Raw genomic sequence first — 50,115 nt, forward strand, 5'->3', positions numbered from 1 at the left:
GCCTACTACTTCCAGGTACCCGCATGTCCGGATCTTGGACCCTATTGCCGGTCGCTCTTAGGTTCCGGCGAAACGCCGGAACGGCGGGTGCCTGGCGCTGACCGCCCGGCACCCGCAAGCTAAGCAGGTGCGAACCCCTTTTCGACAGCGTCCCTGGACCATCCGATTCGATCCGCGCCGGGCGGCGGTCGCGGTAGCCGCCGCCCTGGCGCTCGTCGCGACCGCCGGCTGCGGGTCCGTCGACATCACCCTCGGCTCCCCCACCGCCACGCCGCCCGGCGGGTCGGCAGACGGCTCCGGCGACGGCTCCGCTGATCAGGCGTCCGCGCTGCTCGACCAGTTGACCGTGGCGTCCGCCGGTGACATGCGGGGCTACAGCCGGGACCACTTCCCGCACTGGAGCTCCGCCGGCAGCAACTGCGACGTGCGGGACACCGTCCTGGAACGCGACGGCACGGCGATCGAGCTGGACGGCTGCAACGTGGTCGGCGGACAGTGGCTCAGCGCGTTTGACGGCGAGTCCTTCACCGACCCCGGCGACCTCGACATCGACCACATCGTCCCGCTGGCCAACGCCTGGCGCTCCGGTGCCGACGAGTGGGACGACGACCAGCGCCGCGAGTTCGCCAACGACCTGGACCGCCCGCAGTTGATCGCGGTCTCCGCGTCGACCAACCGGGCAAAGGGTGACCAGGACCCGTCGCAGTGGAAGCCACCGAACCGGGACTACTGGTGCCAGTACGCCCAGGACTGGATCACGGTCAAGCACTACTGGGAGCTGTCGGTCACCGAGCCGGAGAAGGCGGCGCTGGCTGACATGCTGACCACCTGTCCGTGACCGCGACCGGTCGTTGACACCGACCGGTCGGTGACGGCGGTACGGGTGGCCGATGAGAGGACAGGAGCTGACCATGGGCGAGCCGGTGGAGTCGAGCCGTACCCGGGACATCGTCACCGGGCCGGGCGGGGTGATGACCGACGAGGTCGGTGTGATCACCGGCGAGTTGACGCTGCGCACCGAGTTCGCCGCCGGCCAGGTCACCCTCCGCGTGCAGTACAAGGACGCCGCGGAGTGGTACGTGGTGACCGGCGGCCGGGCCGACCTGGCCGACCCGGCCGGCCTGGACGCCGTACACGCCATCGCGGTCGGCCTGCTGCACCGCCCGGACGGCTGAAACTGCGGACAACCCGTACGGCAGCGGCTCGCGCGAACGGCTACGGCAGCGGTTCGTGCGGGGCGGAGACGGTGGCCGGCGCGGTGCCGGCACCGGCGGGGGCGACCGCTTCCGGACTCGTCCGGTGTGGGCGCAGCGACCCGGCGGCGATCTGCTCGGCCCAGTGGCAGGCCACCCGGGACGGGCCAATCTCGCGCAGCACGGGCCGCTCGTCGGCGCAGCGGGTCGGCTGCGCCCACGGGCACCGGGTGTGGAATCGGCAGCCGGCCGGCGGGTTCGCCGGCGACGGCAGGTCCCCGGCCAGCAGGATCCGCTCCCGGCGGTCCTCCACCTCCGGGTCCGGCACCGGCACGGCCGACAGCAACGCCCGGGTGTACGGGTGCAGCGGCTCGCGGTAGAGCTGGTCCCCGGGTGCCTCCTCGACCAGCGCGCCGAGGTACATCACCCCGATGGTGTCCGAGATGTGGCGGACCACCGCCAGATCGTGGGCGATCACCAGGTAGGTGAGGCCGCGTTCGATCTGCAGCTCGTCGAGCAGGTTGATCACCTGGGCCTGGATCGACACGTCCAGGGCGGAGACCGGTTCGTCGGCGACAATCAGCTCCGGACCGAGGACCAGCGCGCGGGCGATGCCGATCCGTTGCCGTTGGCCACCGGAGAACTCGTGCGGGTAGCGGGACAGCGCCCAGCGGGGCAGGCCGACCGCGTCGAGCGCTTCGCCGACAATTCGTCGGCGCTCGGTGCGGTCGGCGCCGATGTCGTGCGCCTGCAGCCCTTCGACGAGGATCGACTCGACGTTCTGCCGGGGGTCCAGGCTGGACATCGGGTCCTGGAAGATCATCTGGAAGCGGCGGCGCATGGTGCGGAGTTTGGCCGCCGGCAGCCGGTTCAACGTCACTCCGTCGAAGACCACCTCGCCGCCGGTCGGCGGGGTCAGCTGCAGGATGGCCCGGCCGAGCGTCGACTTGCCGCAGCCTGACTCGCCCACCAGGCCGTACGTCTCGCCCCGGGCGATCCGCAGGTCCACCCCGTCGACCGCTCGGACGTGCCCGACGACCCGGTCCAGCAGGACGCCCCGGGTGATCGGAAAGTGCACCTTGAGGTCGCGGACCTCGACCAGTGGCTCATTCACCGGGCGGCCTCCACCGTGTCGTCGGTCTCGGGCGGGTTGACGCAGCGGAACGCGTGCCCGTCCGGCTCCCGGCGCAGCTGCGGCGCGGCGCCGAGGCAGGCGTCCACCTGGCGGGCGCAGCGCGGCGCGAAGGCACAGCCGTCCAGCCAGGGCAGCAGGTCCCGGACCGAGCCGGGGATGGGTCGCAGTCGCTGGCCGTGGCCCGCGTCGAGCCGGGGAATCGAGCCGAGCAGGCCCACCGTGTACGGGTGGCGCGGCGCCACGAACAGGGGTCGGCGGCGGGCTGTCTCGACCACCCGACCGCCGTACAGCACGTTGATCGTGTCGCACATGCCGGCAACCACCCCCAGATCGTGGGTGATCATCACCAGTGCGGTGCCGGACTCGCGGACCAGGTCCTTGAGCAGTTCCAGGATCTGCGCCTGGATCGTCACGTCCAGCGCGGTCGTCGGCTCGTCGGCGATCAGCAGCCGGGGTTGGCAGGCGACCGCCATCGCGATCAGCGCCCGCTGCCGCATCCCACCGGAGAGCTGGTGCGGGTACTCCTTCAACCGGCGGGTGGGGTCCGGAATGCCGACCCGGTCCAGCAGATGCTCGGCCTCGAGCCGGGCGGCCTCGCCGCGCATTCCCCGGTGCCGGACCAGCACCTCGGTGACCTGCACACCGATCGGTACCACCGGGTTCAGCGAGGAGAGCGGATCCTGGAAGATCATCGCCACGTCGCGGCCGCGTACGTCCCGCATCGCCCGGGGATCGAGCTGCAGCAGGTCGGTGCCGTCGAACGCGGCCTTGCCCTGGACCCGCACGCCCTTGCCGGCCGGCAGCAACCCCATGATGGCCAATGAGGTGACGCTCTTGCCGCAGCCGGACTCGCCGACCAGCCCGGTCACCTCACCGGCGTCGACCGAGAAGGACACCCCGTCGACCGCGTGCACGGTCCGCTGCCCCCGCCGGGCGAAGGTGACCGCCAGTTCATCCACGTCGAGCAGCGCCATGGCTCACTTCCGCAGTTTCGGGTCGAGGGCTTCGCGCATCGCCTCGCCCAACAGGGTGAAGCCCAACGCGGTGATGATGATGCCCAGCGCGGGCAGGATCGCCAGCCGGGGCGCGGCGTCCAGGTAGCGCTGCGCGTCGGCCAGCATCACCCCCCACTCCGGGATCGACGCGTCCGGGTTGCCCAGCCCCAGGAACGACAGCGCGGCCACCTCGATGATCGCGGTGGCCAGGGTGAGCGTGGACTGCACGATCACCGGGGCGAGTGAGTTCGGCAGGATGTGGGTCAGCGCCACCTTGCTTCGCCGGACCCCCAGGGAGGTGGCGGCGAGGACGTAGTCGCTGTTCGACTGGGCGAGCATCGAGCCGCGCAGCAGCCGGGCGAAGATCGGCACCGAGACCATGCCGACCGCGATCATGACGGTGGTCAGGCTGGCCCCGAGCAGCGCCGCGATGCTGATCGCCAGCAGCAGGCTGGGCAGCGCCAGCAGCATGTCGACGATCCGCATCAGTACGGTGTCCACCCAGCGGCCCCACCGCCCGCCGAGGCCGGCGGCGGCGCCGGCGAGGCCACCGATCAGCGTGCCGACGGTCAGCCCGATCATGGTGGCGACGACGCCGACCAGCAGGGTCTGCCGGGCGCCGACGATCATCCGGCTGAACTCGTCGCGGCCGAGGTGGTCCACGCCGAACCAGTTGGCCGCGCGCGGCCCCGGGTAGAAGGCCTGCGCCTCGCGGATCTCGTCCTTCCACAGCTGCGCCGCCGGATCGTACGGCACCAGGAACGGGCCGACCAGGGCGACCAGCAGGAAGACGCCGAGGATGACGGTGCCGACGATCGCCGCCGGGTTGCGGCGCAGCCGGCGGAACGCCTCCTGCCAGAGGCTGACACCGCGCTCGTCGTCGTGCGCCGCGGAGAGCTCGGCGAGCCGGTCCAGCTTCGCCTTCTTCCGCCCCGGGCTCAGTAGGTCACTCATCGGGCCGCCTCCGTCCGCGCGGCTGCGGGCCACGCTCGCCGCAGTCCTGTCCACCCCGTACTACCGGTCAACCGCCCGCTCACCGGACCCGCACTCTCGGGTCGATGAAGGTGTAGGAGATGTCGACCAACAGGTTCACCAGTACGTAGACCAACGCGATGATCAAAATGAAGCCCTGCAGTACGGGGTAGTCCCGCTGGCTGATGGCGTCGGCGACGAACGCTCCGATGCCGCCGAAGGCGAACACGGTCTCGGTGAGCACCGCACCGGACAGCAGCCCACCGGTGAGCAGGCCGATGCTGGTGGCCACCGGCAGCATCGCGTTGCGCAGCACGTGCCGGCGGCGGATCACCCGGCCGGTCAGGCCCTTGGCCTGGGCGGTACGGACGAAGTCCTCGCCGAGCACCTCCAGCACGCTGGCCCGGGTGATCCGGACGATGATCGCCAGCGGAATGCTGGCCAGGGCCAACCCTGGCAGCACCAGGTGCCACAGCGCGTTGAGCGAGGCATCCCACTCCCGGGTCAGCAGTCCGTCCAGCACGAAGAAGTTGGTCACCCGGGTGGCGTCGATGCGGGGGTCCTGCCGGCCGCTGGACGGGAACCAGCCGAGGTTCACCGCGAAGATCGCCTTCAGCACGTACGCCAGAAAGAAGACCGGGACGCAGATGCCGATCAGCGATCCGGCGACCGATCCGTGGTCGAGCAGGGTCCCGCGGCGGCGGGCGGCCAGGTAGCCGAGCGGGATGCCGACGCCGATCGCGATCAGCATGGCGGCGGCGGTCAGCTCGACGGTGCCCGGGAAGCGTTGCAGGAACTCGGTGGTGACCTCACGTTTCGTGGAGATCGAGGTGCCAAGGTCGAGCTGCAGCAGCCGCTTCATGAACCGGCCGTACTGGATCAGGATCGGCTCGTCGAGCCCGAGGTTGCGACGGATCGCCGCGCGCATCTCCGGGGTGCCGCGTTCACCGAGGATCGCGGACTCCGGGCCGCCGGGCAGTCGGTGCAGCCAGATGAACAGCAGCAAGGAGAGGCCGAACAGCGTGGGTACGAGTTGGAGCAGTCGTCGGACGATGAAGCGGAACACGGTGCCTCGGCAGGGGGTGTGGAGGGTCGCGTGGGCGGGCGCCGCCGCCACCCGGACTGGTGGCCCGGGTGGCGGCCGACGCCCGCCCTCGTTCCGTTCGCTAGTTCACTCGTGGATTTTCGCTAGTGCACTCGTGGATTTCAGGACTTGAACTCGGCGGTGGCGAACCGCTCGTCGGTGAGCGGGCTGGCCTGCACCCCGATCACGTCCTCGGCGAAGACGATCGCCGGCGGGGAGTGCGAGACCGGCACACCCGGCAGGAACTCCATGATCTCGGCGTTGATGCCCCTGTAAAGCTCGTAGCGGGCCTCGATGTCGGCGGTGCCGTCGGCCTCGGCGAACTTGGCGAACAGGTCCGGGTTGTCGTAGCCCCACTCGTCCTTGGGCCGGTCGAAGAACGTGCCGATGAAGTTGTACGCGTCGCCGTAGTCACCGGTCCAGCCGAGCAGGTGCAGGTCGTGCGCGTTGCCGGAGGTGGTGGCGTTGAGGTAGTCCGGCGACCACTTCAGCGGGATCGGTTCGACGGTGATACCGGCTTCCCGCAGGTCGGCGGCGAGCAGCTCGAAGATGTCCTTCGGGTTCGGCATGTACGGCCGGGTGACCTCGGTCGGGTAGTGGAACCGCAGCGTGAGGTCCGAGTGGCCGGCGTCGGCCAGCAGCTCCTTGGCCTTGGCCACGTCGTAGTCGTAGGTGGTGACGCCGGAGTTCCAGCCCTCGACGGTCGGCGGGACGAACTGGGTGGCGACCTCGGCACCCGGCGGCATCTTCGAGTCGACCAGCGCCTGACGGTTCAGCGCGTGGGCGATCGCCTGCCGGACCCGGATGTCGGCCAGCGCCGGGTTGCCCTGCTGGTTCATCGCCAGGTAGAGAACGTTGAACGCCGGACGGGTGAGCACGTTGAAGCCGTCGTCCTTGAGCGGCTGCACGTCGGCCGGGCCGACCAGGTCGTAGCCCTGGATGCCGCCGTTGCGCAGCTCCTGCTTACGGGCGTTCTCGTCGGAGATGGTCCGGAAGATCAGCGTCTTGACCTTCGCCTTCTCACCGGTGTAGTCGTCGTTGCGGACCAGGGTGAGGGTCTTGTTGGCGATGTCCCAGCTGTCGAACTTGAACGGCCCGGTGCCGGTGGGGTGCTCCAACGCGTACGCCGGGTAGGAGATGTCGTCGGCGCTGCCGGTCACGTCGCTGGCGTTGTGCTCCTGCAGCGCCGTCGGCGAGTGGATGGAGAACGACGGCAGCATCAGGGCCGCCGGGATCTTGCTGGACACCCGGGTGAAGGCCAGGTCCACGGTGGTGTCGTCGACCACGGTGCACGACTCGAACAGGCTTTCCGGCAGGTCTTCGCTCTCGTTGTTGGCGAAGCCGCCCATCACGTCCTGCCAGTAGGCGGTGACGTCGGGGCTCTGCATCAGGCCGGTCGCGTTGTACCAGCGGTCGAAGTTGACGCAGACCGCCTCGGCGTTGAAGTCGGTGCCGTCGTGGAACTTGACGCCGGACTTCAGCTTGAACGTCCACACCGTGCCGGACTCGTCCGGGGTCCAGCTCTCGGCCAGACCGGGGGTGATCGCCGTACCGCCCTCCTCGGGACGGACCAGGGTCTCGAACATCTGCCGGGCCACCCGCAGCGACTCGCCGTCGCTGGCGAAGCTGGGGTCGAGGACCTTCGGGTCACCGGCTACGCCGAAGACCAGGGTGGCATCGCTGGAATCGCCGGAGTCGTCACGCTCGCTCTCGGCGCAGCCGGCTAGGGCAAGCGCCGCGACCGCGACGGCCGCGATGGCGGCCTTCGGCCTGGGTGCACGCATGGGTGCTTCACCTCGTCCTTTGGGTACGGACAACGTAGTGACGGGGGTCACCGATGGCGAGACCATAGCCGGCGTTTGGCGCGACCGGAAACCAGCCGGAACGCGGTTGGTACCGGATCGTGTCTTAACTGTCCCGTCAACGACGATCGGACCTTACAGCGCCGATGATAGGTCAGATATGTCCAGAATTGAGCTATACCAAGTTGTTACATGTTTCGCGTGTTTCGCCGGCCCGGTGTCAGACCGAGCGCCGGCCTTCGAACGCCCTGCCCAGGGTAATCTCGTCGGCGTACTCCAGGTCGCCGCCGACCGGCAGGCCACTGGCCAACCGGGACACCGCGATCCCCATCGGCTTCACCAGCAGCGCAAGGTAGGTCGCGGTCGCCTCGCCCTCGGTGTTCGGGTCGGTGGCCAGGATCAGCTCTTTGACCGTCCCCGAGCCCAATCGCAGCATCAGCTCCCGGATCCGCAGGTTGTCCGGGCCGACCCCCTCCAACGGATTGATCGCCCCACCGAGCACGTGGTAGCGTCCCCGGAACTCACCGGTGCGCTCGATCGCCACGACGTCCTTCGGCTCCTCGACCACACACAGCACGTCGTCGTTGCGCCGCTGGTCGCGGCAGATCCGACAGTGCTCGGTCTCCGCCACGTTGAAACACACCGTGCAGAACTTGACCAGGTCCTTCACCCGGCGTAGCGCGGTTACCAGCCGGGTGACGTCCGCCGGGTCGGCGGAGAGAATGTGGAACGCGATCCGCTGGGCGCTCTTCGGCCCCACGCCGGGCAGCCGGCCCAGCTCGTCGATCAGGTCCTGGATAGCGCCTTCGTACATCTGCGGCGGCTCAGAACCCGGGTAGCCCGAGACCGCCGAGGCCGCCCGTGACCGGGCCCATCTTCTCCTCGGTCAGCTTGCGGACCTCGTCGTTGCCGTTACGGACCGCGGCCAGCACCAGATCCTCCAGCGTCTCCACGTCCGCCGGGTCCACCGCCTTGGGGTCGATCTTGATGGACCGGATCTCACCGACGCCGGAAAGGGTCACCGTGACAAGGCCCCCGCCGGCCGCGCCGGTGACCTCCGCCTCGGCCAGCTCGGCCTGGGCGGTCGCCATCTGCTGCTGCATCTTCTGCGCCTGCTTCAGCATCTGCTGCATGTTGGGCTGTCCACCGGGGCGCACGGCACCGCTCCTTCGATCAGTGTGGCCGGACCGTGGCCAGCCTAGTCCGTCCCGCCGGATCAGCAGCGCCCGGCACGGAAGCCGCACACCTGGTCACCGCGAATCGGTCTCGGTCACCGCGAATCGATCTCGCCGATCTTCTCCGCGCCAAGCGCCTGACGCAGCAACTGCATCGCCTGCTCCTCGCTGCTCTGCCGGGCGGTCTGCTCGTCCACCACCTCGTCCAGCGGCTCGTCACCCGGGTCGAAGCCCTCGTAGACGGGGCCGCGCGGCGGCCCGGACGCGGCGCCGGACCGCACCGGCCCGTCGTAGTCCGGGTCGTACGGCGGCTCCTCGGCGGACGACCCGTCGGCCCAGACACCGCCCCCCGCCGACGGTGCCGGTCGGCCAGCCGTCGCGGTCGCCGGCCGACCGACCGACCGCGACGCCGGGCCGTTCTGCTGCCCCGGGCCGCTCTGCTGCGTCGGTGCCGGCCGTTGCCCCGGCCCAGGGCCGGTGGACGCGCCCCCACCACCCGGTCGGGCACCGTTAGCGGCCTGCCGGATGCCGCCCGGCGGTGGGCCACCACCGGACGGGCCGTCGTTCACCGGCGGGGCGTTGCCGCCGCCCGGTCGGGCCGGTTCGGGCCAGTCGGAGTCGTCACCGCCGCCGGCCGGCTGGCGACCACCGGGGCGGCTCGCACCCGGCCGGCCGGCAGCCCCGCTACCCGAAGCCGCCGCGCGGGCGGCGCTGGCCGCAGCCGACCGGGTGGCGGCCGGCGGGCCTGCGGTGGCCGGACCGTTGGCAGGTGGGCCGGCGGCGGGTGGCACCGGGCCCGACCGGGCCGAGCTGGCCCGGGCCGGACCGGACGCCGCACCGGCGGTCTCGCAGCGGATCTGCCACCGAACCCCGAGCGTCTCGTAGATGGCTTCGAGCAGCAGGTCCGGCGAGGCGGACAGCATGGTGGCGTGCACGCTGTGCCGGAAGGTGAGCACCAGCACGTCACCGTCGACCTCGCGTACCGTCGCCTCGCGGACCACCGCGGCGGCCCGCTTGCTCCGGTTGCCGACCATGGCGAGGATCTGGTCCCAGGACCGCCGGACGGTTGCCGCGTCGAGCGCGCCCGGCGCGGCCGGGGCCGGCTGCGGCTCGGCGTCGGCCGGGTCGGGCATCACCGCTTCCGGCGGTACGGCCGGCGCGGCGGCCGGTGGTCGCTCAACCGCCGGCGGCGCGGCCGGCATTTCAGCGGGAGGCGGCGCGGCGGCTGGTGGTCCGGCCGGTGCCACGGCGGGGCCGGCGGTCGGCGCGGCAGCGGGAGCGGAGGCCACCGGCGCAGCAGCAGCCATTGGTACGCCGGCTGCCAGCCGACGCTCCATCCGCTCCATCCGCTGCAGCAGCGCCCCGGTCGACTCCTCGGCCCCGGGCAGCAGCATCCGAGCGCAGACCAGCTCCAGCAGCAGCCGGGGCGCGGTGGTGCCGCGCATCTCCACCAGGCCGTTGTGCACGGTGTCGGCGCACCGTGACAGGGTCGCCGGGCCGAGCCGCTCGGCCTGGGCGGTCATCCGGTCGATCTGGTCGGGCGGCCCGTCGATCAGCCCTTTGCTGACCGCGTCCGGCACCTGCTGCAGCACGATCAGGTCCCGCAACCGCTCCAACAGGTCGGAGGCGAACCGGCGGGGGTCGTGCCCGGCCTCGGCGACCCGGTCGACGGTTGCGTAGGCGGCGGCACCGTCGCCAGCGGCGAGGGCGTCACACATCTCGTCCAGCAGTGCGCTGTCGGTGACGCCGAGCAGGGCCACCGCCCGCGGGTAGCTGACCCCCTCCGGGCCGGCACCGGCGATCAGCTGGTCGAGCACCGACAGGCTGTCCCGGGCGCTACCGCCGCCGGCCCGCACCACCAGCGGGAAGACCGCCGGGTCGACCTTGACACCCTCGGCGGAGCAGAGCTGCTCCAGGTACGGCCGCAGCACCCCCGGCGGGATCAGCCGAAACGGGTAGTGGTGGGTCCGCGACTTGATCGTGCCGAGGACCTTCTCCGGCTCGGTGGTGGCGAAGATGAACTTGACATAGTCCGGCGGCTCCTCGACCAGCTTGAGCAGCGCGTTGAAGCCGGCCGACGAGACCATGTGCGCCTCGTCGATGACGTAGATCTTGAACCGGCTGCTGGCCGGCGCGAAGAAGGCGCGTTCGCGCAGCTCACGGGCGTCGTCGACGCCGCCGTGGCTGGCCGCGTCGATCTCGATAACGTCGATCGAGCCGCTGCCGTCGGCGGCCAGGGCGCGGCACGAGTCGCACTTGCCGCACGGCTCCGGCGTCGGCCCCTGCTCGCAGTTGAGCGAGCGGGCCAGGATTCGGGCGCTGGAGGTCTTGCCGCACCCGCGCGGCCCGGAGAAGAGGTACGCGTGGTTGAGCCGCCCGGTCCGCAACGCCTGCGACAACGGCTCGGTGACGTGCTCCTGGCCGATGACCTCGGCGAACGTCCTCGGCCGGTACTTGCGGTAGAGCGCCAGTGCCACCCTCACCGCCTCCTTCCGACCAGGCAGGGTTCCACGCCGGGAGCCATTCTGCGCGGGCGGGCCGGCGACCGCCACCCCGGGGGCAGGTCCCCCGGCCGGCCCGGAGACGAAAGGCCCCCCGTGCACCCGCCAGAGCTCGCTTATCCTTGCTGCCTTCCGGCCCTGGGGAGGTTCACGAGATGCACGCCGCACGAGGGGTTGGCCCCACTGTACCCCGGGCGGTGGGCGGCCGTCGGCGACCCCGGCCCGTGCTGACCGCCACGTCCGCAGCCTGTATCGTGTCGGGCGGAGGATTCGCCTAGAGGCCTAGGGCGCACGCTTGGAAAGCGTGTTGGGTTCACACCCTCACGAGTTCGAATCTCGTATCCTCCGCTCACTGAGCAGCCACAACGCCGCTGGCCGGTCCCGAGACGGGACCGGCCAGCGGCGTTCGCACGCCTCGGCGTCTGGGACGCTCCCTGCCGCTACACGACGAGGTCAGCCACCGACGTTCAGAATCATTCCGCGAATGGCCTGTGTCGCAGGAGACCCCGTTGCCTGGTCGAGCGGCTACGCCTGCCGAGGTTCAATGGCAAGGGTCGCTACCTGGTCTGCGGCGGAATCGGTGCACCACTGGCAGTCGCGCCACAACCCACACATGTACGGCGGCCCAGGCCGTCGCCGCTAGCCCGCCGGTGCGACCGATCACCGGGTAGGGGTACGTCCGAGCACTCTCGACCAGCGCGAGAACCCGCCGTTGCGTCGGCACGGCATCCGCCACGATGAGCTCCTGGAGCCCGTCGGTGGGCAGGAACGCCTGGACCGCCAGCCAGCAGAGGTAGCCAGCTATCAGCACACTGACCACCGCCCAGCCCAGCAACCGAGGATTGGCCACCACCTCGCCGGGCCCGGTCAGCAGCAGCAGGCCGACCAGTGCGGCGGTCACGCCCATACTCGCCAGTAGCAAGGCGCACCACGCGGTCCGATGGTGCACCGCCGCCAGATCGAACAACTCTGCGTTGGTCGCCGCCCTCGATGCGCCATCGCCCAGGGACCGGTACCCAGCCGCCCTGGTGAGAGCCGCAGCCGGCACCAGCAGCGCACCGCCGACGGCTAACCAGATCGACACCCTAATGCGCGACTCGCCCCACTCCACACCGGTCGACTTTAAGCCCACCATTCTCAGCCGGCTTCACGAGATCGGGCCACCGGCGACTGCAGGCACCTGATCGGATGCGTCTCAGCTGACCGTCTCCGGCGTGTCGCGTCGATGGAGCGTAGCGGTTCATGAGCCTACTCAGCAGATTTCGTCGCTGCTACCGGCATGGGACCGGCCAGCAGCGTTCGCACAGCTCTTCGCCTGGAGTATCAGCATCGGACCCAGCCGCCGGGTCAGGTCACGTCAGTCAGACCTGCAGCACAGAAGACAGGGAAGACCATCGATGCACTGAGGTCTCGATGATCGACGATCGATCCGGCGGACCGGTGCCAGATGAAGGGCTACCAGCCGAAACCCGACGACGGATGATCGAACTACTCGCCGCCGAGTTCGGCGCGGCGCGGCAGGCCGCTGTGGCCGGCGGTGCGGACCCTGACGAGTTGGCCGAGAACGTCGACGACCGCCGTCGTACCGTGGAATCGATTCCGGAGCCGGATGACCGCGACGATTGTCGTTAGCCCAGACGACACAGCGCAACGGCACACCATCGCGTCCCCATCGCGTCCAGCCGACCGGACCGGAATCCTCCGTGACCACCGAGTCGGCATCGGCCACCGAATACGATGTGGCACGCGGCGGCGCGGGTGGCTCTTTCATCGGCCGCGCCGCGGAGCACGCCCCGGCTGACCGGACTGCTGACCGAGGCGGCGGGCGGTGCCGCCGCGACGGTCTTCCTCGGCGGTGAGGCCGGCGTCGGGAAGAGCCGGCTGCTCGAGGAGTTCGCCGCCGGCACGGGTGCCGAGGAGATGGACCGGCCACCCGGTGGTGGACCGGCCGCTGACGAGCGGGTCGACGCCCTGCTGGCCGACTCTGCGGCGATCGACCGGATCGCCAGCGCCGTCGTCGAGCTGATCGCCGACCGATGAGGACCGGTGCGCCGAAACGCCCGGCCGATCCTCGCGGACCTGCCGGGCGTTCAACTAGCAGGATGGTTGCCTGCTCAGTGGCGGTGGCGGCGGGATTTGAACCCGCGGAGGGCGTGAACCCTCACACGCTTTCGAGGCGTGCTCCTTAGGCCACTCGGACACACCACCGCCGAGTAGGCTACCTGAAGCGCCTGCCGACCGTCACGGCGGTACCGCCCGAGCGTGGGCAGCACCGGCCGCACTGGCAGGATCATGGCCATGAGCACGCATATCGGAGCCAAGCCCGGCGACATCGCCGAGCGGGTCCTCATGCCCGGAGACCCGCTGCGCGCCAAGTGGATCGCCGAGAACTTCCTCGAGGACGCCACCTGCTACTCGAACGTGCGCGGCATGTTCGGCTTCACCGGCCGATACGCCGGGACGCGAGTGTCGGTGCAGGGGTCGGGAATGGGCATGCCGTCGGCGTCGATCTACGCCCACGAGCTGATCAACGAGTACGGGGTCCGGACGCTGATCCGGGTCGGCTCCTGTGGCGCGCTGGCCGAGGATCTGCAACTGCGGGACGTGATCGCGGCCAATGGATCGTCGACCGACTCGAACATGAACCGGGTGCGGTTCGCCGGGCTGGTCGACTACGCCCCGGTGGCGGACTTCGGTCTGCTGCGTACGGCGGTCGACGCGGCCCACCGGCACGGTGTCGACCTGCGGGTCGGCCCGGTCCTGGCCGCCGACTCGTTCTACACGGACCGGCCGGACCTGTACGACACGCTGGCCGACTACGGGGTGCTGGCGGTCGAGATGGAGACTGCGGCGCTGTACACCATCGCCGCCCGGTTCCGGGCCCGCGCATTGACCATCCTCACCGTGAGCGACCACATCCGTACCGGCGAGAAGATGAGCGCGGACGACCGGGAGCAGACCTTCAGCGAGATGGTACGCATCGCACTGGACACCGCGATCGCCTGACGCCACCGGGTTCGGCCGACGATACCGGCGGGCCGCCCGGCTCAGCGAAAGAACGCCCGCAGCGCAGCGGCGCACTCGTCGGCCAGCACCCCGGCGTACACGGTCGGCCGGTGGTTGAGGCGGCGGTCGCGCACGACGTCCCACAGCGATCCGACGGCACCGGTCTTCGGCTCCCACGCGCCGAAGACCACGGTCGAGATCCGGGCCAGCACCACCGCGCCGGCGCACATGGTGCACGGTTCCAGGGTGACCACCAGGGTGCACCCGTCGAGCCGCCACCGGCCGAGCCGGGCGGCGGCCCGGCGCAGCGCGAGGATCTCGGCGTGCGCCGTCGGGTCGCCGGTCAGTTCGCGTTCGTTGTGGGCGACCGCGAGTTCGTGGCCGGCCGCGTCGTAGACGACCGCACCGACCGGCACGTCAGCCGCACCGACGGTTACCCCTGCCGTGCCGGGCGGCACACCGACCGGGCGGGCGCCGGCGGTCGACCCGCCGGCCACCGACAACGCCCGCCGCATCCAGCTCTCGTGCAGCGGGTCGCGGTGCCGCCGGGCCGTCGGCACGCCGTCGCCCCGCCCGGTCACGCCGTCGCCCCGCCCGGTCACGCCGTCGCCCCGCCCGGCCTCATGCCTCGCGCAACTCCTCGATTTCGTCGCCGCAGCCGACCGTCTGGCAGATCTCGGCGGTCACGTCGGCCGGCAGCATGCCGTCACGGGCGCACAGTGCCAGCAGCCGTCGGGCCGACAGGCCGAGATCGGCGAGCAGGTCGGCGTCCCCGACCGGCTCCGCGTCCGGGTCGGCGGCCGGCTCATCGTCGTCCTCCTCGTCGGCCAACGCGTCAACGTCGTCGGAGTCGTCCAACGGGTCGCCGACCAGGTACCCACCGGCACGGGAGCCGGCCGGTGCGGCAGCGGCGGCGGACATCGAGCCGCCGCCGGCACCGACCACGACCGGTTCGAGGTCTACCTCGACGGCCGGAGTACGGATGTCGCCGATCAGCAGCGCGCCCAGCCGCGACTCCTCGGCGAACGCGGCGTCCGAACTGAAGATTCGCAGATCCTCGCCCTCGTCGAGGCGCAGGATCACCAGGTAACTGTCGTCCGATTCGACGAACAGCAGTGACACCTCGGCGTCGGCATCGACCTCACGGAGCCGGTCGATCACCTCGTCGATGTCGGCGACCCCACCGAGGTCGAGCTCGGCGCCGGACCAACCGGCCGGGCCGCGTACGGCAGCGGCAGCAAAATAGGGCACGGTCCCCCCAATGGTCCCTGCGGTTACCGGGCGGCGCGGCATCCCCGCCGCCGTCGGTGACCGCCGATTCTGTCGTCAGAATGACGGTATCGGCTCAGGTCGGTCGTTGACCCCGCAACGCCCCGAACAGTCACTGACCGGCAGGGACGGGCGCGCGACAGCGCGTCGACGTTCGGTCAGATGAGGCGTTCGGTCAGTTGACCAGTCGGCGGGCCGCAATCAACTCGCGCAACTGCTGCCCTCGGACCTTACGGGGCCGGATCCGTTCGCGGCCGAGCTTGGCGCCGGCAAGCTCGGCGAGGATTTGCAGTCGGCGCCGATTCCGCTCGGAATCGAGCCGGTGCCCGGTGTTGGCCATGCCGCCGAGCGTGCCGACCGCCGCCGTGTTCGTCAAGCCCGGAATCCGCCCACCGCCGGTCACCACAGTGGCCAGTCGCTGGTCGCCGCCCAGTGTGTGGCGAGCGCCACAGTCGTGATGCTCCAGCCGGCCGACATGGCGAGTGCGATGCCGGTCGCCACGCCCCGGTCGCCGACCCGGGCGAGCAGGATCGCGACGGCCCAGGCGAGTGCGCCGCAGAGCAGCGTCGACAGGGCGTACCCGCGCAGGTCCTGGCCGATCAGGCCGGTCAGCAGCAGCCACAGCGCGGTGGCCAGCGCCCCGAGCGCGACGGCTCCCGGGCGTACCGGGTGCGGCTCCCGGTAGGTCGGCCGGGACGGGGCCGGTGGCCATGCGGGCGCGGCCGGAAACATCCCCGGCGGGTACGGGTGCTGCCCACGTGGTGAACCCCAGCCGGCCACCGGCGGGTGCCAGCCGGCCGGCACACCGGGCCAACCCGGCGGGCTGGTCGGTGCGGGTGAGGGCCAGTCGATCGGCCGGTCCGGCATCTCGTCCCTCCCTCCTGCGGCCGGGGCGGCGGCTCGCGTCGGTCCACCAACGTGCCAAGTCAGCGTACCGACGACGGCTGCCCGACCGCGCCCTGGCTCGATGTGGCAGAGTCACCGCGTGCGAGTGGCGGTGATCGGGCTGGGGCTGATCGGCGGCTCGGCGCTGCGCGCGTTCGCCGCCGCCGGACACCGGGTTTTCGGGTACGACGCCGATCCCGCGACCCGGGCCACCGCGCGTACCGCCGCCGCGCGGGCGGCACCCGGCGCGCGCTGGCAGGTCGCCCCGACGGTACGGGACGCGGTGGCCGACGCCGATCTGGTGCTGCTGGCGGTGCCGCTGCCGGCGGTGGGTCCGGTACTCGACGAGATCGCCGCGGTCGGCTACTCCGGGCTGGTCACCGACGTCACCTCGGTCAAGGAGCCGGTGCGGCGGCTGGTCGACCGGCGGCTGCACCGCCAGCACGACCGGACCGCCGGGTTCGTCGGCGGCCATCCGATGGCCGGTCGGGAGACCTCCGGGTTCACCTCCGCCGATCCGAAACTGTTCACCGGCTGCGCCTGGGTGCTCTGCCTGGAGCCGCCGGTGACCTCGGTCGACGACTGGCTGACGGTGGCGACAGCAGTGACCGGGCTGGGCGCCCGGGTGGTACCGGCCACCGCCGAGGAGCACGACCGGGCCGTCGCGGCGATCAGCCACGTACCACATCTGCTTGCGACCGCCCTGGCCGCCACCGCGGTTACGGACCCGCTCGCCTGGTCGTTGGCCGCCGGGTCCTTTCGGGACGGCACCCGGGTCGCAGCCAGCCGGCCGGAGCTGGTGGCGGCGATGTGCGGCGGCAACGCCGGGGCGGTCCGGGCCGCCCTGGACGAGGTGCTCGCCACCCTGACTGCGGCCCGGGCGGCGCTGGACGCGCAAGACCCGGTGCAGGCTCTGGTGCCGTGGCTGACCCCGGGCAGTTCGGCCCGGGGCGGCTGGCCACCACAGCCGGGCCGGCCGCTGGAGCTGCCGGCCCGGCCGGACGCGCTGCTGCGGCTGGGGCGGGCCGGCGGTTGGATCACCGCCGTGGCCGAGGACCGACGTACCGTGACGGCGGTCCGGCCGGCGCCGGTCGACTGACCCGGCCCGGCTGGCCGGCGGTGGACCGGCTTTCTACCGGCGGCGGCTCAGATTTGTTCGCCCCGGTCCAGCCGGATCACCCGGCGGTCGGTGACAACGGCGGTCACCAGGTCGGCGGGCGTCACGTCGAAGGCGGGGTTGACCGCGCCGGCCCCGGCCGGCGTGGTCCGGGCAGCGGCGAAACTGACCACCTCGGCGGATCCCCGGTCCTCGATCTCGACCTGTGCGCCGGTGGCGGTCGCCGGATCCACCGTCGATTCGGGAGCGACCACCACGAACGGCAGTCCGGCCCGCCGGGCGCCGAGCGCATGGGCGTACGTGCCGATCTTGTTGATCGTGTCGCCGTTCGCGCAGATCCGGTCGGCGCCCACGACGACCGCGTCGACCCGGCCACGGGCCATCAGGAACGGCCCGGCCCCGTCAACGGCGACCCGGAAGTCGACCCCCGCCCGGTCGAGTTCCCAGGCGGTCAGCCGGGCACCCTGCAGCAGCGGACGGGTCTCGCTGGCGATCACCGATTCCAGCCCGCCGCGTCGGTGCAGTTCGACGACGACCCCGAGCGCGGTTCCTCCGGTAACCGTGGCCAGCGCGCCGGTGTTGCAGTGGGTCAGCAGCCGGCACCGGGGCGGGCAGAGCTGCCCGAGCAGGTCGGCCCCGAGCCGGGCCATCGCCACCGACGCCGCCTCCTCCTCGTCGCGTAGGGCCACTGCTTCGGCGAGTACGGCCGACGGGCTCTCCGCGAGCCGGGCCGCCGCCCGGTCGACGCCCCGAGCGAGGTTGACCGCGGTCGGCCGGGCGGTGCGCAGCCGGTCGACGGCGGCGGCCAGCCGGTCCGGTTCGTCGTGGTGCAGCCGCCTGGCCAGCGCCACTCCGAGTGCACCGGCAACGCCGAGCGCCGGCGCGCCGCGTACCGCCAGGGACCGAATCGCGTCGACCACCTCCTCGACGGTGGACAGCCGCAGTACGGTGGTCCGGTCCGGCAACGCGGTCTGGTCGATGATCTCGATGGCGTCGTCGACCCAGTCGATGGTCCGCATGCGACGACCTTAGTCGGCTCCGGCCGGGCGACAGTACCGCCGAAGGGGCCTATGGTGACCGGTGTGAGCAATGCCCGGGACCCGATCGCCGACCTTCGTCGGATCGCTTTCCTGCTGGAGCGGGCCAACGAGGCGACCTACCGGGTACGCGCGTTCCGGTCCGCCGCCACGGCACTGGCCGGACTGCCCGCTGCCGAGTTGTCGCAGCGGGCTGATACCGGCACGTTGACCGAGTTCGCCGGGGTAGGCGAGGTGACCGCCCGGTGTGTGGCCGAGTCGCTGGCCGGCGAGGAGCCGGTCTATCTGCGCCGGCTGCTGGCTACCGAGGGCACCGACCTGGACGAGGCGGCGGCGGCACTGCGCGCCGCGCTGCGCGGCGACTGCCACACCCACTCGGACTGGTCCGACGGCGGTTCGCCGATCGAGGAGATGGCGTTGGCCGCGGTCGAGCTGGGCCACGAGTACCTGGTGCTGACCGATCATTCACCCCGGCTCACGGTCGCCCGCGGGTTGACTGCCGTCCGTCTGCGGCGCCAACTCGACCACGTCGCGGCGCTCAACGCCGCCCTGCCGGAGGGGTTCCGGATCCTGACCGGCATCGAGGTGGACATCCTGCCGGACGGCTCCCTCGACCAGTCCGACGAACTCCTCGACCGGCTCGACGTGGTGGTCGGCTCGGTGCACGCCAATCTGCGTGACGACCGGGCGCGGATGACCCGACGGATGCTGACCGCGGTCGCCAACCCCCGGCTGGACATCCTCGGTCACTGCACCGGTCGGATGGTGACGTCCCGGCCGCCGGGGGTGACCGGCCCCGGCGACCGCGGCCACCGACGGCGGTCCCGGCCGCCAAGCGACTTCGATGCCGAAGCGGTCTTTGCCGCCTGCGCCGAACACGGCAAGGCCGTCGAGATCAACTCCCGGCCGGAGCGGCAGGACCCGCCGAAGCGGCTGATCCGGCTAGCGGTCGAGACCGGCTGCCTGTTCGCCATCGACACCGACGCCCACGCGCCGGGTCAGCTCGACTGGCAGCGGTTCGGGTGCGCCCGGGCCGCGCTCTGCGGTGTCGATGCCGACCGGGTGGTCAACACCTGGTCGGCCGGGGAGCTGGTCAACTGGGCCGCTGCCCATCACTGAACCGCTGTCCGGCAGCGGGCCGCCGGGCAGCGGGCCGGAACGGGCCGTTCGGGGCGGCCCGGTGCCCTGTGCGATGGCCACTCCGGCCAACACGATCAGCGCCCCGACCGGCTGGTGCCAGACCAGCCGCTCGCCGAGGACCGACACCCCGGCCGCGACCGCGACGACCGGCACGACATAGGTGACCGTAGCCGCCGTACTGGCGCCGACCAGCCGGATGTTGCGCATGTGGATCACGAAGGCCAGTCCGGTGCCGACCGCCCCAAGAATCAGCACGCTCACGATCACCGCCGAGGAGAGCCGGGTCGGCGTCGGCGGGGCCCCGGCAACGATCGGTGCGACGACGGCCAACTGGCCGGTGGCCAGGATCAGCTGGGTCGCGGCGAGCGCGACGCCGCTGTCGGACCGGCCGGCGACAAACCGCTTCTGGTACGGGATCGTCGCGCCGTAGCAGGCGGCCGCGCCGAGACACATCAGCTGCCCGGCGAACTGTCCCCCGCCGACGCCCTGCCAGACCCCGAGCACCACCAGCACGCCGACGAAGCCCAACCCGGTGCCGGCCAGCCGGCGGGCCGTCATTGCCTCGGTGCGGAACACCAGCGCCGCCAGCGGCAGGGCGATCAGTGGGGTGGTGGCGTTCCAGATGCCGGCGAGCAGCGACGGGATCCGCTGCTCCCCGTACCCGATGAGGGTGAACGGCAGGGCGACCCCGACCGCCGCGACGACGCACTGGTGCAGCCACAGCCACGGATCCCGGGGCAGCCGGTCGCCGATCAGTGGCAACACGATCAGCAGGGTGAGCGCACCGGCGGCGACCCGGGCCAGGGTCACGTGGATCGGATGCAGCTCGGCGATGCCGATCTTGATCAGCAGGAAACTGGTGCCCCAGATTCCGGCGAGCAGCAGAAAGCCGGGCAGCCAGCTGGCGAGCCGGGGACCGGGTGGTGGGCCGGCCGAACCGGGTTCCTGCATTCCCGTTCCCCCTTTCGGCTGCGCCGGCCCCACCGACCTGCCGCGTAGGGTCATCAGCATGGGACGTGTGGATGACATCAGCAACAGCTTTGTCGAGCAGTGGGCGCGGCTGAATCCGACCGGAGCCACCTACATCGGCGTCGACGGGTACGACGACCAGCTCGACGACCTGTCACCGGACGGGTACGCCGAACGCGCCGCCCTGACTCGCGACACGTTGCGGCAGCTCGGTGTCGCCGATCCGGAGTCGGAGGCCGAGCGGGTGGCCCGGGACGCGATGGCGGAGCGGCTCGGGCTGGAGCTGGCCCGCTACGAGGCGGGCGAGGAGACCAGCGAGCTGAGCGTCATCACCAGCGGTCTGCACCAGCTGCGCCAGGTCTTCGACCTGATGCCGACCGAGGGCACCGATGCGGTGGCCAACATCGCCGCCCGGCTGGACAATTATCCACAGGCTCTGGACCAGGTACGAGTCACCCTGCTGGACGCGGCCCGGGCCGGGCACGTGGCACCCCGGGCGCAGATGCTCAAGGTCGCCGACCAGTGTGACGTCTGGACCGACCCGGAAGCGGACGACTTCTTCCACGCCCTGGTCGGCCGGCTGTCCGCTCCGGCCGCCCTCACTGCGGACCTGCGCCGCGCGGCCTCGGCGGCCACTGCGGCGACGATCGCGTTCGGCCGGTTCCTGCGTACCGAGCTGGCCCCGTTGGGGCGGGACACCGAGGCCGCCGGCCGGGACCGATACGAGCTCGCCTCCCAGTACTTTCTGGGCGCGCGGATCGACCTGGACGAGACGTACGCCTGGGGCTTCTTCGAGTTGGATCGCATCGAGCAGGAGATGCGCCGGGTCGCTGCCGAGATCGCCGGGCACGGCGCCAGCATCGACGACGCGGTACGCGCCCTGGACGCGGACCCGGCGCGGACCATCGCCGGTGGTGAGGCGTTCCGCGACTGGATGCAGGCGCTGGCTGACAAGGCCATCGGGGACCTGCACGGCTCCCACTTCGACATTCCGCAGCAGATCCGGCGGATCGAGTGCTGCCTCGCGCCGACCAGCGACGGCGGCATCTACTACACCGGGCCGAGTGAGGACTTCTCCCGACCGGGCCGGATGTGGTGGGCGGTGCCGCACGGGCTCACCGAGTTCTCGACCTGGCGGGAGGTGACCACGGTCTACCACGAAGGGGTGCCCGGACATCATCTGCAGATCGGTCAGACGCAGGTCCGTGCCGATCTGCTCAACCGCTGGCAGCGGCTGCTCTGCTGGTGTTCCGGGCACAGCGAGGGCTGGGCGCTGTACGCGGAACGGCTGATGGACGAGCTGGGCTACCTGGCCGACCCCGGTGACCGGCTCGGCATGCTGGACGGGCAGGCGCTGCGGGCGGCCCGGGTGATCGTGGACATCGGCCTGCACCTGCAGTTGACCATCCCGCCGAACTCGTTCAACTTCCATCCCGGCGAGCGGTGGACTCCGGAGCTGGCGTGGCAGTTTCTGCGGGCGCACTGCCAACTGCCGGACGAGATCCTGCGGTTCGAGCTGGACCGGTATCTCGGCTGGCCGGGGCAGGCGGCGGCGTACAAGGTCGGGGAGCGAATCTGGCTGCAGGCCCGAGCCGACGCCCGAACCCGCAAAGGTGCCGCCTTCGACCTCAAGGAGTTTCATCAGGCAGCGCTGGACCTGGGCGTACTCGGTCTCGACCCGCTGCGGACCGCGCTGGCCCGGATCTGACCACCGGCCCCGCGAGCCACGCCGAGGGCGAGGGGCCGGCTCAGCCGAGCGCGGCCATCAGGTCCCGGCAGGCCTGCTCGCACCGACGGCAGGCCTCGGCGCAGACCTGGCAGTGCTCGTGCTCGCTGGCGTGTAGCTGGCACTCCTCGCCGCACGAACGGCATGCCTGGATGCATGCCTGCAGCATCACCCTGGTGGTGTTCGCGTCATAGCCGGTGTGCCGGGAGAGCACCCGGCCGGTGGTGGCGCAGATGTCGGCGCAGTCGAGATTGGTGCGGATGCACTTGACCAGTTCGGCGACCGTGTCCTCGCTCAGGCACGCATCAGCGCAGGCGGTGCAGGCCTGAGCGCAGTCGAAGCAGGCGTCGATGCAGTCGGCGAGTGCCTGCTGGTCGACGTGTCCCAGATCGAGCGGATAGGTTTCCAGCATCTCGGTTGCTTGCGTCATGGTGACCTCCACAGGTGTGACCGTTGAGGTCGGGTACCCGCTGCCCGGCCCGACTAACACCGGACCGGCCGACACCGGTCGGGCAACGGCCGGTCAGTCAGGCAGCCGCAGTGCCGCCCAGACCGTCTTGCCGTCGGCGAATCCGGCGTACCCCCAGTCGCTGGCGAGCGCCTCGATGATGGCCAGCCCTCGACCACGGCCGGGTGCCGGACCGGGCCGGGGCCCGGTGGCCGGTCGGGGCAGCTCGGCAGCGCGGTCGCGGACGCTGATCCGGATCGCTCCGGCCTGCCGGGTGGTAGTGACGTCCAACTCGGTGCCGGCATGTTCGACCGCATTGCTGACCAGCTCGGAACCGATCACCATCGCATCGTCGAGCAGAGCGGTCAGGTGCCACGAGCGGCAGGCACCGCCGATCAGTCGGCGGGCCTGTCCCGGTGAGTGCGGGTGCGGAGGCAGGTATTCGTGCCACCGGTACGCGGACCTTGGTGCTGATTCGACCAGTTTGGTGGCATCGATCACGCTGTCCTGCACACTCACCAGGTCGCCCATGCTGTGCCGGGCGAGCCGGCCGGTGGGTGAGTCGGGCCGGGCACACAGGTGCACCACCGGACGGTGGCTGGCGTCGCCGCCCTGCACGATGGCGAAGACCCGCAGCCCGATCGGGCTGGCCACGGTCACCTCGTCCAGCTCGACGAGCAGCGCCAACGGCTCCTCCAGCAGGCAGCGGCGCAGCACCGGGGCGAGCCGGACCAGTTCGGTGTCGGTCAACGCGCCGGTCAGCCGGATCCGGGTGACACCGCTGGCGAGGTCACGCGCCACCAGCCAGGTGAGGGTGTTCACCCGTGGTCCCCGTTGTCCGGTCTACCACCGTAGACGGTTCCGGTGTGGTCCTGCGGCACGATGCCAAGCAGTGGCGCGACTCCGGTCACCCGCAGCACCCGGGCGACGATCGGCTGCGGGTTGCGGACTATCAGGATCTGACCCTGACCGGCGGCCGCGTGATGCGCGTCGACCAGTTCCTTGACCGCACTTGAATCGATCAGTGTGACGGCGTCCAGGTCGACGATGATCCAGGTCGCCTGCCTCCGGTCGACCACCTGCACGGCAGCACTGAGCTCTCCGGTTGCGGTCATATCCAGCTCGCCGGAGGCTTCGATGACGCAGTGCCCGGCTTCGGGTGACGACACCCGGATCTCGTGCATGCTGGTCTCCGTCTGGCGGGTCGCGACTCCGACCTGCGGTGGCGCCCGTAGGCCCGCGCGGCGGAGTTGGGCTGCTCGAAGCGCCCAGCCTACGCGACGCCACCCGCCCGCTGCGGACAGACCGGGAGACCACCGATTCGGGTTAGCGGACCACCTAGTCGATCATCACACTGGGTGAGAGATCGTTGACTGAGATTAATTTCTGTCGATATGATCCGGGCGCCGTGGGACCAGTGTTCCCAGATTCACGAGGAGTCCCCCATGCCCGTATTCACCCGCCTGCCGGAGATCGTCCCCACGCTGTTCCGCGTGGTGGTCGGTCTGCTGTTCGCGCTACGCGGTACCGCCTCGATCTTCGGGATCTTCGGCGGCTTCCGGGGCACCGGTGAGGCACTGGAGATCGGCGTCTGGCCCGGGTGGTGGGCCGCGCTGATCCAGCTCGTCGGCGGTCTGTTGGTCCTCACCGGACTCGGCACCCGGGTGGCCGCCGTCATCTGTTCCGGATCGATGGCGTACGCCTACTTCGTGGTCCATCAGCCGGACGCACTTCTCCCGCAGAACAACGGCGGCGAACTCGCCGCGCTGTTCTGCTGGGCGTTTCTGCTGGTGGCCGCGCTGGGGCCAGGCCGGTACTCGCTCGACGCCATGTTGAGTCGACGCCGTACGGCCGCCACGCCGGCACCGGAGCCCGCGACGGTCTGATCCCGCTGCAGCAGCCGGACCCGGCAAGGCCGGTACCGCCCGGCGGACCAGTCAAGGTCCGCCGGGCCGTACCGTTTCTCAGGGCCACTTCTCAGCACTGCTTCTCAGTGCTGGCGAACCGGGCGGCTCACAGCCGGGCGCACTGCCCGGACACCGGGCCCTGCACCGTGTTCACTCGGTCCTCGTCAACCGGCATCGGGCTGTTGCCCTGACAGTGCAGCGGGCCGCGGATCGTGTTCCCCGCGACCACCACCGGCAGCTCGTCGTGCTTGTTGTTGACCAGCCGGACCGGACCGGAGATGTCAGCGCCGTCCAGCCGCAGACCGCCGTCACCACCAGTCACCTCCAGCGGACCCTGGATGGTCACCCCGGTCAACGCCACCGCCCCGGTCACGCGCAGCAGGGCCAGCGGCCCGGAGACGCTCGTGCCGGTGAAGCTGACCGCCGCCGGACGGTTCGCGGTGAGCGGACCGTTGATCGCACCGTCAGTGGCGAGCAGCGTCGCACCCGGGCGGACCGTGACCGGGCCGTTGACCGTCGCCGACTCCAGGCAGTAGGTCATCCCCGCCTTGACGATCAGCCCGCTGTCGTGCTTGCCGGTGACCGTCACGTCGCAGGTCGGTCCGGGCTGGCCGATCGCCGACCGCGTCTTGGTGTCCGCGGTGACCGGCGAGTTCTCGGCGAAGTACGCGACCAGCATGGTCAGGTCGTTGTCCCCGGTGGTCGAGGTATCCGTGCCGTCGGCCAGGGTGGTGAAGTTGTCGCCACCCGCCGCCAGGAACGAGTTGACCGTGACCCGGTAGGTCCCGGTCGGCGACACCGGCTGACCGTTGAGGGTCATCGAGGTGATCCGCTCGCCCTGCGGCAACGTCGGGTCGTACGTGTAGAAGAAGCCCTCCGACACGCCGAGCCACAGTAGCGGACGCGACGCCCCGGCCGGCTGCCACTGCTCCTCCAGCACCCGCTTGACCTGGGCGCCGGTGTAGGTCCGGGTGACCATGTCGTTGGCGAACGGCTGGGTCGAGAACGCCTCCGCGAAGGTGACCACGCCGTCCTCGCCGGACAACAGGTCGGCCCGCAGCCCGCCCGGGTTCATGAAGGCGATTTGCGCACCACCCCGACCCGGCTCCCGGGTCCCGGCGAGCTGCACGTCGGCGATGAAGTTGCCGAGCACCGACTCCTTGCCCCGGTCCTCGTTGCCGTTGGTGTACGCCCGGGTGATGTCGGCGGTGATCGAGCCCAGCGGCCGCTGGCCGAGCACCTCGGCGTTGGCCTTCGCCGCCGCCACGATGTCGGCGACCTCCTGGTTGACCGGCGCGCCGACCACGTCGACTATCTCGACGGTGTCCGTCTCGACCGTCCCCGCCTCGACGTCCACCTGCAGCACGATCCGGCCGAGCTTCTTTCCGTAGTCCTCGGCCTGCAGCACCGGCCGGGTCTCGTCCGTGCCGGGCACCGGCACCTCGAAGGCGTACGGCTGGTGGGTGTGCCCGCTGAAGATGACGTCGACCTCCGGAACCGTCCGGGTGAACGGACCGAACACCGGGTCGCTCATCAGCGCCTCGGGCGAGTCGATGTTCTCCGTGGCCGCGCCCTCGTGGGTGAGCAGCACCACCACGTCCGCCTCGCCGTTGCTCTCGTCGCCGTCCTTGAGCGCGGTGGCGACCAGGTCGGCCTCGGGTGCCGGCGGGCGGAAGGTGAGCCCGGCGATACCGTCCGGGCTGACCATCACTGCGGTCTGCTCGGTGACCACACCGATGTAGCCGACCCGGATCCCGCCGATTTCCTGCACGTGGTAAGCCGGCAGCGCCCGCTCGTCGTCGCGGTACACGTTGGCGCCGAGCTGCGGGAAGTCCGAACGCGGGATCACCCGGTCGGTCAGGTCCGCCATGCCCTTGTCGAACTCGTGGTTGCCGACCGCCGTCACGTCGAGACCGGCGGCGCTGAACGCGTCGAGGGTCGGGTTGTCGTCGTCGATCGCCGAAACGAACGTCGACGCGCCGATGTTGTCACCGGCCGAGACGAACACCGTGTTCGGGTTGGTCGCCCGGTACTGGTCGACCAGCCCGGCCACCTGGGCCACGCCGCCGACCGGCTGCCCGTCGACCGTACCGACGGATTCGAGCCGGCCGTGGAAGTCGTTGATCCCCAGCAGCTGCAGCTCGACCGGACCGCCGGCGCCGGTGTCCAGCCCGATGATGATCGGGTTGTGGTCGCTGGCCCGGAACGGACCCGGGTCGAAGAAGTTCGGGGAACCGTTGTACTGGAAGGCGTACGACTCGACCGCGTTGATCTGCCAGACGTCGGCCCCGGTGACCCGGGCGGCCAACGACGGCGAGGCCAGCGCGTGGTCCAGCGAACCCGACTCACCGGCGAACACGTAGGTGCTGCGTCCGGTGTCGTTCAGGTTGACGTAGTCGGCGTCGTAGAGGGCCCGCATCGGGTCCTCCTGGGTGTACGAGTTGAAGTCGCCCAGCAACAGTACGTCGTCGCTGCCGCTGTCGGTCACCAGCCCGTCGACGAAGTCGGCCAGCGCGGCGGCCTGCCGGGTCCGGTCACCGTTGTACGCGCCCTGCCCGTCACCGGTGTCGACGTTGTCGCCGGTCGGCGGCGTCGACGTGCTCTTGGACTTGAAGTGGTTCGCCACCACGGTGAAGGTCAGCTCGTCGGCGGTGAACGTCTGCGCGATCGGCTCCCGCGCGTTGAACCAGACGCTCTCGTCGTCGACCGACCGGGACGGCCCGACCGGGGTCACCGCAGCCGGCTTGAAGATGATCGCGTTGCTGATGAAGTCCTGCTGGGCGGCGCCCGGCAGGTCCGCCGGGGAGCGGACGTAGTCCCAGGTCCCGGCACCGTCGGCGGCGTTCAGCGCGCCGACCAGCCGGACGAGTGCCTTCTCCGGCTCGCCCGGCGCGAACCGCACCGAGTTCTCGATCTCCTGCAGGCCGACCACGTGCGCGTCCAGCGCGGTGATCGCCGCAACGATCTTCGCCTCCTGTTTGGCCAGCGCGGCCTCGTCGGCCGCACCACGCGCATCGCCACCGAAGTGGACGAAATAGTTCAGCACGTTGAAGCTGGCCACCCGGATGTCGCCACCGACCGGAGCCGGGGCGGCGGTACGCGGGTTCGTCACCTTGAACGTGGTCCGCTCGGTGGCCGGGGTGTCCGCGTCGACCGGCAGGGTCGGCTGCAGCCGCCACTCGTCGAAGCCGTACGACAGCACGCTCGGCCCGAACGCCTCGACCGAGTCACCGACCCGCAGCGGCTGGTCCGGCGAAACGTACGGCGGGGCGATGCCGGCGTCGGCCAGGTTGGTGGTGCGGCCGTCGTCAACCAGGATCCGGTTGAGCCGGTTGTCGGCGGCGATCCGCTCGGCCTGGGCGCTGCCCGGCTGCGCCACGTCGGTGGGGATGACCGCCGGGGTGTCACCGGCGGTCAGCACGACCTCGCCGTACCGGTTGGTGTTGTAGACCTCGGCGACGGCGAAGTCACCGACCGGGGCCACCAGCATCGACTCGACGGACTCCCGGTCGCCGGCGGCCAGTGGCAGGGTCAGCGCGACCGGGGTGGGCAACGGATTGTCCCGGTCACAGATCTGCACGTCGGTCCGCGCGCCGATGCTCACCTGGGTCAGTCCGAAGTACTCACCGGCGTGGCCGGTGACCCGCACCCGGTCACCGATCGCGACCCCCGGGTGGTTGGCCGGGTTGCTGGTCAGGTAGACGAAGATCCCGTCGCTGGCGGTGCCGGCGGCAGCCGTACGGGACCCGCCGGTGCCGGCGGTCTGCAGGTAGACGCCGTTGTAACCGCCGACGCGGTGGTCGGCGACGACGATGCCCTCGACGGTCACCTCGGTGCCGGCCAGCGGCGTGCTGTCACCGGTGCCCTGCACCTCGGCGATGCTGTTCGTCACCGTGACGTCGCAGCCCAGCTCGGGGTCCGGGTCCGGGTCCGGGTCCGGGTCGCCGGTCCCGTTACGGACGCCGAAGGTGTTCGCCACCGGCTGCCGCCAGTCGCCGTCGACCTTCTGCAACGAGTGCCCGGCCGGGGTGTCGGAGGCTTCCGCGACACCGATGTCGACACTGGCCGTGCCGTCGGCGGGGCCGCCGGCCGCAGTCAGGGTGCCTTCGTAGCTGAGAAACTCGACCACGGAGCCGGCCGGGTCGACCAGGGCCACCCCGTCCGGGGACCCGTTCTGGACGCCGTTGGCGGGGTACTCGGCGACGACCACGCCGGCCGCGGTGACGGTGCCCGCGAGGGTACGGGTGTCGTAGACGGTGCCGTTGCTTCCGTTGTAGAGGACGATCTGCCAGCCGGTCAGGTCGAACTCGGCCGGGGCTTCGATCTCGATCGCCTCGCCGGTGTCGGTGCCGGCGTTGTCGTAGTGGATCTCGCTGATGAACGGGTCACCGGCGGCCGGTGCGGCCATGGCGGCGGCACTGCCGGGCACGCTCAGCGCGCCGGCCCCTACGACCGCGGTGATGATCTTCCAGGTGGCTATGCGTCTGTGCTGGCGCATGTAGGCGTTCCTCCGGTCAGAGGGTGAGTTCAGTAAATCTAGGAGACGCGGGTTTCGAAGCACAGACGGGTCGGTGGTGACCTGCTAAACATTCGGGTCCCGTTACCCCTTCGTGACAAGGGACGGTCCGGCGACACCCAGATCAGGACATCGATCGTTCATCTCGACGTCGCCGGCAGGTCGCACACGCGTTCGCGGACGGTCCCGGTCCGCTGCATACCGTCCCGGTGCCAGCGACGCCGTCCCGCCCGGACCGCCGCTGGCAGAACCGGTTCGCGCGCCGCGCACGATGCGGCACCGGACCGGGCGGCCCGCTTCCGACCGAGCGAGGATCACATGTCAATCGACCATGACAGCCAAACCCACACCGACCCGGACGACATCAGCTCGAACCCGTCCGGCAACCGTCCGTTCCGTGCGGTGCTCGCCGCCCGCGCCGGCCGCCGCGACATCGTCCGCAGCGGTACGGTGATCGCCGCCGCGGCCTTCCTCGGCGCAGCCGGCGGTGCCCTCGGCACCGACGCGCCGGCCAGCGCCGGCGGCCACGGGCACGGCAAGGGCAAGCCCGGCCGGCGTGGTCTGCTCGGCTTCGACCCGGTGCTGCCGAACACCGACGACGCCATCACCGTCCCGCCGGGCTACACCGCCGACGTGCTCATCCCGTGGGGCACCCCGCTGCGCAGCCGGGGACCGGCCTGGCGCAAGGACGCCACCAACACCGCCGCCGAACAGGCCGAGCAGGTGGGCAGCCACCACGACGGCATGCACTTCTTCCCGCTGGGTCGCGGCCCGCTGGGCAGCCGCCGAGGCCTGCTGGTGCTCAACCACGAGTACGTCGACCGGACCCTGCTCTACCCCGACGGCGACGCGGAGATGACCCGGGAGAAGGTCGACAAGGCACTCGCCGGCCACGGGGTCAGCGTCGTGGAGGTGGAACTGTCGCGGGGCAGGTGGCGCAACGTCGACTCGCGGTTCAACCGTCGGGTCACCGGCACCACCCCGGTCGTCTTCTCCGGCCCGGTGTCCGGCCGGCACCCGGCGCTGCGCTCGAACAACCCACCGATGGGTACGTTGAACAACTGCTCGCACGGAGTCACCCCGTGGGGCACCTACGTGGCCTGTGAGGAAAACTGGAACGGGTACTTCGGCACCGAGGACCCGCAGTGGTCACCGACGCCGGAGCAGGCCCGGTACGGCGTGAACGCCGCCGGATTCGGCTACCGCTGGCACTTGGCCGACCCGCGCTTCGACGTGGCGCGCAACCCCAACGAGCTGAACCGCTTCGGGTGGCTGGTGGAGATCGACCCGATGGATCCACGCTCCACCCCGGTGAAGCGGACCGCCCTCGGCCGGTTCAAGCACGAAGGCGCCACCTTCTGGGAGTCGCGCGGTCGGGTCGTCGTCTACAGCGGCGACGACCAGGACGGTGACTACCTCTACAAGTTCGTCGGTGACGGCCGGTGGCGGATGCAGCGGGCGCTGGGCCGCAGCCCGCTGGACCACGGCACGCTCTACGTCGCCCGGTTCGACGACGACGGCAAGGGCGTCTGGCTGCCACTGAAGCACGGCAAGGGACCACTGACCAGGGCGAACGGCTGGCACGACCAGGCCGATGTGCTGCTGCGTACCCGGGAGGCGGCCGACGCGGTCGGCGCCACCCCGCTGGACCGTCCGGAGTGGGTGGCGGTCAACCCGAAGAACAACGACGTCTACCTGACCCTGACCAACGGCACCGGCTCGCCCGGTGCGGTCAACCCGCGTACCCCGAACCCGTACGGGCACATCGTCCGCTGGCGCGAGCGCGGCCGCGACAACACCGCGACCAGCTTCGAGTGGGACGTGTTCATGCTGGCCGGTGACCCGGCGTACGACCCGCAGGTGCAGCTCGACGAGACGAACATCTTCGGCTCGCCGGACGGGATCTGGTTCGACGGTGACGGACGGCTGTGGATTCAGACCGACGTGTCGAATTCGACGCAGAACCGGGCGGACCGGGGCCACGACAACATTGGCAACAACGCGATGCTGGCCGCCGACCCGCGTACCGGTGAGATCCGGCGGTTTCTGGTCGGCCCGCGCGGCGCGGAGATCACCGGTGTGGTCACCACCCCCGACCAGCGGACCATGTTCATCAACGTGCAGCATCCGGGCGAGTCCACGACGTACTGGGGCAGCCCGACGCCGGAGGACCCGCGGGCGGTGAGCAACTGGCCCGACTTCGACCCGGCCGGCCGGCCCCGGTCGGCGACCGTGGTCATCCGCAAGGCCGATGGCGGCGTCATCGGCACCTGACCGCTCCGGTCCACCTCTGCTCAACATCCGAGCCCGACGTGCGGGCTCCGGGAGCCGCGGCCGATCTCGCCGACCGGCGACCCGGCCGCCAGCCGGTTGCCGGCGGGTCCGGTCCCGGTTGCGGGCGTGACACCTGCGGTCACGCCCGCGACACCGGGTCCGTCGGCGCAGGTTGTCTCGGCTCAGTCCAGGTCGCGCAGGATCTGGTGGAGCAGGTCCTGGGTACGGGCGGGCGGGTCGGCCTCGACGCAGAGCCGCTCCATCGCGGCGGCGTAGTGGTCGACGTCCTCCCGCTTGTCCAGGTAGATCGCGCTGGTCAGCTGCTCGATGTAGATGATGTCGGGCAGGTCCTGGTCGGCGAAGCGCAGGATGGTGAAGGCTCCGCCGGCGGCGGCGTGCCCGCCGGCATCGAACGGCACGACCTGCAGCCGTACGTTCGGTAGCTTGGTCGCCTCGACCAGAGCGTTGATCTGGTCGCGCAGCACGGCGGGGCCGCCGATCGGCCGTCGCAGCACCGCCTCGTCGATCACTGCCCACAGGTTCGGTGGCTGTGGCCGATGAAGCAGTTCCTGGCGCTCCATCCGCAGCTCGACCCGGCGTTCCACTTCGTCGGCCGGGGCCCGACCGTGTCCGAGTAGGACCACCGCTCGGGCGTAGTCGCGGGTCTGCAGCAGGCCGGGTACGAACTGGACCTCGTAGCTGCGGATCATCTTCGCGGCCGCCTCCAGCCCCAGGTAGGACTGGAACCAACTGGGCAGGATGTCGCCGTACCGGTGCCACCAGCCGGGCGTGTTCGCCTGCCGGGCGAGCCCGAGCAGCGCTGTGCGTTCCCGTGAGTCGGTCACCCCGTAGAGGGTGAGCAGGTCGGTGACGTCGCGTTCCTTGAAGCCGACCCGGCCGAGTTCCATCCGGCTGATCTTCGATTCGGAGGCGCGGATGTGCCAGCCGGCCGCCTCCCGGCTCACTCCCTGGCTCTCCCGGAGCCGCCGCAGCTGCGCGCCGAGCAGCATCCGCAGCACGGTCGGCCCGGTCGCCGATCCGCCATCTGGCTGGGCCGTCATCGTCACCCACCGACCTCCGGACACCGTCGCGTCGTATGGCAGCTACTCTTGGCGAGTAAGCATGCCATGACCCGAGGGTGATCCCTAAGGCCCCGTCGATACCGGTCCGACCAGTGGCCACCGCCGTGCGGTGCGGACGGTCGTCACCAGTAGAGTCCGGACGGGCCCCCACGGTGCAGGCCCCCGGCCGGATCGATGCTAGCGAATCAGGTCGTCGAAGTCACCGTCTCGGGCGCCGAGGATGAACGCCTCGATCTCCGCACGGGTGTAGATCAGCGCTGGACCGTCCGGGTAGCGGGAGTTACGCAGAGCGATCCCGCCGCCACCGGGCAGCCGGGCAAGCTCGACGCAGTTCCCGCTGGGGTTGCTGCGGCCACTCTTGCGCCAGGCGAGGGTCGGCAGGTCGGTACTTGGAACGTCACTATCCGGCTTATGCATACATACAATCCAAATCGGACATTGTCGCAACAGACGTAGGACTCCAGGGTCGGCCGCGCCTCGTCACGGAAGGGTCAAATGCACGTGCATCCGCTCTTGCGCCTGCAAGGTATTGCGAGCATGATAGCGCACGTGAACTTGTATCCGGCGGTTTACCCATTGTGATGAGTAATCGGACATTCGACGACATCACCCCCGATAAGGCTAGGGGTGGCGTAGACAACGACGCACGCAGAGTCACCGCTTTGCGGGCCGGTCAGCTGCCTCCGGCGTCATCCGACGGCAGCAGCCACGAGACACACCGCGCGCAGCGAGACAGGAGGGCGATGAGCATGCCGGCTCCCATCCTCAACCCCAACCAACGCGATCCCCGGGACGTCTACCCGACCGACCGGTACCAGCCGTCCGACCCGGTCTGGGTTTACCGCGGCGGCACCTGGTGCGCCGGGATCGTCGAGACCGCCTCAGCCAGCGCGGCGACCGTCACCTACCGCCCCACCGGCTCGCGCGGCACCGGGGTGGACACCATCACCGCGCCGTACGTGCTGCCGCGGGCCGAGACCGACCCGATGCTGGACCGAGTACACCGTTGACGGTCGCCCTCCAACCGGAGGGCACCGTCGGTCGCCCGACTCAATATCGCGCCGCTGACGTGCACAAAGTCACTACTCAGTAGGCGAAAAACTACACAGGGATTGACAGCCATCACAGCAGCCGCGAGAATTTGCGAGCATTGTGGATCACCGGCGGCGCGGTAAATTGGCCACTCCGCCGGCACGGTATTGCGACACCGTACCCATGCCCGGAAGCCACCAGAAGGGCTGCCCTGTGTCTGATGGTGCACTGTGCCTACCCTATCCGGAGCTGCTGCCGGCCAACCGGCACCGACTCCGTGCTGCGATCGCCGACGGCCCCCACACCTCGGCCCCGGAGCCGCTCGACGGCGCGACGTCGGGCGTCCGGGCCGACCCGGTCACCGTCGACTACCAGCAAGTCGACTATCAGGAACATGACCGCTACTTCCAGATTCGCCGTACGCACCAAGCACCGGAATCAGCGTTTCTCCACGCCTTGGCAATAACGCATCTGGCAGTTCGGAACAACGTCGACGCGAATGGGCTTTCGCAGCTCAGCAACGGCTATGTCGCCCAGCTGTGGCTCGGGCTGGAAAGCCTGTACCGGTACGCTGGCCACGACGTCGACAACCAGCCGATCGGCGTTCTCGACCAGTCCGTCCAACGCCCGCCGCACCCACAGTCGAACGGGACGGACCCGGGTGACTCCGACGCCGCCGCCGACCGGTGGCTGATCGGTCACCAGTTCTTCTTCACCCTGATGCAGGGGGCGATCACCGGGCTGAACTGCTTCCTCGGTGCCAGCGCCGACGGCGACGAGGCCGAGGCGCGAGCCGCGCTGCGGGTCGCCACGGCGTTCATGTGCAGCTCGGCGGCCGCTTTCCGGTTCACCTCGGACTTCTCGCCGGTCGACTACGAGCGACTGATCCGTCCGGCGATGGCACCCCCAGCGGTGCAGGCCGGCTTCAGCGGACTGCAGACCCGCGACCACGCCCACCTCATGGCGCTGTTCGCCGAGGTCCGCGCGATGCGATCCAAGATCGGCCCGGCCCGGTTGGGTAGCGCCTTCGACGAGTTCGTCGAAGCGACCGTCGAGGCGTACGAGGCGCACCAACTGATCTGCGCCCGGTTCGGCGGCGACGTGCTGCCCAGCCTCCGGATGGCCGCCCGGTCGGCAGGGCGCAGCACGTCGCCAGGGGTGCAGGTGGTACGGCAGATGATGCGGGCCCGGCTGTTCGCGCTCCACGGCAGCCACCGGGACCGAACCGACAGGGGCGGGACACCCGGTGGGCCCGAAGGCGGCGGGACGCCGGACACCGGCCTGGGTGGCTACGGAGACGAAACGCCGGGCGCGGACGCCGGTGGGCAGGTCGACCAGCCGGCCGGCGGTGACCGGTGATGAACGAGCGTACCCAAGTCGGCGTCATCGGTGCCGGGCCGGCCGGGATGCTGCTGGCGGTGCTGCTACGCCGGGCCGGGGTGGACTGTGTGGTGCTGGAGCGTCGGGACCGCGAGTACGTCGCCAACCGCGCCCGGGGCGCCACCGTAGAGCACCGGGTGGTCGACCTGCTCCGCCGGCACGGCCTGGCTGGCAACCTGTTGCGGACCGGCGCGGTCGAGGACGCGGTGGAGTTCCGGCTCGGCGGGCGGCGCTACCCGATCCGCTATGAACCGCTGGCCAACGGCCGCAGCCACTACATTTACCCGCAGCAGTTCCTGGTCCGCGATCTGGTCGACGCCTACCTCGCCGACGGCGGTGACCTGCGGTTCGAGACTGCGGCGGGGGCGATCGACGACCTGGCCGGGCGGCCCCGCATCCGGCTCGCCGACGGCCGTGAGCTGCGCTGCGACGTGGTGGCCGGCTGCGACGGCGAGTACGGCGTCGCCCGGCGGGCGGTCCCCGCCGGGGCGCTGCGCTGCGCCGACTACCAGTACGACTACGCCTGGTTGTCGGTGCTCGCCGAAGCCCCGCCGTCCAGTGACTGCGTGATCAACGCTTTGCATGAGTCGGGGGCCTGCGTACACGTCCGCCGGACGCCGACGGTGAGCCGGTTCTACCTGCAGTGCGGTCGGGACGAGACCCGGGCGGACTGGCCGGACGAGCGGATCTGGAAGGAAATCCGGATCCGACTGGCGCTGGACGAGCCGTGGACGCTGCACACCGGGCCGGTCACCGACACCGGCACCGTCCGGATGCGCGGCCTGGTCTGTGACCCGATGCGGTACGGGTCGCTGTTCCTCGCCGGCGACGCCGCGCACATCGTGCCGCCAGTCGGCGGCAAGGGCTTCAACCTGGCCCTGGCCGACGCGGAAGAGCTGGCGCTGGGGCTGATCGAGCGGTTCACCGCCGGGGACCACCGCCGGTCGGACGCCTACTCGCAGCACCGGCTGGCCCGCATCTGGCGGGCCCAGGAGTTCGTGCACTGGATGATGGACCTGGTGAACACCCCCGGATACGGCACGGCCGACGCGGCCTTCCTGCACCAGGTACAGGCGGCGCGGCTGACCCGGCTGGTCGACTCACCGGCCTACCTGGCCGCGTTCTTGGAGGACTACGTCGGGTGGTGGTGACTGAGGACGTTCGTCGCCCGCCACGTCGCACCGGTGCCGAAGACCAGTTCCTGCCCGGGGTCGACGTGGCGCGGGCCGCCCAGCGGGCTGTACGACTCACTGGTCCACAGCGGCGCCCCGGCGTACCGCAGCTGCTGGGTCCAGATCACCCCGGTCAGCCGCCCGGCGGCGGTCGTGGTGAGCCGCACCTGGTCGGGAAACCCGTCGAACGGCGGCGCCTGGTAGTCCACCGTCACCCAGTCCTCGGCGGCGGTGAGCAGCCGCACGTCGTTTCGCGGGAAGCGCAGCGCGCCGGACCGGGTCGGCGACCGCCAGGCCGGGGCGACCCCTTTGGCCGGCCGGGCGGAACGCGTCGCGACCCCGTCGCGGACCGCGTCCACCAGCGGTTGGAAGTCCCAGCCGTACGCCCCCTGCAGCGTCTCGGCAACCTGTGCCAGGTCGGCCAGCTCGGTCGGCAGGTCCCAGTCCAGCCGGTCGCAGCCGGTGGCCAGGTAGCGCACCTCGCCCGGCAGCACCCGGCAGTCGGCCGTGCCGAACCGGCGACGCAGCTCGACGACCAGCCGGGAGCGCTCCTCGTCCAGCAACGGGTTGTTGGTGTGGATCATGCCGAGCAGTACGTCGAACCGACCGCCGAGATCCTCCGGGTCGAGATCGGCGAGGTCGGATTCGACGAAGGTGATCCGGTCGGCGGCCCCGTTGTGCCGAGCGATCCGCTCGGCCATGCCGACATGGTGCCGATCCACCGCGACCACCTCGGCGGCGCCCGCGTCGGCGGCGACCAGCGCCAGCAGCCCGCTGCCAGTGCCAGCGTCGAGCACCCGGTCACCGGTCCGCACCGCGCTGCGGACCGCGCGCTGCACGTTGTGCCCGCGGTCGATGCTCAGTAGCAGTCGCAGGTGCAGCTCCGGCGTGAACGGGATGTCCGTCGGCCCAGCCATCGATGAACTCCCTCTCGCGAAACCGGATCAATCACGATAAATTATCCATTGTCGACTCGAGTGTCAACCGGAAGGTTCCCCGGTGCGTGTCCTGTTCACCAGCCCGCCCGGAGTCGGGCATCTCTTTCCCACCGTGCCGCTGGCCTGGGCGTTGCGGGCGGCCGGCCACGACGTACTGGTCGGCACCGCGGCAGAAGGACTGGCCGGCGCGGCCCGGGCCGGTCTGCCGGCGGTGGACGTCGCTCCCGGCGCCCCGATCGCCGCCGTGTTCGGCACCGGCACCGGCACGACGGCCGAACTGGCCGCCCGGATGCGCGAGCGGGGCCAGCGGATCGCCGCCGCCGGCAGCCGTACCGACCCGTTGCTGCTGGAGACCTTCGGGCGGGTCTCCGACCTGATGGCGGACGGCACGCTGACGCTGGCCCGCTGGTGGCGGCCGGACCTGGTGGTGCACTCCCGGCTGCATCCGGCCGGACTGATGGCCGCCCGCGCGCTGCGGGTGCCCGCCGTCGAGCACGGATTCAACCTGTTCCGCGAAGAGGCGCTGGCCGCCCGGTTCCTGCCGTACCTGGCGGCGGCGCACGCGCGCAACGGCGTACCGCTGGAACTGCCCGACCGGGTGGTCCTGCACCTGGCACCGCCCGAGCTGATGATCGGCGACGGCGACGGATGGTCGATGCGGTACGTGCCCTACAACGCCGGCGGTGCGCTGCCGGACTGGCTGCGCCTGCCCGCCACGCGCCCCCGGGTGCTGATCACCCTCGGCACCGTGGTGCCGGCGCTGGCCGGGTTGACCGGTCTGCGCCACACCATCGACGCCGCCGGGCAGACCGCCGCGGACTTCGTGCTGGCCCTCGGCACAGACGCCGACGTGACCGCGCTCGGGCCGCTGCCCGGCAACGTCCGGCCCGCCGGCTGGCTGCCGCTGCACCAGGTGCTCGCTGGCTGCTCCGCCGTGGTGCACCACGGCGGCTCCGGGACGATGATGGGCGCGATCTGTTCCGGGGTACGGCAACTGGTCCTGCCGCACGGCGCCGACCAGTTCAGCAACGCCGACCTGGTCCGACGGCACCGGCTCGGCCTGGGCTGCGCACCCGAGGAGGTGACCCCGCAGTTGCTCGCCGAACTGCTGGCCGAGGGCGGTCCGGCCAGCGGGGTGGCGGACGCGGCCGAGTTGATGTCGAGACTGCCGGCACCGGCCGAGATCGCCACCCGACTCGCACATCCGGGTGGAATCGACCGCCACGCCGACCAGCTTTCGGCGCTCGCCCCCGCTACCGGCGGCTTGGCCGCACACTGGACCGATGGGTGACGTCGCCGCAGTGCTACTGGTCGATTCGGCGGGTTCCGTCCTGCTGCAGCTACGGGACGGCAACGCGCCGAGCCATCCGCACGCCTGGTGCGTGCCGGGCGGGCACTGCGAGCCCGGGGAGACACCGGAGCAGGCGGCGCTGCGCGAACTCGCCGAGGAGACCGGGTTACGGCCCGAGCACGGGTTGCGGTTGTTCTGCCGCCGGCAGCTGAACCCACAGCGTACGGCGCACTACTACTTCGGCTCCACCCGTGCCCGGCAGTGCGACGTCCGGCTCGGCGAGGGTGCCGCGATGGAGTTCCTACGGCCGGACCAGATCAGCGACGGCCGGCCGTTCGCTCCCGGCTCGGCGAGCCTGCTCGCCGAGTTCCTCGCCTCGCCGCACTACGCCTGGCGGGTCACCGCCCCGTATGATCCGCTCCATGATCCGGGCCGGCGCCAGGTCCGCGCGCTCCACCACCAGGGCGGACGGTAGATCGTTCCTCAAGTGGGCGGGCGGGAAGACTCGGTACGCCGCCGCCCTCGTCGCCGCCGCGCCACCGTTCACCGGCAGCTACCGGGAGCCGTTCCTCGGCAGCGGAGCGGTCTTCTTCGAGCTGGCGCCGCGGCGGGCGGTGCTCAGTGACGCCAACCCGGAGTTGATCATCTGTTTCCGGGAGGTCGCCCGCGACCCCGAAGCGGTGATGCGGCTGCTGGACGAGCAACCGAACACGCCGGAGCACTTCGCGGCGGTCCGCCGTCGCTCGCCGACGGACTGTTCCGATCTGGAACGCGCGGTCCGGGTGATCTATCTGAACAAGACGGCGTTCCGTGGGCTGTGGCGGGTCAACCGACGGGGCGAGTTCAACGCGCCGTACGGCGCCTACAACCGGCCGTACTACAACCGGCGGGTGCTGCTGGACGCCGCGCAGGCGCTGGCCGGTGCCGAGCTGCGGGTGGCCGACTTCGCCGAGCAACTCGACGAGGCCACCGCCGGCGACTGGGTCTACCTGGACCCGCCGTACGTACCGCTCGGCGGGTGGGCGGACTTCCGGCGGTACACCTCGGCGCAGTTCGGGCCGGCCGATCACGTGCGACTGCGGGACGCGATGGTACGGGCCAGCCGGCGCGGCGTCCGACTGACCCTGACCAACAGCGACACGCCGTTCGTACGGGAGCTGTTCGGCGCGGATTTCCTGATCGCCCGGATGGCGACCCGCCGGGACATCAACCTGCAGTCGGCGAAGCGGGGCAGCTGGGATCTGCTGGTCACCAACTACCAACTGCCGAACGGCGAATCAGCCCGGTAGGCTGGCCAGGGCGGCCCGGAGAGCGCCGCCGAGCGACGTGGTGGGCCGGCCGATCAGTCGGGCGAGGTCGCCGCTGTCGGTGGTCAGATCGCCCCGGGAGATGCCGACGTCGGAGGCGGCCAGCATGCTGGCGAACGCCTCCGGCACGCCGGCGTCGGTCAGCGCCCTGGCGTACACGTCGGCCGGAAGATCCTGGTAGCCGACCTCCCGTCTGCTGTGCCGGCTGATCTCGGCGGCCAGCTCGGCCAGGGTGAAGGGTTCATCACCACCGAGCTCGTAGACGGTGCCGGCCGTTCCGGCGGTGTCAGCGCTGCCGGCTGTTGCTGGCGCGGTCAACACTGCGACGGCGGCGGCGGCGAAGTCGGCCCGGGTCGCGGCGGCGACCCGACCCGAGCCGGCAGCACCCAGCACGCTGCCGGTGGCGAGCGCCTGCGGCAGCACCGAACCGGTGTAGTTCTCCAGGTACCAACCGTTGCGCAGCAGCACGAACGGCAGGCCGCTGTTTCGGATCATCTGTTCGGTGGCGAGGTGTTCGGCGGCCAACGGGACGCTGCTGGTGTCCGCGTTGAGGATGCTGGTGTACGCGATCAGGTCGACTCCGGCCGCCTTCGCCGCCGCCACGGCGTTGCGGTGCTGGTCGATTCGCCGGCCGACCTCGCTGCCGCTGATCAGCAGCAGTTTGCGGGTCCCGACCAGGGCCGGCCCGAGGGTCAGCGGCTGGTCGTAGTCACCGTGCCGGACCTGTACGCCGCGCGCGGCGAGGTCGCCGGCCTTTTGCGGGTTCCGTGCGACGGCGACGATCTGCGCCGGTGGCAGTCCGCTGTCCAGCAACTCGTCGACGACCAACCGGCCCAGCTGGCCGGCGGCACCGGTGACAGTGATCATGTCAGCTCCTAGGTCCCTGCGGGGCGGCCCCACGATCGCCCTCACCCACCAGCCTGCACTAACTTTTCGGAAGCGCAAGCAGTTCAGGAAGTGCTGTGGCCCATTCGACGCATCGCTGGGAGATACCCTGGGAACATGGCCAGCCGGTCCGCGCCCGCACCGCACAGCGAATCCAGCCCGCCGACCGACGACCCGACGGCCGCCCTGGTGACCGACGTCTTCGCCCGCAGCTGCCCGTCACGAGCCACCCTAGACCACATAACCGGCAAATGGGGCACGCTAGCGATGGCCGCCCTGTTCGCCGGCAACTACCGGTTCAACGCGCTGCGCCGCCGGGTCGACGGCATCAGCGAGAAGATGCTGGCTCAGACCCTGCAAGCGCTGGAGCGCGACGGGATGGTCGTCCGGGACGTCCAGGCCACCATCCCGCCCCGCGTCGAGTACAGCCTCACCCCGCTCGGCCGCGCCGTCGCCGGCAAGCTGGTCGACCTGATCGAGCTGGTCGAACGCGAGATGCCGACGGTACTCGCGGCCCGGGACAGCTTCGACCGGACCGCCTGACCACGGGTGCCCGTCCACAGCGGACACCACCGGCAGCGGACCGGCAGGCACCCGGCCGGGCGTCACTGCAGCAGGCTGCCCACCGGCGAGAGCAACGCCCAGCCCAGGAATGCGGTGTGCCGGTCCATCCGCAACCGCTCGCTCTCCAGCATCGTCGGGTTGTCCCGCATCGGCCACATCCGGGCCGCGTCCCGCCAGGCGATGTCCCGGGTGAACTCCACCAACCGGTTCTGGTACCAGTCGTCGACCTGCCCGTTGAGCCGGTCGAGGCAAATCTGCCAGCTACTCAGGTAGCTGCGCCGCAGCTGCGGGATCCGGTCGAAGAAGATCTCATTGATGTAGAGGTAGTCGCGGTGCTGCTCGTCGTTGTCCGGGCTCGACCCGAGCTTGGCCCAGGTGCTCAGCAGGGCGAACGGTAGGTCGTAGTTGATGTGCGCGTTCACCCCGGCGGCGGCCGACGGCAACGACCGTACGCTCTCGTCGCGCAGCCGGCTGAACAGCACCTCCCAGGCCGCCGGGGTGTCGCCCCGGTTGCCCCAGCAGCGCAGCGCCGCGAAGTACCGCTCCGCGAACTCGATGTCCAGCAAGGTGAGGAAGGCAGGGTCGGCGAACTCACCGGCCTGCAGTCGCTCGTCGATGGTGCTGGTGATCACCCAGTAGAGATGGTTGAAGTCGGCCACCGGATTGTCGCTGTCACTCGGCGTGGCTGACTCGAGCAGCTTCTGCAGCGCCGCCAGATCCTCGACCACGCCGGCGACGTCGATCGGCCGGTGGTCGAGGACCTCCATGACCTGGTCGTGCACGTGACCCCAGCGGAGTTCTGACATCGGACACCTCCAGTCTGCAGTGCTCCCTCGCCCCGGGCGGCGGGCGGTCGTCACCGAAATGGTCGGTCCCTACAGTGGCAGCCGCTGCCAACCCGCAGGTATCGGCGCAACGACGGGTGTCTCACTGGCCGATCCGCCGCCCCGGTGTGCGGTTTTCCGGCCGAGACGTCAACCGGCCGGGGTGGACCGACCGGTCGGCGGCCGCCACGCACCGGACTGGCAGGTTCACAGTCGGGTGTCAGGCACGCGGCTGGTTACGCATGAACACCCGAGTCGCCTCCACTCGCGTCCTCACCTGCAGCTTGTTGAGGATGTTCGACACGTGCACACCGACCGTACGTTCGCTGATGAACAGCACCTCGGCCGTCGCCCGGTTGGTCCGTCCCTCCGCGACCAGCTCCAGCACCTGACGCTCCCGGTCGGTGAGCGCCGCGAGCTCGTCCGGACCGCCCGGGGCGAGCACCTGACCGGCCCGCTCGACCATCGAGGTCCGCTTCACGCGGTCGTTGACCAACGCCCGAGCCACCCGTTCGCCGACCGTCGGCGGGCTGGTCAGACCGGCCCGCAGGGTGACCCGTTCCTGGCTGTCCATCTCGGGCATCGGCTCCGGCTCACCCGCGCCCAACGCCACCCGGGCACGGGCGGCCAGGGCCTTGATCTCCTCGGTGAACGGACGGGCACCGAGCCGTCGGGCGGTCCGGTACGCCGCCTGCAGCGCCCGGGTCGCGTCCGCGTTACGGGTACGGATCGCGTACAGCGCCTCGGCCTGGCGCAACCGGGCGTACGCCGCCGGGTACGGATGGCACCGCCGCTCCCAGACCTCGGCGGCCCGCGACCAGAACACCGGGTCCGACCGGCCGTCGATCCGGCTGATCTCCGCGGCGCAGAGCTCCCGGTAGCCGATCACCGCGTCGCGCACCGGTGCCGCAGTCTCCGTGTTGCTGCTGCGCTCCATCCGGCCGACAACCTTGACCAGACGCTGCACCGCCTGCGGGTCGGTCGGTGCCCCGCTGGACCGGGCCTCCGCCTCGGCCCGCAGCCCGTGCCAGACCAGCGGCGCCTGCAACCAGACGTCACCCGAGTGCCGCTCGGCCAGGTCGATGCCCTGCTGTACCGCCTCCCGCGCCTCAGCATGCCGGCCACGCCACATGGCCAGCCCGGCGCGCAACGTCAGCAACGGCAGCATGTGCCGCATCCCACCGCCAGCGGCCAGCAGGGTCTCGATCGCCTCCAGGTCGGACTCCGCACCATCAAGATGGCCGAAACCCACATGAATCCGACAACGGGCCAGCAGCAGCTCGACCGCGTCCGCCCCGGACGGCCGATGCCGCAGCGCGGCCGTGATCACCTCCTCGGCCTCGCTCCACCGGCCGAGCCGGAACAGCCCGTTGGCGGCGGCGGAGAGCAACCGGGTGCCGTAGGTGCGGGCCAGCCCGACCCGCTCGGCCCGTTCCGCGCCGTGGCGGGCGACCGCGACTCCCTCCTCCAACTCGTTGAGGTGTCCACTGAGCAGCTCGGCGAGCTGCAGGTCGGCGACGGCGACGTCCGCCGGGCCGCCGGTCAGTTCGGCGGTACGCCGCGCCTGCCGGACCGCTTCCTTGCCCGCCGCCGGGTCGTTGAGGTATGCCTGGCTATAGCCGAGGGTCACCCCGGCCAGCACCATCGCCGAGGCGCAGTCGGGCGCCCCGGCAGCCAGGTCAAGTGCCTCCTGGGCCCGCCGGCCGGCGTCGGCGTACCGGCAGAGTTGCAGCAGCAGATCGGCGGAGTGTGCGGCGGCGGCGACCCGCTCGCCAGCGTCGGCGTCGGCCGCAGCCAGCGTCCGGTCGTACTCGCGCTCCGCCTCGGCCAGCTGACCGACCGCCGTCAGGTACCGCGCCCGCAGGGTGTACAGCCAGGACGGCGGCGGACCGAACAGGTTGGTGGCCAACTGCTCCAGCAACGCCAGCGCGCGCTCGTGCTCGCCGCTGCGGTGTGCCGCCTCCGCCGCGCGTCGGCCCAGCATGGTCGCGTCGAACTCGACCAGCCAGGCAGGCGGGACCTGGTTGGCCAGGTCGACCGCGCTGGCCCAGTGCTCGAACGCCTCGGCGAAACCGTACAGGCGCTCCGCTTCCTCGGCGGCGGCGACCACGGCCGGCAACGCCCGGGTGGTCTCGCCCGCCTCCCGCCAGTGGTACGCCAACCGGGCATGCCGCAGGTCACCGGTGGGGCCGGCGACGAGCGCCTCGGCGTACCGCCGGTGCCACCGGACCCGCTCCCCCGGCAGCAGCCGCGGCTCCAGGACCTCCCGGATCAGCGGGTAGCGGAACCGGTATCCGTCCGGCTCGGACAACAGCACCCGCTGGCCGACCGCCTCGCGTACCGCCTGCAGCAGCCGGTCCTCGCCAAGCTGGGCGACCCGGGCCAGCAGGTCGTGGGCGACCGGCTCGACGCCGGCGGCGACCGCATGTGACACGAGCTGGGCGTCGGCCGGCAGGGCGTCGACGTGGGCCAGGGCGATCTCGCGCAGGGTCTCCGACAGGCCGTCCCGGCCGTCCCGGGCGTCCCGGGCCAGCTCCTCGGCGAGGAACGGCACCCCACCGCTGCGCCGCCACACCGACTCGGCCAGGTCCGGCTCCGGGTCGCCGCCGAGCAGCTCCGCGACGAGTTGGGCGGTCTCCGTCCGGTCCAGCGGCTCCAGTTCCAACACGTCGACCGCGCCGGAACGCGACCGGGACCGGCGTAACTCCAGCAGCATGCGGCGGATCGGGTCGTCGCCCCGCAGCGTCTCGGTCCGTGCGGCGCCGAGCAGCAGCAGCCGGACGTCCCCCAGCCCGGCGAGGAGGTACAGCAGCAAATGCCGGGTGGTCAGGTCGGCCCACTGCAGATCGTCCATGACCAGCACCAGGGTCCGTCCGGCGGCGACCGCGCCGAGCCCACGGGTTAGCCGTTCCAGCAGGTCACCGGCTCCGTCGGGGTGCCGAGCCTCGCCGTCCAGCACCGAGATCAACTCGCGGGCCGCAGCGCCGGACAGAACGCCGGCCCGGCCGGCCGCCGGCTGATAACGCCGCAGAGCCTGCCGAAGTGGGTGCAGTGGTGATGAGTCCCCAATGTCCAGACATGCCCCGGACAGCACCAGCGCACCGGCAGCACGGAGCCGGTCGCTGGCCGCGCTCAGCAGCCGCGACTTACCGATGCCGCTCTCGCCCATGACGAAGACCGCGGCCGTGCTCCCCCGCTCGACCCTACGTAGCGACTCGTGCAACACCTGCAGCTGAGCCTGCCGCCCGACGAAGGGAACCTCGTCGGAGCTGGGGGCCAGCGACCTGCCATCGCGTGACTGTGTCAATCCGATCACCGACATAAAGGGTGGGAGTATCTGACATACGTCGTTCTACAGATCCTAGGGCTGCGCTGGGCTGCGACCGTTTCAGCCATCCGTCCCGTACGCCGGTCCACACGGACCGGATCAGGTCCACCCGGGAGCGGACTAAAGCACCATCACCGCGCAGGAGGCGATCATGAGGACGCTCCGCCGCAACTACCGCCGCCCCACCGGCCCGACCCACGCAGCCGGCCCGATCTGCCGTACCCCCGTAAGGTCGACCCACCGTTACTGTCCCAACTGCGGAGCGCGACGGAAACCGCCGTCTGGCTGGTCCGTTCCAGCCGCCCGGACCCGCCGTCGCACGGTCAGCGTGCTTTTCGTCGACATGGTCGGCTTCACCGCCCTGTCCGATCGGCTCACCCCAGAGGAGGTTCGCGACGTGCAGCTGCGCTACTTCCACGCGGTGCGGACGGTGATTCGACGGTGGGACGGAGTGGTGGAGAAGTACATCGGAGACGCGGTGATGGCGGTCTTCGGCATCGCCGGCAACGACGATGACCATGGCGATGGCGGCGCGTACCCGGCGGTGCGGGCCGCTCTCGAACTCGCGGACGCGGTCCGCCGTACCGACTTTCCCGACAGCGCGCGGGTACGGATCCGGGTCGGAGTGGCCACCGGATCGGCGGCCATCGACACTGCGGGTGCAGTCGACGGCGGAGTCGGATTCCTCACCGGCGACTTGATCAACGTAGCCGCTCGGCTGCAGGCGCATGCCGCCCCAGGCCATGTCGCCGTGACCGCGGAAACCTACCGCGCCGCCGGCACGAGGCTCAGGTTCCACCAGCAACCACCGATGTCGATCGCCGGCCGAAGCGAGCCGGTACAGGTATGGCAGCCGGCGCCGGTTCGGTGGCCGCTGCGAGCAGCGGCCACCGAACCGGCGGATCAGGTGGTACGCGGGACGCCTACCGACCGCCCGCGTACCGAACGGCCGTTGTTGGCCGCCGCGGTCGTCACAGCCTCAGACCCCGGTCACCGAGCGGATCCAGCTCCGGCTGGACGCCACCGAGGCGTAGTTCTGGTACGTCGACCCGTTGCCGGTCGAGCAGACACCCACCTGCTGCCCGTTGTAGAACTGCGGACCGCCGGAGTCGCCCCGCCAAGCCACGCCGTTCACCCCGGTGCTGCGGATCGCCGGGCCGCCGTACGCGTCGGACGCGCCGTTCGTCGTGGTACGCACCGAGGCGACCTTCAGCTGCGCCGAGGCGTCACAGTTGCTGCAGGTCCGGCCCCAGCCGTAGATGGTGTTCGTCGAGCCGACCGGTGGGTTGCTGGACGCCAACGTGACGTAGCTGGTGGAGATTGCCGAGCTCAGGTAGAGCAGGCCAAGGTCGTACCGGCCGTAGCTGGCGCTGACCGTGCTGGTCGCGCCGCCCGAGGAGCGGTAGACGCTGCCCACTCGCACCGACATCGACCCGCCGAGACAGTGCCGCGCGGTCAGCACCCACCGTGAGGCGATGATCGAGCCGGAACAGGCGAACGAGCCGTTCTGGAAGACGGCGGCCGCCCACGGTGCCGAGGAGACCGTGCCGCCGCCAATGATCTGTTGCGGTGCCGCAGCCGCGGCGGACGGGGCCACGAACGCGCCGACCAGCGCGGTCGCGGCAATGGCCAGGGTGAGTCGGATACGCAAGGCTGGCTCCTTAACCGAAGGGGTTGCCCCGGGGGATTCCGGGCCGGTCGGGCCGGTGTTCCACGACGGGGTTCCGTCGATGGACACCTGCTGTCCGGCGACGCCGGGCAGGCGCCGCACCGGCGACGCGAGTCGCGCATCGGTGATGCCAGAGATTAGGCTTCGACGGTTCCCACGACAAGACTCCGGACCGATTATTTCTGATAGCGCCCTACGGAGCGACCTGCCGCACGAAGATATGACGTACACAATATGCATTGTCGTCTGTCATAGTCAGTACGATGATCGGGTGGACGCCCGCCACCCAGCGTTGGCCTGGGTGGCCGGTGGACCTGGGTGGGCCGGTGGGCCTGTTCCCGCCGCGGGCACCGCCGACGGCGGCCCTCCACACGTGCAGTGGCCGACATCCGGGCCACCGAGTGCCTTGTTCGCGCCGCTGTGACACGCCACACCGTTCGCCGGAACGGGAATGGCAAGCGCGACGGCCAGCTTGTGAGATTGGCTGCGCGCCTGCACAGCGGCAGCACTGGCCCACCAGACGGGTCGCGACAACCCGCGCCTACCGTGCGCAGACGACGCGCCTCCGCGGAAGAGGAATCATGACAGCGCTCGCCCAACGGCCCGGCGGGTCCGCGCCAGTCCCCGTCGTGGAGCCGACTCCCGGTGAGTCGCTCAGCCCATGGCAGCGGATCCGGCTGATCCTGGTGCTCGGCACACTCATCGCGGTCGGCCCGTTGACCATCGACATGTACCTGCCGGCACTTCCGGCAATCAGTGATGATCTGCAGACCACCGCGGCCGGCGTCCAGTTGACGCTGACCGGCACACTCGCCGGGCTGGCCATCGGCCAGTTGATCATCGGGCCGCTGTCGGACGTGTGGGGTCGACGCCGGCCGCTGCTGGTCGGCACCGGTCTGCACGTGCTCGCCTCGGTCCTGTGCGCCGTTGCGCCGAACATTGCGGTGCTCGGCACGCTGCGGATCGTCCAGGGCTTCGGAGCCGCCGCGGCGGCGGTGATCGCGATGGCGGTCGTCCGGGACATGTTCAGCGGGATCGCCTTCGCCCGCGTACTGTCCCGACTGCTACTGGTCATGGGCGTCGCGCCGGTCCTCGCGCCGACCCTCGGCAGCGCGCTGCTCAGCTGGACGCACTGGCGGGGCGTGTTCGCCGCGCTCGCTGTGTTGGGTCTCGCCCTGATCGCGGTGACCGCCCTTGGGCTGCCCGAGACGCTGCCGCCGCACCGCCGCCGTCCGGCCCGGGTGCTGGACACCCTCCGGGTGTACGGAGGCCTGTTCCGGGACCGGATCTTCGTCGGCCTGGTGCTCGTCGCCGGCTTCTCGATGGCCTCGCTGTTCGCGTACGTCGCGGGCTCGTCGTTCGTCCTGCAGGACCAGTACGGGCTCGACGAGCAACAGTTCGGTATCGCGTTCGGGGCCGGGGCGGTCGGCATGATCACTGCCACCCAGCTCAACGTACGGCTGCTCCGCCGCTACTCACCGCAGCAGATCCTGCGGACCTCACTGATCGCCGGGCTGGTCTGCGGGCTGATCCTGCTCGGCTTCGCGGCAACGAACGTCGGCGGGCTACCAGGCGTCCTGATCCCGCTGTGGGCCGTTCTCGCCGCAGCCGGGTTCGCGCTACCGAACGCTCCCGCGCTGGCCCTGGCCGGCCACGGGGAAGCTGCCGGAACCGCATCCGCGATGCTCGGGGCGGTGCAGTTCGGTGTCGGCGCACTCGCCGCGCCGGTCGTCGGGCTACTCGGCACCGGCAGCATCGCGATGGCGACGGTGATCACCGGAGGCGTGCTGGCCGCGCTGATCGTGCTCCTGGTCGTCGTACGTCCAGGCCGTCTGCCCGTTCCCGACCGGACGGCGCCGACATCGGTCGCGCCGCACTGACGTTGGCTGCGGCCGGGGAGGTGCTTTGCCCCGGGCGCGGCGTGCCCTGTATCCTCGACCGGCGGTGGTCTGGAGCGGCCGCCGGGGAGACTTCGCCTAGTCTGGTCTATGGCGCCGCACTGCTAATGCGGTTGGGGTCTTAAAGCCCCTCCCGGGTTCGAATCCCGGAGTCTCCGCGCTTCGGCGAGGCGTGTATGCTTGCCAGGCACCTGCGCCCGTAGCTCAACGGATAGAGCATCTGACTACGGATCAGAAGGTTAGGGGTTCGAGTCCCTTCGGGCGCGCGAGATCAACAGGGGTCTGACCTGCCAAAACGGCAGTCAGGCCCTTTCGCTTTTCCGTCCCTTGTGGTTGGTTGGGTGCTCGGTGGGTGCTCGTGCGACGAGCATCCCTCACGTCCCGGCCAGTCCAGGGGTGACCCGTCCTGTCCCGATAAGTTTTGATCATGGGTACCCGCGTCGGGCCGAAAGTCCAGACAGTGGGACGTGCTTCCGTGGTCGAGGTGCCGCTCTCCCCCGGCCGGGTTCGCGGTGCTGGAGGCGCGGCCGTGTCGCCCGGTTTGGTGCGCGGGGGCAGGCTGCCACTGTCGCCGGTATCCGTCAATGTCAACTTGCCGTTAGAGGAACGTAGCGAGCGGTGATCACTTTCCTCCGACGATCGCCCCAGCAGGTCCCTGCCGCCGCGAGTTTCCGCTCACCGACCAGCGCCCCACCTGGTGCGGTGGCAGGACTGGTGTCCCCCGTGGTCATCGTTTGTGATCAGCCGTGCAGCAGTTCGGGTGGCACCTGCGCCGGCAGCGGCGGAAGCTGCCGCCGACCGGAGAGCAGCTCCGCCGACCCGTCCTACTCGCCGATTAATCGACCGTCCGCGATCACCGAGACCGTGCCAGAGCCAGGTCAGGAAGACCGTTGACATTTCAGTTGCAATCCCTCGTAGGGCAGATGAGGACCCGGGCAAGGGAACGCATCAGCCCGGACCACTGTTGTTGCAATCCCTCGTAGGGCATGTCAACGGTCTTTCTGATCTGGCTCTGGCACGGTCTCGGTGATCGCGGATGGTCGATGGTAGATCATGATTCGTGCCCATAGTGGATGTTGCTGCTGTCGTCTTCTCGCACCTGTCCGGGCTACGCATCTCGAATGTGCTGGCCACGGGTTTGACGGTGCGGGTGTACGCCGAGCCAGGTAGCGTCGGCGCGAGATGCCCGGACTGCTCGACCGTGTCCCGGCGGGTGCACAGCCGGTACGAACGACGGCTGCTCGACGCGCCGGTCGCCGGGCGGGAGACCGTGCTGCACCTACGGGTACGGCGGTTCTTCTGCACCATGGACGACTGCCTACGGCGGATCTTCGCCGAGCAGATCGACGGTGTGACGGTACGCCACGGCCGGTTCAGTACGCTGGCGCGCAACGGGATGGAAGCCGTCGCGTTGGCGTTGGGCGGGCGTGCCGGTGCCCGGCTCGCGGGACGGCTCGGGCCCCACGTAGGCCGGATGACGTTGTTACGGCTGGTCCGCGCCCTGCCCGAGCCGCCCGTTCCCGCGCTGACCGTGCTAGGGCGTGTATCAAAGTCGGCCGTGGGCGGGTGACGACTTTCGGCGTGTCGCTGCCCG

General features: G+C 70.8%; 43 protein-coding genes, 4 tRNA genes, 1 other RNA gene and 3 pseudogenes. 23 read left to right on the plus strand and 28 right to left on the minus strand.

The window, feature by feature from the left end; all coding sequences use genetic code 11:
- Nucleotides 1-127: 127 nt before the first annotated feature.
- Nucleotides 128-838 carry an HNH endonuclease family protein gene (locus ACFHWS_RS25285; protein ID WP_416556610.1) on the plus strand — a complete coding sequence of 237 codons (711 nt, stop codon included), beginning with the start codon at nt 128-130 and terminating at the stop codon, nt 836-838.
- Between the two features lie 94 nt (nt 839-932).
- Nucleotides 933-1,175: pseudogene (locus tag ACFHWS_RS25290) on the plus strand (hypothetical protein); the annotation flags it as partial.
- A gap of 40 nt (nt 1,176-1,215) precedes the next feature.
- On the opposite strand, the gene ACFHWS_RS25295 reads toward ACFHWS_RS25290, so the two are convergent.
- From ACFHWS_RS25295 to ffs, 9 genes are all read right to left on the minus strand, one after another.
- The gene (locus ACFHWS_RS25295) at nt 1,216-2,307 is read right to left on the minus strand and encodes an ABC transporter ATP-binding protein (protein ID WP_281552757.1); all 1,092 of its coding nucleotides are present in this window, start codon (nt 2,305-2,307) and stop codon (nt 1,216-1,218) included.
- A complete protein-coding gene (locus ACFHWS_RS25300) occupies nt 2,304-3,302 on the minus strand; it encodes an ABC transporter ATP-binding protein (protein WP_416569250.1) in 999 nt (332 codons plus the stop codon). Before ACFHWS_RS25300 ends, ACFHWS_RS25295 begins: the two co-directional genes overlap by 4 nt.
- A gap of 3 nt (nt 3,303-3,305) precedes the next feature.
- Nucleotides 3,306-4,277 carry an ABC transporter permease gene (locus tag ACFHWS_RS25305; protein ID WP_416556608.1) on the minus strand — a complete coding sequence of 324 codons (972 nt, stop codon included), beginning with the start codon at nt 4,275-4,277 and terminating at the stop codon, nt 3,306-3,308.
- 79 nt (nt 4,278-4,356) lie between these two features.
- Nucleotides 4,357-5,361 (minus strand): ABC transporter permease, encoded by a 1,005-nt coding sequence (locus ACFHWS_RS25310; RefSeq protein WP_282232636.1) that lies wholly within the window; start codon nt 5,359-5,361, stop codon nt 4,357-4,359.
- 140 nt (nt 5,362-5,501) lie between these two features.
- Complete coding sequence (locus tag ACFHWS_RS25315) at nt 5,502-7,163, minus strand: ABC transporter substrate-binding protein (protein ID WP_416556607.1); 1,662 nt, start codon at nt 7,161-7,163, stop codon at nt 5,502-5,504.
- Nucleotides 7,164-7,401: 238 nt separating this feature from the next.
- The gene (gene recR, locus ACFHWS_RS25320) at nt 7,402-7,995 is read right to left on the minus strand and encodes a recombination mediator RecR (protein ID WP_416556606.1); all 594 of its coding nucleotides are present in this window, start codon (nt 7,993-7,995) and stop codon (nt 7,402-7,404) included.
- Nucleotides 7,996-8,005: 10 nt separating this feature from the next.
- Nucleotides 8,006-8,314 carry a YbaB/EbfC family nucleoid-associated protein gene (locus ACFHWS_RS25325; RefSeq protein ID WP_416556621.1) on the minus strand — a complete coding sequence of 103 codons (309 nt, stop codon included), beginning with the start codon at nt 8,312-8,314 and terminating at the stop codon, nt 8,006-8,008.
- A gap of 137 nt (nt 8,315-8,451) precedes the next feature.
- Complete coding sequence (locus ACFHWS_RS25330; protein ID WP_416569263.1) at nt 8,452-10,833, minus strand: DNA polymerase III subunit gamma and tau; 2,382 nt, start codon at nt 10,831-10,833, stop codon at nt 8,452-8,454.
- A 109-nt stretch (nt 10,834-10,942) separates the two neighbouring features.
- An RNA gene (gene ffs / locus ACFHWS_RS25335) (signal recognition particle sRNA small type) lies at nt 10,943-11,033 on the minus strand.
- An 87-nt stretch (nt 11,034-11,120) separates the two neighbouring features.
- On the opposite strand from ffs, the gene ACFHWS_RS25340 reads away from it, so the two are divergent.
- Nucleotides 11,121-11,205 (plus strand) — tRNA-Ser (locus ACFHWS_RS25340).
- A gap of 193 nt (nt 11,206-11,398) precedes the next feature.
- On the opposite strand, the gene ACFHWS_RS25345 is transcribed toward ACFHWS_RS25340, so the two are convergent.
- Nucleotides 11,399-11,941, minus strand: a complete 543-nt coding sequence (locus ACFHWS_RS25345; RefSeq protein WP_416569251.1) for a hypothetical protein — start codon at nt 11,939-11,941, stop codon at nt 11,399-11,401.
- 329 nt (nt 11,942-12,270) lie between these two features.
- Here ACFHWS_RS25345 and ACFHWS_RS25350 point away from each other — a divergent pair, with 329 nt between their 5' ends.
- Together ACFHWS_RS25350 and ACFHWS_RS25355 are read left to right on the plus strand one after the other, a co-directional pair.
- Nucleotides 12,271-12,489, plus strand: coding sequence for a hypothetical protein (locus ACFHWS_RS25350; protein WP_416556604.1), 219 nt, complete (start codon nt 12,271-12,273; stop codon nt 12,487-12,489).
- A gap of 126 nt (nt 12,490-12,615) precedes the next feature.
- A complete protein-coding gene (locus tag ACFHWS_RS25355; RefSeq protein ID WP_416569252.1) occupies nt 12,616-12,897 on the plus strand; it encodes a hypothetical protein in 282 nt (93 codons plus the stop codon).
- Nucleotides 12,898-12,975: 78 nt separating this feature from the next.
- Here the strand turns inward: ACFHWS_RS25355 and ACFHWS_RS25360 are convergent.
- Nucleotides 12,976-13,065: transfer RNA gene (locus ACFHWS_RS25360), tRNA-Ser, on the minus strand.
- Nucleotides 13,066-13,155: 90 nt separating this feature from the next.
- Here ACFHWS_RS25360 and deoD point away from each other — a divergent pair.
- A complete protein-coding gene (deoD, locus tag ACFHWS_RS25365; RefSeq protein WP_416556602.1) occupies nt 13,156-13,863 on the plus strand; it encodes a purine-nucleoside phosphorylase in 708 nt (235 codons plus the stop codon).
- A gap of 41 nt (nt 13,864-13,904) precedes the next feature.
- Here deoD and ACFHWS_RS25370 read toward each other — a convergent pair whose 3' ends face one another.
- The 4 genes from ACFHWS_RS25370 to ACFHWS_RS25385 form a co-directional block, all read right to left on the minus strand.
- A complete protein-coding gene (locus tag ACFHWS_RS25370; RefSeq protein WP_416556619.1) occupies nt 13,905-14,378 on the minus strand; it encodes a nucleoside deaminase in 474 nt (157 codons plus the stop codon).
- Between the two features lie 106 nt (nt 14,379-14,484).
- Nucleotides 14,485-15,114, minus strand: a complete 630-nt coding sequence (locus ACFHWS_RS25375; protein ID WP_416569253.1) for a tRNA adenosine deaminase-associated protein — start codon at nt 15,112-15,114, stop codon at nt 14,485-14,487.
- Nucleotides 15,115-15,307: 193 nt separating this feature from the next.
- The gene (locus tag ACFHWS_RS25380) at nt 15,308-15,508 is read right to left on the minus strand and encodes a hypothetical protein (protein WP_416556600.1); all 201 of its coding nucleotides are present in this window, start codon (nt 15,506-15,508) and stop codon (nt 15,308-15,310) included.
- 23 nt (nt 15,509-15,531) lie between these two features.
- Nucleotides 15,532-15,864, minus strand: a complete 333-nt coding sequence (locus ACFHWS_RS25385) for a hypothetical protein (RefSeq protein WP_416556618.1) — start codon at nt 15,862-15,864, stop codon at nt 15,532-15,534.
- 235 nt (nt 15,865-16,099) lie between these two features.
- On the opposite strand from ACFHWS_RS25385, the gene ACFHWS_RS25390 reads away from it, so the two are divergent.
- Nucleotides 16,100-17,116 carry a prephenate dehydrogenase gene (locus ACFHWS_RS25390; protein ID WP_416556599.1) on the plus strand — a complete coding sequence of 339 codons (1,017 nt, stop codon included), beginning with the start codon at nt 16,100-16,102 and terminating at the stop codon, nt 17,114-17,116.
- 47 nt (nt 17,117-17,163) lie between these two features.
- Here the strand turns inward: ACFHWS_RS25390 and mtnA are convergent, their stop codons facing one another.
- Entirely contained in the window at nt 17,164-18,153 is a 990-nt protein-coding gene (mtnA, locus tag ACFHWS_RS25395) for an S-methyl-5-thioribose-1-phosphate isomerase (protein WP_416569254.1), read from the minus strand.
- 63 nt (nt 18,154-18,216) lie between these two features.
- On the opposite strand from mtnA, the gene ACFHWS_RS25400 reads away from it, so the two are divergent.
- Complete coding sequence (locus ACFHWS_RS25400; protein ID WP_416556597.1) at nt 18,217-19,290, plus strand: PHP domain-containing protein; 1,074 nt, start codon at nt 18,217-18,219, stop codon at nt 19,288-19,290.
- Between the two features lie 132 nt (nt 19,291-19,422).
- Here the strand turns inward: ACFHWS_RS25400 and ACFHWS_RS25405 are convergent.
- Nucleotides 19,423-20,340, minus strand: a pseudogene (locus ACFHWS_RS25405) (DMT family transporter); the annotation flags it as partial.
- On the opposite strand from ACFHWS_RS25405, the gene ACFHWS_RS25410 reads away from it, so the two are divergent.
- A complete protein-coding gene (locus ACFHWS_RS25410) occupies nt 20,321-21,988 on the plus strand; it encodes a DUF885 domain-containing protein (RefSeq protein WP_416556596.1) in 1,668 nt (555 codons plus the stop codon). The pseudogene ACFHWS_RS25405 and the gene ACFHWS_RS25410 sit on opposite strands and share 20 nt — an antisense overlap.
- Nucleotides 21,989-22,028: 40 nt before the next feature.
- Here the strand turns inward: ACFHWS_RS25410 and ACFHWS_RS25415 are convergent, their stop codons facing one another.
- The 3 genes from ACFHWS_RS25415 to ACFHWS_RS25425 all read right to left on the minus strand — a co-directional run bounded on the left by ACFHWS_RS25415 (nt 22,029) and on the right by ACFHWS_RS25425 (nt 23,638).
- A complete protein-coding gene (locus tag ACFHWS_RS25415; protein ID WP_416556595.1) occupies nt 22,029-22,436 on the minus strand; it encodes a four-helix bundle copper-binding protein in 408 nt (135 codons plus the stop codon).
- Between the two features lie 93 nt (nt 22,437-22,529).
- Nucleotides 22,530-23,276, minus strand: a complete 747-nt coding sequence (locus ACFHWS_RS25420; protein ID WP_416556594.1) for an ATP-binding protein — start codon at nt 23,274-23,276, stop codon at nt 22,530-22,532.
- The gene (locus ACFHWS_RS25425; protein ID WP_416556593.1) at nt 23,273-23,638 is read right to left on the minus strand and encodes an STAS domain-containing protein; all 366 of its coding nucleotides are present in this window, start codon (nt 23,636-23,638) and stop codon (nt 23,273-23,275) included. Before ACFHWS_RS25425 ends, ACFHWS_RS25420 begins: the two co-directional genes overlap by 4 nt.
- A gap of 261 nt (nt 23,639-23,899) precedes the next feature.
- Here ACFHWS_RS25425 and ACFHWS_RS25430 point away from each other — a divergent pair, with 261 nt between their 5' ends.
- The gene (locus ACFHWS_RS25430) at nt 23,900-24,340 is read left to right on the plus strand and encodes a DoxX family protein (RefSeq protein ID WP_416556592.1); all 441 of its coding nucleotides are present in this window, start codon (nt 23,900-23,902) and stop codon (nt 24,338-24,340) included.
- A 127-nt stretch (nt 24,341-24,467) separates the two neighbouring features.
- Here the strand turns inward: ACFHWS_RS25430 and ACFHWS_RS25435 are convergent, their stop codons facing one another.
- Nucleotides 24,468-28,859, minus strand: a complete 4,392-nt coding sequence (locus tag ACFHWS_RS25435; RefSeq protein WP_416569255.1) for an ExeM/NucH family extracellular endonuclease — start codon at nt 28,857-28,859, stop codon at nt 24,468-24,470.
- A 336-nt stretch (nt 28,860-29,195) separates the two neighbouring features.
- Here ACFHWS_RS25435 and ACFHWS_RS25440 point away from each other — a divergent pair, with 336 nt between their 5' ends.
- Entirely contained in the window at nt 29,196-31,151 is a 1,956-nt protein-coding gene (locus ACFHWS_RS25440) for a PhoX family protein (RefSeq protein ID WP_416569256.1), read from the plus strand.
- A gap of 182 nt (nt 31,152-31,333) precedes the next feature.
- Here ACFHWS_RS25440 and ACFHWS_RS25445 read toward each other — a convergent pair whose 3' ends face one another.
- Entirely contained in the window at nt 31,334-32,161 is an 828-nt protein-coding gene (locus ACFHWS_RS25445; RefSeq protein WP_416556617.1) for a helix-turn-helix domain-containing protein, read from the minus strand.
- Between the two features lie 249 nt (nt 32,162-32,410).
- Nucleotides 32,411-32,650 (minus strand): DUF397 domain-containing protein, encoded by a 240-nt coding sequence (locus ACFHWS_RS25450; RefSeq protein ID WP_416556589.1) that lies wholly within the window; start codon nt 32,648-32,650, stop codon nt 32,411-32,413.
- 332 nt (nt 32,651-32,982) lie between these two features.
- Between ACFHWS_RS25450 and ACFHWS_RS25455 the strand changes: the two genes are divergently transcribed.
- The 3 genes from ACFHWS_RS25455 to ACFHWS_RS25465 all read left to right on the plus strand — a co-directional run bounded on the left by ACFHWS_RS25455 (nt 32,983) and on the right by ACFHWS_RS25465 (nt 35,796).
- A complete protein-coding gene (locus tag ACFHWS_RS25455) occupies nt 32,983-33,243 on the plus strand; it encodes a hypothetical protein (RefSeq protein WP_416556588.1) in 261 nt (86 codons plus the stop codon).
- A 235-nt stretch (nt 33,244-33,478) separates the two neighbouring features.
- A complete protein-coding gene (locus ACFHWS_RS25460) occupies nt 33,479-34,624 on the plus strand; it encodes a hypothetical protein (protein WP_416569257.1) in 1,146 nt (381 codons plus the stop codon).
- On the plus strand, nt 34,624-35,796 hold the full coding sequence (locus tag ACFHWS_RS25465; protein ID WP_416569258.1) for a 4-hydroxybenzoate 3-monooxygenase: 1,173 nt from the start codon (nt 34,624-34,626) through the stop codon (nt 35,794-35,796). Before ACFHWS_RS25460 ends, ACFHWS_RS25465 begins: the two co-directional genes overlap by 1 nt.
- Here the strand turns inward: ACFHWS_RS25465 and ACFHWS_RS25470 are convergent.
- Nucleotides 35,778-36,734, minus strand: a complete 957-nt coding sequence (locus ACFHWS_RS25470; protein ID WP_416556585.1) for a 50S ribosomal protein L11 methyltransferase — start codon at nt 36,732-36,734, stop codon at nt 35,778-35,780. The genes ACFHWS_RS25465 and ACFHWS_RS25470 overlap by 19 nt on opposite strands.
- A gap of 82 nt (nt 36,735-36,816) precedes the next feature.
- On the opposite strand from ACFHWS_RS25470, the gene ACFHWS_RS25475 reads away from it, so the two are divergent.
- The 3 genes from ACFHWS_RS25475 to ACFHWS_RS25485 are packed head-to-tail and all read left to right on the plus strand — an operon-like array spanning nt 36,817 to nt 39,335.
- A complete protein-coding gene (locus ACFHWS_RS25475) occupies nt 36,817-38,046 on the plus strand; it encodes a nucleotide disphospho-sugar-binding domain-containing protein (protein WP_416569259.1) in 1,230 nt (409 codons plus the stop codon).
- Nucleotides 38,039-38,521, plus strand: coding sequence for an NUDIX domain-containing protein (locus ACFHWS_RS25480; protein ID WP_416556583.1), 483 nt, complete (start codon nt 38,039-38,041; stop codon nt 38,519-38,521). Before ACFHWS_RS25475 ends, ACFHWS_RS25480 begins: the two co-directional genes overlap by 8 nt.
- Nucleotides 38,469-39,335, plus strand: a complete 867-nt coding sequence (locus tag ACFHWS_RS25485) for a DNA adenine methylase (RefSeq protein WP_416556582.1) — start codon at nt 38,469-38,471, stop codon at nt 39,333-39,335. Before ACFHWS_RS25480 ends, ACFHWS_RS25485 begins: the two co-directional genes overlap by 53 nt.
- On the opposite strand, the gene ACFHWS_RS25490 is transcribed toward ACFHWS_RS25485, so the two are convergent.
- Nucleotides 39,324-40,220: an NAD(P)H-binding protein gene (locus tag ACFHWS_RS25490; protein ID WP_416569260.1), complete on the minus strand. Its 897-nt coding sequence runs from the start codon at nt 40,218-40,220 to the stop codon at nt 39,324-39,326. The genes ACFHWS_RS25485 and ACFHWS_RS25490 overlap by 12 nt on opposite strands.
- A gap of 135 nt (nt 40,221-40,355) precedes the next feature.
- Between ACFHWS_RS25490 and ACFHWS_RS25495 the strand changes: the two genes are divergently transcribed.
- Complete coding sequence (locus tag ACFHWS_RS25495) at nt 40,356-40,781, plus strand: winged helix-turn-helix transcriptional regulator (protein WP_416556580.1); 426 nt, start codon at nt 40,356-40,358, stop codon at nt 40,779-40,781.
- Nucleotides 40,782-40,843: 62 nt separating this feature from the next.
- Here ACFHWS_RS25495 and ACFHWS_RS25500 read toward each other — a convergent pair whose 3' ends face one another.
- Nucleotides 40,844-41,608, minus strand: a complete 765-nt coding sequence (locus tag ACFHWS_RS25500) for a DUF5995 family protein (RefSeq protein ID WP_416556579.1) — start codon at nt 41,606-41,608, stop codon at nt 40,844-40,846.
- 238 nt (nt 41,609-41,846) lie between these two features.
- Nucleotides 41,847-44,942, minus strand: coding sequence for a helix-turn-helix transcriptional regulator (locus ACFHWS_RS25505; RefSeq protein WP_416569261.1), 3,096 nt, complete (start codon nt 44,940-44,942; stop codon nt 41,847-41,849).
- 355 nt (nt 44,943-45,297) lie between these two features.
- Here ACFHWS_RS25505 and ACFHWS_RS25510 point away from each other — a divergent pair.
- Nucleotides 45,298-45,735: pseudogene (locus tag ACFHWS_RS25510) on the plus strand (adenylate/guanylate cyclase domain-containing protein); the annotation flags it as partial.
- A 198-nt stretch (nt 45,736-45,933) separates the two neighbouring features.
- Here the strand turns inward: ACFHWS_RS25510 and ACFHWS_RS25515 are convergent.
- Entirely contained in the window at nt 45,934-46,605 is a 672-nt protein-coding gene (locus ACFHWS_RS25515; protein WP_416556577.1) for a S1 family peptidase, read from the minus strand.
- Between the two features lie 599 nt (nt 46,606-47,204).
- On the opposite strand from ACFHWS_RS25515, the gene ACFHWS_RS25520 reads away from it, so the two are divergent.
- From ACFHWS_RS25520 to ACFHWS_RS25535, 4 genes are all read left to right on the plus strand, one after another.
- Nucleotides 47,205-48,503 (plus strand): multidrug effflux MFS transporter, encoded by a 1,299-nt coding sequence (locus tag ACFHWS_RS25520; protein WP_282232675.1) that lies wholly within the window; start codon nt 47,205-47,207, stop codon nt 48,501-48,503.
- An 85-nt stretch (nt 48,504-48,588) separates the two neighbouring features.
- Nucleotides 48,589-48,679 (plus strand) — tRNA-Ser (locus ACFHWS_RS25525).
- Between the two features lie 35 nt (nt 48,680-48,714).
- A tRNA-Arg gene (locus ACFHWS_RS25530) sits at nt 48,715-48,787 on the plus strand.
- Nucleotides 48,788-49,590: 803 nt separating this feature from the next.
- Nucleotides 49,591-50,091 (plus strand): transposase family protein, encoded by a 501-nt coding sequence (locus ACFHWS_RS25535; RefSeq protein WP_416569262.1) that lies wholly within the window; start codon nt 49,591-49,593, stop codon nt 50,089-50,091.
- The last annotated feature ends 24 nt before the right edge of the window (nt 50,092-50,115 follow it).

It is taken from the genome of Micromonospora sp. LOL_013 (assembly GCF_048060315.1).
Classification (GTDB): domain Bacteria; phylum Actinomycetota; class Actinomycetes; order Mycobacteriales; family Micromonosporaceae; genus Micromonospora_E.

Bases quoted from the DNA above. Each gene is read 5' to 3' on its own strand.
- ACFHWS_RS25300 (WP_416569250.1), bottom strand. From the start codon at position 3,302: ATGGCGCTGCTCGACGTGGATGAACTGGCGGTCACCTTCGCCCGGCGG.
- ACFHWS_RS25305 (WP_416556608.1), bottom strand. From the start codon at position 4,277: ATGAGTGACCTACTGAGCCCGGGGCGGAAGAAGGCGAAGCTGGACCGG.
- ACFHWS_RS25315 (WP_416556607.1), bottom strand. From the start codon at position 7,163: ATGCGTGCACCCAGGCCGAAGGCCGCCATCGCGGCCGTCGCGGTCGCG.
- recR (WP_416556606.1), bottom strand. From the start codon at position 7,995: ATGTACGAAGGCGCTATCCAGGACCTGATCGACGAGCTGGGCCGGCTG.
- ACFHWS_RS25325 (WP_416556621.1), bottom strand. From the start codon at position 8,314: ATGCAGCAGATGCTGAAGCAGGCGCAGAAGATGCAGCAGCAGATGGCG.
- ACFHWS_RS25350 (WP_416556604.1), top strand. From the start codon at position 12,271: ATGATCGACGATCGATCCGGCGGACCGGTGCCAGATGAAGGGCTACCA.
- deoD (WP_416556602.1), top strand. From the start codon at position 13,156: ATGAGCACGCATATCGGAGCCAAGCCCGGCGACATCGCCGAGCGGGTC.
- ACFHWS_RS25370 (WP_416556619.1), bottom strand. From the start codon at position 14,378: ATGCGGCGGGCGTTGTCGGTGGCCGGCGGGTCGACCGCCGGCGCCCGC.
- ACFHWS_RS25385 (WP_416556618.1), bottom strand. From the start codon at position 15,864: ATGTTTCCGGCCGCGCCCGCATGGCCACCGGCCCCGTCCCGGCCGACC.
- ACFHWS_RS25390 (WP_416556599.1), top strand. From the start codon at position 16,100: ATGTGGCAGAGTCACCGCGTGCGAGTGGCGGTGATCGGGCTGGGGCTG.
- mtnA (WP_416569254.1), bottom strand. From the start codon at position 18,153: ATGCGGACCATCGACTGGGTCGACGACGCCATCGAGATCATCGACCAG.
- ACFHWS_RS25410 (WP_416556596.1), top strand. From the start codon at position 20,321: ATGGGACGTGTGGATGACATCAGCAACAGCTTTGTCGAGCAGTGGGCG.
- ACFHWS_RS25415 (WP_416556595.1), bottom strand. From the start codon at position 22,436: ATGACGCAAGCAACCGAGATGCTGGAAACCTATCCGCTCGATCTGGGA.
- ACFHWS_RS25425 (WP_416556593.1), bottom strand. From the start codon at position 23,638: ATGCACGAGATCCGGGTGTCGTCACCCGAAGCCGGGCACTGCGTCATC.
- ACFHWS_RS25430 (WP_416556592.1), top strand. From the start codon at position 23,900: ATGCCCGTATTCACCCGCCTGCCGGAGATCGTCCCCACGCTGTTCCGC.
- ACFHWS_RS25435 (WP_416569255.1), bottom strand. From the start codon at position 28,859: ATGCGCCAGCACAGACGCATAGCCACCTGGAAGATCATCACCGCGGTC.
- ACFHWS_RS25440 (WP_416569256.1), top strand. From the start codon at position 29,196: ATGTCAATCGACCATGACAGCCAAACCCACACCGACCCGGACGACATC.
- ACFHWS_RS25445 (WP_416556617.1), bottom strand. From the start codon at position 32,161: ATGCTGCTCGGCGCGCAGCTGCGGCGGCTCCGGGAGAGCCAGGGAGTG.
- ACFHWS_RS25450 (WP_416556589.1), bottom strand. From the start codon at position 32,650: ATGCATAAGCCGGATAGTGACGTTCCAAGTACCGACCTGCCGACCCTC.
- ACFHWS_RS25455 (WP_416556588.1), top strand. From the start codon at position 32,983: ATGCCGGCTCCCATCCTCAACCCCAACCAACGCGATCCCCGGGACGTC.
- ACFHWS_RS25465 (WP_416569258.1), top strand. From the start codon at position 34,624: ATGAACGAGCGTACCCAAGTCGGCGTCATCGGTGCCGGGCCGGCCGGG.
- ACFHWS_RS25470 (WP_416556585.1), bottom strand. From the start codon at position 36,734: ATGGCTGGGCCGACGGACATCCCGTTCACGCCGGAGCTGCACCTGCGA.
- ACFHWS_RS25480 (WP_416556583.1), top strand. From the start codon at position 38,039: ATGGGTGACGTCGCCGCAGTGCTACTGGTCGATTCGGCGGGTTCCGTC.
- ACFHWS_RS25485 (WP_416556582.1), top strand. From the start codon at position 38,469: ATGATCCGGGCCGGCGCCAGGTCCGCGCGCTCCACCACCAGGGCGGAC.
- ACFHWS_RS25490 (WP_416569260.1), bottom strand. From the start codon at position 40,220: ATGATCACTGTCACCGGTGCCGCCGGCCAGCTGGGCCGGTTGGTCGTC.
- ACFHWS_RS25495 (WP_416556580.1), top strand. From the start codon at position 40,356: ATGGCCAGCCGGTCCGCGCCCGCACCGCACAGCGAATCCAGCCCGCCG.
- ACFHWS_RS25500 (WP_416556579.1), bottom strand. From the start codon at position 41,608: ATGTCAGAACTCCGCTGGGGTCACGTGCACGACCAGGTCATGGAGGTC.
- ACFHWS_RS25520 (WP_282232675.1), top strand. From the start codon at position 47,205: ATGACAGCGCTCGCCCAACGGCCCGGCGGGTCCGCGCCAGTCCCCGTC.